The organism is Streptomyces sp. NPDC004629 (genome assembly GCF_042873595.1).
Lineage (GTDB): Bacteria > Actinomycetota > Actinomycetes > Streptomycetales > Streptomycetaceae > Streptomyces.
Genome location: NZ_JBIALO010000046.1, coordinates 1 through 47,729 on the forward strand (window position 1 = coordinate 1; position 47,729 = coordinate 47,729).

At 72.4% G+C, this 47,729-nt stretch carries 34 protein-coding genes and 1 pseudogene; 16 read left to right on the forward strand and 19 right to left on the reverse strand.

The features are described from left to right. Positions 1-150 precede the first annotated feature (150 nt). Genes ACFYTE_RS39085 through ACFYTE_RS39105 form a run of 5 tightly spaced genes read right to left on the reverse strand, consistent with a single transcriptional unit; the run spans position 151 to position 5,791 of the window. A complete protein-coding gene (locus ACFYTE_RS39085; RefSeq protein ID WP_388721411.1) occupies positions 151-1,461 on the reverse strand; it encodes a DUF58 domain-containing protein in 1,311 nt (436 codons plus the stop codon). Further along, on the reverse strand, positions 1,461-2,450 hold the full coding sequence (locus ACFYTE_RS39090; protein ID WP_388721414.1) for an AAA family ATPase: 990 nt from the start codon (positions 2,448-2,450) through the stop codon (positions 1,461-1,463). Before ACFYTE_RS39090 ends, ACFYTE_RS39085 begins: the two co-directional genes overlap by 1 nt. Continuing rightward, a complete protein-coding gene (locus tag ACFYTE_RS39095; protein WP_388721417.1) occupies positions 2,450-3,646 on the reverse strand; it encodes a DUF4350 domain-containing protein in 1,197 nt (398 codons plus the stop codon). The genes ACFYTE_RS39090 and ACFYTE_RS39095 overlap by 1 nt, the downstream gene beginning before the upstream one ends. Beyond that, the gene (locus ACFYTE_RS39100) at positions 3,643-4,425 is read right to left on the reverse strand and encodes a DUF4129 domain-containing protein (RefSeq protein ID WP_388721420.1); all 783 of its coding nucleotides are present in this window, start codon (positions 4,423-4,425) and stop codon (positions 3,643-3,645) included. The genes ACFYTE_RS39095 and ACFYTE_RS39100 overlap by 4 nt, the downstream gene beginning before the upstream one ends. Positions 4,426-4,429: 4 nt before the next feature. Beyond that, positions 4,430-5,791 (reverse strand): hypothetical protein, encoded by a 1,362-nt coding sequence (locus ACFYTE_RS39105; RefSeq protein ID WP_388721423.1) that lies wholly within the window; start codon positions 5,789-5,791, stop codon positions 4,430-4,432. Positions 5,792-5,931: 140 nt separating this feature from the next. Between ACFYTE_RS39105 and mtnA the strand changes: the two genes are divergently transcribed. The 7 genes from mtnA (at position 5,932) to ACFYTE_RS39140 (ending at position 14,833) form a co-directional block, all read left to right on the forward strand. Further along, complete coding sequence (gene mtnA, locus ACFYTE_RS39110; RefSeq protein WP_388721425.1) at positions 5,932-7,077, forward strand: S-methyl-5-thioribose-1-phosphate isomerase; 1,146 nt, start codon at positions 5,932-5,934, stop codon at positions 7,075-7,077. 131 nt (positions 7,078-7,208) lie between these two features. Beyond that, entirely contained in the window at positions 7,209-7,898 is a 690-nt protein-coding gene (gene mtrA, locus ACFYTE_RS39115; RefSeq protein WP_191870552.1) for a two-component system response regulator MtrA, read from the forward strand. 1 nt (position 7,899) lies between these two features. Then, positions 7,900-9,966: an MtrAB system histidine kinase MtrB gene (gene mtrB, locus ACFYTE_RS39120; protein WP_388721429.1), complete on the forward strand. Its 2,067-nt coding sequence runs from the start codon at positions 7,900-7,902 to the stop codon at positions 9,964-9,966. Then, positions 9,956-11,788 (forward strand): LpqB family beta-propeller domain-containing protein, encoded by a 1,833-nt coding sequence (locus tag ACFYTE_RS39125; RefSeq protein WP_388721433.1) that lies wholly within the window; start codon positions 9,956-9,958, stop codon positions 11,786-11,788. The genes mtrB and ACFYTE_RS39125 overlap by 11 nt, the downstream gene beginning before the upstream one ends. Positions 11,789-12,047: 259 nt before the next feature. Next, complete coding sequence (locus ACFYTE_RS39130; protein WP_388721436.1) at positions 12,048-12,881, forward strand: ComF family protein; 834 nt, start codon at positions 12,048-12,050, stop codon at positions 12,879-12,881. 311 nt (positions 12,882-13,192) lie between these two features. After that, on the forward strand, positions 13,193-13,885 hold the full coding sequence (hpf, locus tag ACFYTE_RS39135) for a ribosome hibernation-promoting factor, HPF/YfiA family (RefSeq protein ID WP_388721438.1): 693 nt from the start codon (positions 13,193-13,195) through the stop codon (positions 13,883-13,885). Positions 13,886-14,089: 204 nt separating this feature from the next. Continuing rightward, positions 14,090-14,833, forward strand: coding sequence for a response regulator (locus tag ACFYTE_RS39140; RefSeq protein ID WP_388721441.1), 744 nt, complete (start codon positions 14,090-14,092; stop codon positions 14,831-14,833). Between the two features lie 3 nt (positions 14,834-14,836). On the opposite strand, the gene ACFYTE_RS39145 is transcribed toward ACFYTE_RS39140, so the two are convergent. Together ACFYTE_RS39145 and ACFYTE_RS39150 are read right to left on the reverse strand one after the other, a co-directional pair. After that, positions 14,837-16,012, reverse strand: a complete 1,176-nt coding sequence (locus ACFYTE_RS39145; protein WP_388721444.1) for a winged helix-turn-helix domain-containing protein — start codon at positions 16,010-16,012, stop codon at positions 14,837-14,839. A gap of 144 nt (positions 16,013-16,156) precedes the next feature. Further along, positions 16,157-16,741 carry a GNAT family N-acetyltransferase gene (locus ACFYTE_RS39150; RefSeq protein WP_388721447.1) on the reverse strand — a complete coding sequence of 195 codons (585 nt, stop codon included), beginning with the start codon at positions 16,739-16,741 and terminating at the stop codon, positions 16,157-16,159. A 374-nt stretch (positions 16,742-17,115) separates the two neighbouring features. Between ACFYTE_RS39150 and secA the strand changes: the two genes are divergently transcribed. Continuing rightward, positions 17,116-19,932 (forward strand): preprotein translocase subunit SecA, encoded by a 2,817-nt coding sequence (gene secA / locus ACFYTE_RS39155; protein WP_388721450.1) that lies wholly within the window; start codon positions 17,116-17,118, stop codon positions 19,930-19,932. 124 nt (positions 19,933-20,056) lie between these two features. Here secA and ACFYTE_RS39160 read toward each other — a convergent pair whose 3' ends face one another. Continuing rightward, a complete protein-coding gene (locus tag ACFYTE_RS39160; RefSeq protein ID WP_388721453.1) occupies positions 20,057-20,629 on the reverse strand; it encodes an Rv3235 family protein in 573 nt (190 codons plus the stop codon). A 328-nt stretch (positions 20,630-20,957) separates the two neighbouring features. On the opposite strand from ACFYTE_RS39160, the gene ACFYTE_RS39165 reads away from it, so the two are divergent. Together ACFYTE_RS39165 and ACFYTE_RS39170 are read left to right on the forward strand one after the other, a co-directional pair. Further along, complete coding sequence (locus ACFYTE_RS39165; protein WP_388721455.1) at positions 20,958-21,470, forward strand: DUF6912 family protein; 513 nt, start codon at positions 20,958-20,960, stop codon at positions 21,468-21,470. A 67-nt stretch (positions 21,471-21,537) separates the two neighbouring features. Beyond that, positions 21,538-22,203 carry an HAD family hydrolase gene (locus ACFYTE_RS39170; protein WP_388721458.1) on the forward strand — a complete coding sequence of 222 codons (666 nt, stop codon included), beginning with the start codon at positions 21,538-21,540 and terminating at the stop codon, positions 22,201-22,203. Between the two features lie 71 nt (positions 22,204-22,274). Here the strand turns inward: ACFYTE_RS39170 and ACFYTE_RS39175 are convergent, their stop codons facing one another. Further along, positions 22,275-22,841, reverse strand: coding sequence for a DJ-1/PfpI family protein (locus tag ACFYTE_RS39175; RefSeq protein ID WP_388721461.1), 567 nt, complete (start codon positions 22,839-22,841; stop codon positions 22,275-22,277). Positions 22,842-24,608: 1,767 nt separating this feature from the next. On the opposite strand from ACFYTE_RS39175, the gene ACFYTE_RS39180 reads away from it, so the two are divergent. The 3 genes from ACFYTE_RS39180 to ACFYTE_RS39190 all read left to right on the forward strand — a co-directional run bounded on the left by ACFYTE_RS39180 (position 24,609) and on the right by ACFYTE_RS39190 (position 31,642). Next, positions 24,609-29,549 carry an NAD-glutamate dehydrogenase gene (locus ACFYTE_RS39180; RefSeq protein ID WP_388721464.1) on the forward strand — a complete coding sequence of 1,647 codons (4,941 nt, stop codon included), beginning with the start codon at positions 24,609-24,611 and terminating at the stop codon, positions 29,547-29,549. A gap of 151 nt (positions 29,550-29,700) precedes the next feature. Next, positions 29,701-30,177 carry a GtrA family protein gene (locus ACFYTE_RS39185; protein ID WP_388721467.1) on the forward strand — a complete coding sequence of 159 codons (477 nt, stop codon included), beginning with the start codon at positions 29,701-29,703 and terminating at the stop codon, positions 30,175-30,177. Continuing rightward, positions 30,158-31,642, forward strand: a complete 1,485-nt coding sequence (locus tag ACFYTE_RS39190) for a hypothetical protein (RefSeq protein ID WP_388721470.1) — start codon at positions 30,158-30,160, stop codon at positions 31,640-31,642. The genes ACFYTE_RS39185 and ACFYTE_RS39190 overlap by 20 nt, the downstream gene beginning before the upstream one ends. Positions 31,643-31,670: 28 nt before the next feature. On the opposite strand, the gene ACFYTE_RS39195 is transcribed toward ACFYTE_RS39190, so the two are convergent. The 4 genes from ACFYTE_RS39195 to ACFYTE_RS39210 all read right to left on the reverse strand — a co-directional run bounded on the left by ACFYTE_RS39195 (position 31,671) and on the right by ACFYTE_RS39210 (position 37,595). Continuing rightward, complete coding sequence (locus ACFYTE_RS39195; protein ID WP_388721473.1) at positions 31,671-33,335, reverse strand: glycosyltransferase family 2 protein; 1,665 nt, start codon at positions 33,333-33,335, stop codon at positions 31,671-31,673. Further along, positions 33,332-35,527 carry a CDP-glycerol glycerophosphotransferase family protein gene (locus ACFYTE_RS39200; RefSeq protein WP_388721476.1) on the reverse strand — a complete coding sequence of 732 codons (2,196 nt, stop codon included), beginning with the start codon at positions 35,525-35,527 and terminating at the stop codon, positions 33,332-33,334. The genes ACFYTE_RS39195 and ACFYTE_RS39200 overlap by 4 nt, the downstream gene beginning before the upstream one ends. A gap of 285 nt (positions 35,528-35,812) precedes the next feature. Then, positions 35,813-36,688: an ABC transporter ATP-binding protein gene (locus ACFYTE_RS39205; protein ID WP_388721479.1), complete on the reverse strand. Its 876-nt coding sequence runs from the start codon at positions 36,686-36,688 to the stop codon at positions 35,813-35,815. Beyond that, positions 36,681-37,595, reverse strand: coding sequence for an ABC transporter permease (locus tag ACFYTE_RS39210; protein WP_388721482.1), 915 nt, complete (start codon positions 37,593-37,595; stop codon positions 36,681-36,683). Before ACFYTE_RS39210 ends, ACFYTE_RS39205 begins: the two co-directional genes overlap by 8 nt. 174 nt (positions 37,596-37,769) lie before the next feature. Between ACFYTE_RS39210 and ACFYTE_RS39215 the strand changes: the two genes are divergently transcribed. Continuing rightward, positions 37,770-38,408: a TetR/AcrR family transcriptional regulator gene (locus ACFYTE_RS39215; RefSeq protein ID WP_388721485.1), complete on the forward strand. Its 639-nt coding sequence runs from the start codon at positions 37,770-37,772 to the stop codon at positions 38,406-38,408. A gap of 313 nt (positions 38,409-38,721) precedes the next feature. Here the strand turns inward: ACFYTE_RS39215 and ACFYTE_RS39220 are convergent, their stop codons facing one another. Together ACFYTE_RS39220 and ACFYTE_RS39225 are read right to left on the reverse strand one after the other, a co-directional pair. Continuing rightward, positions 38,722-40,308 carry a glycosyltransferase gene (locus ACFYTE_RS39220; RefSeq protein WP_388721488.1) on the reverse strand — a complete coding sequence of 529 codons (1,587 nt, stop codon included), beginning with the start codon at positions 40,306-40,308 and terminating at the stop codon, positions 38,722-38,724. Positions 40,309-40,335: 27 nt separating this feature from the next. Next, positions 40,336-41,598 (reverse strand): glycosyltransferase 87 family protein, encoded by a 1,263-nt coding sequence (locus ACFYTE_RS39225; protein WP_388721490.1) that lies wholly within the window; start codon positions 41,596-41,598, stop codon positions 40,336-40,338. A gap of 172 nt (positions 41,599-41,770) precedes the next feature. On the opposite strand from ACFYTE_RS39225, the gene ACFYTE_RS39230 reads away from it, so the two are divergent. Then, positions 41,771-43,324 carry a hypothetical protein gene (locus tag ACFYTE_RS39230; RefSeq protein ID WP_388721505.1) on the forward strand — a complete coding sequence of 518 codons (1,554 nt, stop codon included), beginning with the start codon at positions 41,771-41,773 and terminating at the stop codon, positions 43,322-43,324. Positions 43,325-43,611: 287 nt separating this feature from the next. On the opposite strand, the gene ACFYTE_RS39235 is transcribed toward ACFYTE_RS39230, so the two are convergent. Continuing rightward, positions 43,612-44,133 carry a MarR family winged helix-turn-helix transcriptional regulator gene (locus tag ACFYTE_RS39235; RefSeq protein ID WP_388721493.1) on the reverse strand — a complete coding sequence of 174 codons (522 nt, stop codon included), beginning with the start codon at positions 44,131-44,133 and terminating at the stop codon, positions 43,612-43,614. A gap of 102 nt (positions 44,134-44,235) precedes the next feature. Here ACFYTE_RS39235 and ACFYTE_RS39240 point away from each other — a divergent pair, with 102 nt between their 5' ends. Continuing rightward, on the forward strand, positions 44,236-44,649 hold the full coding sequence (locus ACFYTE_RS39240; RefSeq protein ID WP_388721496.1) for an organic hydroperoxide resistance protein: 414 nt from the start codon (positions 44,236-44,238) through the stop codon (positions 44,647-44,649). On the opposite strand, the pseudogene ACFYTE_RS39245 reads toward ACFYTE_RS39240, so the two are convergent. The 3 genes and pseudogenes from ACFYTE_RS39245 to ACFYTE_RS39255 all read right to left on the reverse strand — a co-directional run. Further along, positions 44,639-46,161, reverse strand: a pseudogene (locus ACFYTE_RS39245) (hypothetical protein). The gene ACFYTE_RS39240 and the pseudogene ACFYTE_RS39245 overlap by 11 nt on opposite strands. A 74-nt stretch (positions 46,162-46,235) precedes the next feature. Further along, positions 46,236-47,510, reverse strand: a complete 1,275-nt coding sequence (locus tag ACFYTE_RS39250) for a hypothetical protein (protein ID WP_388721499.1) — start codon at positions 47,508-47,510, stop codon at positions 46,236-46,238. Next, positions 47,507-47,729 (reverse strand): CDP-glycerol glycerophosphotransferase family protein (locus ACFYTE_RS39255; protein ID WP_388721502.1); only part of this gene is annotated, 223 nt, incomplete at its 5' end. The genes ACFYTE_RS39250 and ACFYTE_RS39255, both read right to left, overlap by 4 nt.

Genomic DNA, 47,729 nt, shown 5'->3' on the forward strand with positions numbered 1-47,729 from the left:
ATGGTACTGCAGGGGGGACCCTGTGGGAGAGTAGGACACCGCCGAACTAATCGTGGGGAAACCCCGCATTCTTTGAATGCGGGGTTTTCTGCGTTCGGGGCCCGACCCGTTCGGGCCCCTTCTCCCTGTCGGATTCCTTTTCAGATTTTTTCAGAGCCGTCCCGCCGCCTTCAGGGCGAGATAGGCGTCCGCCAGTGCCGGAGCAAGGTCGTCCGGTGTCGCGTCGACGACCGTCACTCCGTGGTGGCGGAGCTGCTCCGCCGTGCGGTGCCTTTCGGTCTGTGCCTGGGCCGCAGCGGCAGCCTCGTAGACCGCATCGGCGTTTCCACGAGCGGTCGCCATGTGGGCGATATGGGGATCGGCCACCGATGCCACCAGGACCGAGTGGCGCTGGGTGAGCTGCGCGAGTACGGGAAGCAGGCCCTCCTCGACCGGCGCCGCGCCGAGGGTGGTGAGAAGGACGATCAGGGAGCGGCGCGGGGCCGTACGGAGCACGGTGGCGGTGAGGCCACGGGCATCGGTCTCCACGAGTTCGGGCTCAAGCGTGGCCATCGCGCTGACCAGGGACGGCAGCACATCGCGTGCCGTACGGCCCTGGACCAGGGCGCGCGGCCGACGATCGTAGGCGAGGAGGTCCACCCGGTCGCCTGCGCGGGAGGCGAGCGCCGCGAGGAGCAGGGCCGCGTCCATGGAGGCGTCCAGGCGTGGGGCGTCTCCGACGCGGCCCGCCGAAGTGCGGCCGGTGTCCAGGACCAGCAGGATGTGGCGGTCGCGTTCCGGACGCCAGGTGCGTACGGCCACCGCGGTCTGGCGCGCTGTGGCCCGCCAGTCGATGGAGCGGGTGTCGTCGCCGGGGACGTAGTCCCGCAGGCTGTCGAACTCCGTGCCCTGGCCTCTGATCAGCACGCTGGTGCGGCCGTCCAGCTCGCGCAGCCGTGCGAGCTTCGACGGGAGGTGCTTGCGGCTGGCGAACGGTGGCAGGACCCGTACCGTCCAGGGAACCCGGTGGGCGCCTTGGCGGGAGAACAGGCCGAGGGGGCCGTAGGAGCGGATCGTCACACGGTCGGCATGGCGGTCGCCGCGGCGTGTGGGGCGCAGCCGGGTCGTGATGCGCCGGCGCTCGCCCGGGGGCACGGTGAAGCGGTGGCGGGATGCCTCGATCTCCGTGCCGGGCTGCCAACTGCTCGGCGGCCAGGCGTCCCGCAGGCGGGCCCGGAGCGGGCGGCGCGAGGGGTTGGTGACGGTCAGGGTCACGTCGGCGGTTTCACCCAGACGCGCGGACGTGTCGCCGGAACGGGTAAGGACCAGGCGTCGTACGGGCGCCGCGAGGGTGAAGTCGCAGGCGCAGGCCACGGCCAGCGGGCCGTTGACCGCGAGGATGCCCGTCCAGCCGGGATCCCAGATGCCGACGGGGACGGAGCCGAGAGCCGCCAGCAGGGCGGCGCGTCCGGTGAGCGGCATCAGCGGGGAACCGGGACGTGGGCGAGGATCGCGTTGATGACGGAGTCGGCCGTCACGCCCTCCATCTCGGCTTCGGGGCGCAGCTGCACGCGGTGCCGGAGGGTCGGCAGGGCCAGGGCTTTCACGTCGTCCGGGATGACGTAGTCGCGGCCGCTCAGCCAGGCCCAGGCACGGGCGGTGGCGAGCAGGGCGGTGGCGCCGCGTGGGGACACGCCCAGGGCGAGGGACGGCGACTCCCGGGTGGCGCGGCAGATGTCCACGACGTAGGCGGTGATCTCGGGGGAGACGGTCGTCTTGGCGACCGCGGCGCGCGCGGCTTCCAGGTCGGCAGGACCCGCGACGGGGCGCACGCCGGCGGCGCGCAGGTCGCGCGGGTTGAAGCCGGCGGCGTGCCGGGTGAGGACGTCGATCTCGTCCTGCCGGGCGGGCAGCGGGATCGTCAGCTTGAGCAGGAAGCGGTCGAGCTGCGCTTCGGGGAGCGGGTAGGTGCCCTCGTACTCGACCGGGTTCTGCGTCGCGGCGACCAGGAACGGTTCGGGCAGCGGCCGGGGAGTGCCGTCGACGGTGACCTGGCGTTCCTCCATGGCCTCCAGCAGGGAGGACTGGGTCTTCGGCGGGGTGCGGTTGATCTCGTCGGCGAGCAGGAGGTTGGTGAAGACCGGGCCGGGCTGGAAGGAGAACTCGGCGGTGCGGGTGTCGTAGACGAGGGAGCCGGTGATGTCGCTCGGCATGAGGTCGGGGGTGAACTGGACGCGTTTGGTCTCCAGTTCCAGGGCGGATGCGAGGGCGCGCACCAGCAGCGTCTTGGCGACGCCGGGGACGCCTTCGAGCAGGACGTGTCCGCGGCACAGCAGGGCGACGACGAGGCCGGTCACGGCGGGGTCCTGGCCGACCACGGCTTTGGCGATCTCGGCACGCAGGGCCTCAAGGGAGGCGCGGGCGCTGCCCGGATCCCCGGCGGTCCCGGCGTTGTCAGTGGTCGGGTCCATCATGGACGGCGTACCTCTCTTTCGAGGGCGTCGAGTCGGTCGGTGAGCGTGACGAGGGCTGCGTCGTCGGCGGGCGGAGGTCCGAAGAGGAGGAGATGCAGGGCTTGTCCGTCGCCGTGGAGATGGGCGGACAGGGCGGGCAGCAGGGCTTCGGGTGCGTGCGCCTGGGCGACGGGGACGCCTACGAGGGGGGCGAGGCGGGTGCGGGTGGTGGAGCGAAGAGCGGTGGCGGCGCGGTCTCGGGCGTCGGCCTTGCGGTAGAGGCGGGCGCGGCCTTCGACGGTCTCGGAGGCGCGGATCGCGACGGGGAGTCTTTCGGGCACGAGGGGGCCGAGTCGGCGTGCCCGCCAGAAGGCGGCGAGGAGCGCGGCGATGAACAGTTGCAGCGTGCCCCAGAGCCAGCCGGAGGGGAGCAGATCGAGGAAGTCCTTCTGGTCACCGGTGCCGGTGGCCGAGGTGTCGGCGAGCGAGGGGAGGTACCAGACCAGATGGGGGCGGGAGCCGAGGAGTTGAAGCGCGAGCGAGGCGTTGCCCTGCTCGTCGAGGCGGTCGTTGTAGAGGATGTCGGGCGCGCCCAGGACGACGGTGTCGCCGTTCCCGGAGGCGTCGGGGACGCGTACCAGCGTGGCCAGGCGCTCGCTGGGGTAGCAGGAGTCGGCGTCGAGGTGGGTGGTGGTGTAGCGGATGCCGCCGGTGTCGGCCGCGCCCGCGCGTGTGGCGGCGGGCAGGGCGCACTCGGGGGAGAGCGTCGACCCGAAGCTGGTGGCGGGGTCCGCGGTCACGCCGGGCACGAGCCGTTCGACGGACGAGCTGCCGGCGGCGATGAGGAGGGTGCGTCCGCCGGACTGGGCGGTCGCGGAGTGCAGGGCGCGCTGCTGGCCGGGCGTGAGCAGGTCGGGTACGGCGACCAGCAGGGTGGTGTCCGGGCCGGCCGCGGTGCGGGCCTCGTCCAGGGTGGTGACCACGCGGGTGGACACGCCGCGGTCGGCGAGCAGTTCGGCGACCGCGCGGCTTCCGTAGGGGTCGACGGAGCGGGGGTCGAGGGCGCCGTGCCGGGCGTCGGAGCGGATGACGGCGATCGCGACGGCTCCGGCGAGGAGCAGCAGGAACGCGAGTGCGATGCCTCGCGCGCGGGTCCACACCTGGCGGGCGGTGGGCGAGGCCGAGGTGGAGGGAAGGGTGGCCCCGGTGGTCATTCGGCGGCCCCCTGGCGGCTGTGGTGGGCCGTGCTGTGGCTGCTGGCGGCGAGGGCCGGTTTGCTGCGCACCAGGTCGCGGTCGAGTTCGGCGAGCCGATCGTACGCCTGCCGGTCCGCTCGGCGGCCGCCGTACGTCACGTCGTCGAACTCGCGGGCGGCGGCGTGCAGCCGGTCGGTGTGGGCGGGCAGGGCGCGGCCGGCTTCGGCGGCCGCCTCGTCGGCGGTGCGGCCGGGGCGGACGTCGAGCAGGGCCCGTTCTTCGAGGGCGCGGACGATGGCCCGCATGCGTTCCTGGACGGCCTGGTTCCAGTGGCCCTGGGCCGCGTGCGCTTCGGCGGCGGCGCGGTGTTCTGCGGCGCTGCGCGGGCGGTCGTCGAAGAGGGCGGGGGCGGCGGCCGGGCGGCGCCGCGGGGTGCCCAGGCGCCACCACAGGGCGGCCAGTACGGCGATGACGGCCAGGACGACGACGATCAGGCCGAGCGTCCCCCCAGGGGTCGCCGAGGCGGCGGTGTCGAGGACTCTGCCGAGCCAGTCCCAGATGGCGTTCATGGCCCGTTGGAGCAGGCTGGGGTCGTTCTCGTGGTACATCCGCTTGGCCAGTTCGCGCCGGGCGGCCTCCCGCGCGGGATCACCTCCGACGGTCACCGGCGGCTCGTCGCCCGAGCCGGCCAGTGACAGTACGGCCGTGTCGGCCGCCCGGAGCAGGCCCCGGACGGCCGAGCCGGCCGCGCCCGGCAGGACCGGCGCCGTGCTGAGAAGGTCCCCCGCCGGGATCAACGCGTCAGCTCCCCGGGGTGGCGCCGGGCGCGGGCACGCCGTAGCCCTGGACACCGGCTGCGCGGGCCAGTTCGAGGTCGAGGGCCTCACGGCGGATGCGCTGGTCGATGTAGAGGAGCACGCTGACCCCCGCGTTGATCGGGAAGGTGATCGTGGAGCCGATCACCGAGCCGATGCCGCTGATGATGAGGAACGTCCAGCCGACGTCGCCGGTCCCTTCGAGGAAGCCGGAGAAGCCGTCGCCGCTGAGCGCTGCGGCGATCAGGGCGAAGGGGATGACGATGATCGACGCGACGATGTTCGCGATGATCGCGGCGAGCAGTTGGATGCCGAAGATGCGCCACCAGGAGCCGCGGACGAGCTTGGCGGAGCGGCCCATCGACTTCAGGATGCTCTGCCGTTCCAGCATCAGCGCCGGGGAGGCCAGCGAGTAGCGGACCATGAGCCACACCACGACGACGGCCGCCCCGAGCAGGCCGAGGACGAGGAGCGCGGCGGTGGCACCGCCCCCCGCGCCGGCGGCGGCCACGATTATGCCGGGCAGCGCTCCGCAGAGCAGGATGCCGGCGGCGATGAGCGGCAGCAGGAAGACCAGGCCGAACAGCCTCGGGACCTGCGGGCGGGCGTCGCGCCAGGCCTCGCCGGTGGTCACGGCCCGGCCGAGCACGGCCCGGCTGGTCACGGTCGTCAGCAGGGCGGTGGCGATGATCGTGCCGATGGAGGAGATCAGCAGGACGGCGACCGAGCCGAGCATCGCTTCGCCCATGGCGCGGGAGAGCTCGCCGAGGGTGGCGCTCGGGTCGTTGAGGGCGTCGGTGCTCGCGGTGTCGTTGAGGACGAGGCCCTGGAAGAGGATGACGACGATCTCTGTGATGACCGCGATGGTCAGCGAGATGCCCAGGACGGTGCGCCAGTAGGTGCGCATGGTGGAGACGGCGCCGTCGAGGATTTCGCCGACACCGAGTGGGCGCAGGGGGATCACGCCGGGCTTGGCCGCGGGCGGGGGGCCGCCCCAGCCGGCGCCCCAGGCTCCGTAGCCGCCGGGTCCCCCGTAGCCGCCGCCCCCGTATCCGCCCTGGCCACCGGGGCCGCCGTAGCCACCCTGGCCGCCGCCCCAGCCGGGGCCGGGCGGTGGGGGCGGCGGGGCCTGGCCCGGGGCCGGGGCGCCCGTGGGCGCGGACCACTGGCCGGGTGGCGGCTGCTCCTTGGACCACTGCGCACCGGGATCCTGTGGCTCTGCGCCCGGCTGGTCGACGGGCTGTGCGGGCCCCGGCCGGTCGGCGGGGTCGGCAGGGCCGGACGCGCCGGGTTCCTGCCCGTTGGACGGGGCGGATCCGGGCGAGGCCCAGCCCGGAGTGTCGTTCATCGAAGCTCCTTCTCGGTGCCCGTCCGCGGGTGCGGCGGCAGGTTGGCAGCCATCGTGCCATGGGGCGGTGACCACGGGACCGGCCGCGGTGGGGGCTGCACACCTTCAATTGTCCGTGCGGTACGGGGCAGACTGACCGCATGGCTGATCAGGACGCGCACACCGGCGAGCGCAGGCACGCGACCGAGATACCGGCGATCCGCTGGGAGGAGCCGCCCGAAGGCCCCGTACTGGTCCTTCTCGACCAGACCAGACTGCCGGCCGAGGAGGTCGAGTTCGTGTGCACGGACGCGTCGGCCCTGGTCGGCGCGATCCGGTCGCTCGCCGTGCGCGGGGCTCCGCTGCTCGGCATCGCGGGGGCGTACGGCGTCGCGCTCGCCGCCGCGCGGGGCTTCGACGTGGACGAGGCCGCGGACGCGCTCCAGGGTGCCCGGCCCACCGCGGTGAACCTGTCCGTCGGGGTGCGCAGGGCGCGGGCCGCTCACCGGGCCGCGCTCGCCGCGGGCGCGGACCCGCAGCGGGCGGCGGCCGCCGCGTTGGCCGCCGCGCGGGCCCTGCACCGGGAGGACGCCGAGGCCAGCGCCCGGATGGCCGGGCACGGGCTGGCGCTGCTGGACGAGCTGCTGCCCGGCGGCGGGCATCGGATCCTCACGCACTGCAACACCGGGTCGCTGGTGTCGGGCGGGGAGGGCACCGCGTTCGCCGTGGCGCTCGTCGCGCACCGGGAGGGGCGGCTGCGACGGTTGTGGGTCGATGAGACGCGTCCGCTGTTGCAGGGGGCGCGGCTGACGGCGTACGAGGCGGCGCGCAGCGGCATGGCGTACACCTTGCTCACCGACAACGCGGCCGGTTCGCTGTTCGCGGCGGGCGAGGTGGACGCGGTGCTGATCGGGGCGGACCGCATCGCGGCCGACGGGTCGGTGGCGAACAAGGTGGGCAGTTATCCGCTGGCGGTGCTCGCGCGGTACCACCATGTGCCGTTCATCGTGGTGGCGCCGGTGACGACGGTGGACCCTGACACGCCCGGCGGGGCGTCCATTGAGGTCGAGCAGCGTCCCGGGTACGAGGTGACGGAGATCACAGCGCCGCAGGTGCCGGTCGGGGGACCGGGGGGTGGGGTGCCGGTGGCGCCGCTGGGGGCGCAGGCGTACAACCCGGCGTTCGATGTGACGCCGCCGGAGCTGGTGACGGCGATCGTCACCGAGGCGGGCGTCGCCTCGCCCGTGACGGCGGCCTCGCTCGCGGAACTGCTCTCCGGCCAGGTCGTGCAGCGGCTGGAGACATGAGGTAAGGGGGTGTGCTCACCCGTCGGCCGTCGGCGCCCGTGACGAGGGCAGACAGTGACGGGCTGGTACGACTATCGTCACTGGCCGGTGACCTTGTTCACCTGCGCCGCCTTCGCCGTTATGAGAATGGGATGATGTCGTTTATGAAGGGACGTGTCCTTGTCGTCGACGACGACACCGCACTGGCCGAGATGCTCGGCATCGTGCTGCGTGGTGAAGGTTTTGAGCCGTCTTTCGTGGCCGACGGAGACAAGGCGCTCGCCGCTTTCCGTGAGACCAAGCCCGACCTGGTGCTGCTCGATCTGATGCTGCCCGGCCGGGACGGCATCGAGGTGTGCCGGCTGATCCGGGCGGAGTCCGGGGTGCCGATCGTGATGCTCACCGCGAAGAGCGACACCGTCGACGTGGTGGTGGGGCTGGAGTCGGGCGCCGACGACTACATCGTCAAGCCGTTCAAGCCGAAGGAGCTGGTGGCCCGGATCCGGGCGCGGCTGCGCAGGTCGGAGGAGCCGGCGCCGGAGCAGCTCACCATAGGCGACCTCGTCATCGACGTGGCCGGGCACTCCGTGAAACGGGACGGGCAGTCGATCGCGCTGACGCCGCTGGAGTTCGATCTGCTGGTCGCGCTGGCCCGCAAGCCGTGGCAGGTGTTCACCCGCGAGGTCCTGCTGGAGCAGGTGTGGGGCTACCGGCACGCGGCGGACACGCGGCTGGTGAACGTGCATGTGCAGCGGCTGCGGTCCAAGGTCGAGAAGGATCCGGAGCGGCCGGAGATCGTGGTGACCGTCCGAGGTGTCGGTTACAAGGCCGGACCGAGCTGACATGTCCGGGGGCGGTGCCGCTTCGGCTCCCGGCCGGCCCGGGGACCGTCCGGGGCGGCCTGTCGGCCGCAAGACGGCCGGGTCGCGCTGGGGACGCCTCCTTGAGGGCGGGCTGTTGCAGGGCGGGGTGCAGGGCAGCCCGGTGCTGCGGCTGTTCATGCGCTGGGTGCGACGGCCGCTGCTGCCGGTCATGCGGCTGTGGCGGCGCAACATCCAGCTCAAGGTCGTCGTCACGACGCTGCTGATGTCGCTGGGTGTGGTCCTGCTGCTCGGCTTCGTCGTCATCGGGCAGGTGCGCAACGGCCTTCTGGACGCGAAGGTGAAGGCGTCACAGAGCCAGGCCACCGGCGGGTTCGCGGTGGCCAAGCAGAAGTCCGACGAGGCCGCCAGCAGTACCGGTGACGAGGCCTCGGCGGTGGACAGCCGGCAGTCGCAGAACGTCATCCAGTGGATGAGCGACCTCGTCGAGTCGCTGTCCAGCGGCGGTCAGGGCGCCTTCGACGTGGTGACGCTCCCGGCGGGCGACGAGAGCGGCGGCGGACGCAGCCCGCGCGGCTCCGGGTACGTCGACCCGTCCGCCAGCGTGCCCGTGGACCTGCGCACGCGGGTCCACACCAGTACGACCGCGGCCCAGAGCTACACCCGCATCGTCTACAGCAACGGCAAGGCCTCCCAGCCCGCGCTCGTCATCGGCAAGCAGGTCAACGACCCGAACGGGGACCCGTACGAGCTGTACTACCTCTTCCCGCTCTCGCAGGAGGAGAAGTCGCTCAGCCTGGTCAAGGGCACGCTCGCGACCGCCGGGCTCTTCGTCGTCGTACTCCTCGGGGCGATCGCGTGGCTGGTGGTGCGGCAGGTCGTGACGCCCGTGCGGATGGCGGCCGGGATCGCGGAGCGGCTGTCGGCCGGGCGCCTTCAGGAGCGGATGAAGGTCACCGGCGAGGACGACATCGCGCGCCTCGGCGAAGCCTTCAACAAGATGGCGCAGAACCTGCAACTGAAGATCCAGCAGCTGGAGGACCTGTCGCGGATGCAGCGGCGGTTCGTCTCCGACGTGTCGCACGAGCTGCGCACCCCGCTGACGACCGTGCGCATGGCCGCCGACGTGATCCACGAGGCGCGCGAGGACTTCGACCCGGTGACCTCCCGGTCGGCGGAACTGCTCGCCGACCAGCTGGACCGCTTCGAGTCGCTGCTCGCCGATCTGCTGGAGATCAGCCGATTCGACGCGGGCGCGGCGGCGCTGGAGGCCGAGGCGATAGACCTGCGCGAGGTCGTGCGGCGGGTCGTCAGCGGGGCCGAGCCGCTCGCCGAGCGCAAGGGCAGCCGGATACGCGTCGTCGGCGACCAGCAGCCCGTCGTCGCGGAGGCCGACGCCCGCCGCGTGGAGCGGGTGCTGCGCAATCTCGTCGTCAACGCCGTGGAGCACGGTGAGGGCAAGGACGTCGTCGTCAAGCTGGCAGCGGCCGGCGGTGCGGTCGCGGTCGCGGTGCGTGACTACGGCGTCGGGCTCAAGCCCGGCGAGGCGACCCGGGTCTTCAGCCGCTTCTGGCGCGCCGATCCGGCACGCGCGCGTACCACCGGCGGCACGGGCCTGGGCCTGTCCATCGCCCTGGAGGACGCGCGGCTGCACGGCGGCTGGCTGCAGGCGTGGGGCGAGCCGGGCGGCGGTTCGCAGTTCCGGCTGACGCTACCGCGGACCGCCGACGAGCCGCTGCGGGGCTCGCCCATACCGCTGGAGCCGAAGGACTCGCGGCACAACGCGATACAGCGCGAGGCCGGCCCGCCGCGCGACGACGACAAGCGGGCCACGGTGCCGGCCCAGACCACGGGCGGCCAGGTGCCGCCGCTGCCCCCGCACGCCCCGCTCCCGCAGCGGCTGGCCGCGGTGGCACCGACCGCCGATCCGACCGCGCTGCCCGGCAACGGTGCACGCGTCGTGTCCCGGCCCGGCGCAAGCCTCCGGCACAGGGACGAGGCGCCGGCCACGGACGCGGAGCCGGACACGAGCCGCACGACGGCCGCGGATGATTCAAACACCGCAGGGGAGGCATTTCGTGGGCGCTGACCGCGAAGGGGGCGGCCGGCGTCGGCCGGGGCGCGCGACGGCGTACGCCGCCTGTGGTGCCGTACTGCTGGCGGGGTGCGCCTCGATGCCGGACAGCGGTGACCTGCGGGACGTCGAGTCGACGCCCCGGCAGGACACTCAGGTGCGCGTGTTCGCCATGCCGCCGCAGGAGAACGCCGCGCCGGGGGAGATCGTGCAGGGCTTCCTGGAGGCGCTGACCAGCGACGACCCGGGATACGACACGGCCCGCAAGTATCTGACCCCCGCCGTCGCGCGCAAGTGGCGGCCCGAGCGGTCCACCACGGTGCTCGCCGACGCGCCGAGCACCATCGTCGACCACGGCTCCGGCGGGCGGGAGGACCCGAGCAGCCTCACCTACACGCTGGCCGGGAGCAGGTTCGCCACCGTCGACGCGCAACAGGCGTACGCGCCGGCCGAAGGGGCGTACGCCAAGCGGCTGCACCTGACGCGGGACGCCAAGAGCGGGCAGTGGCGCATCGACGCGCTGCCGCAGGGCGTCGTGATGGGCAAGTCCGACTTCCAGCGGAACTACACCTCGGTCAACAAGTACTACTTCGCCTCGAACACCTCGGTCGGGGCCGGCGGGCAGCCGGTGGCCGTCGCCGACCCGGTCTACCTGCGCAAGCGGGTGGACCCGATGACGCAGGTGGTGCGCTCGCTGCTGAACGGGCCCACGACGTGGCTCGGGCCCGTGGTCAGGTCGAGCTTCCCGACCGGTACGGCGCTGCAGAAGGGTGCCGGCGCGCTGACGCCCGACGACCAGAACCGGCTGACGGTGCCGTTGAACGACAGGGCCGCCCAGGCCGGGGCTGCCGAGTGCCGGGAGATGGCGACACAACTGCTGTTCACGCTGCAGAACCTGACGCCCACCGTGGACACGGTCGAGTTGCAGGGGCCGGACGAGCGGACGCTGTGCGACCTCGCCGAGGAGCGGGCCGAGTCCGTCGCCTGGCACGGCGCGGTGGAGGGACCCGACTACCTGTACTTCCTCGACGACAAGCACCGGCTGGTCCGGATCGCGGGCACCAGCACCAGCACCGCCGCCGTGCCGGTGCCGGGTCCGCTCGGCGACGGCAGCAAAGAGTTCGCGTCCGTCGCGGTCTCGCGGGACGAGCGCACCGCGGCCGGGGTCGGCAGCGACCGGAAGTCGCTGTATGTGGCCTCGCTGACGTCGGACGGTTCGCTCGGCGAACCCCTGGTGACCAGCAGCGGCGCCGGCGAGGCCGACCGGCTGGCCACGCCGAGCTGGGACGCCCGCGGTGACCTGTGGGTGGTCGACCGCAATCCCCACGACCCGCGGCTGCTTCTGCTGGAGCAGGGCTCGGGGAAGCCGCTGTCGGTGCGGACCCCTGGGCTGTCCGGTCACATCAAGGACGTCCGGGTGGCCGCCGACGGGGTGCGGATGGCGCTCGTCGTCGAGGAGGGCGGCAAGCAGTCACTGCTGGTCGGGCGGATCGACCGGGACAACGGGTCCGGGCAGGGGCCCGCGGTCCTCGAACTGCGCTCCGCGGCACCGGGCTTGGAAGAGGTCACCGCCATGTCGTGGGCCGGGGACAGCAGGCTCGTCGTGGTCGGGCGCGAGCAGGGGGGCGTACAGCAGATGCGGTACGTCCAGATCGACGGGTCCGCGCCGGAGGGCCAGGCGCCCGCGGCCCTGACCGGGGTGAAGGCGATCACCGCGGCCGAGGACGACCGGGTGCCGCTGGTGGCGTACTCGGAGGACGGGATCGTGCGGCTGCCGTCCGGCGCGCAGTGGCAGAAGGTGGTCAAGGACGGATCGGCGCCGATCTATCCGGGGTGAGGGCCGTCCGGGGTGGGGTCTGTCCGGGGTGCTGTGTGCGGCGGCCGGCTCGGCTTGCTGTCTCCGCACCGTCCGACCTCACCATCCGTCCTCGCTCTCTTCCCGACGGACACTCGTCCCGACAGATCGGCCACCTCACCCCGGTCCCGTGAGCTGTTCACTTGTGTGGGTGACGGCCCTGATGACCTACGCGGAGTTGTCCACAGGTCGTTTTCCACAGGGGTGGCCGGTCAGCCCGGGCGTTGGCACAGTGGTGCCCATGCGGGGGTGGTGGCAGGACCTCACCGACCTGGTGCTGCCGGCCGAGTGCTCCGGTTGCGGCAGGCCTCGCACGGTGCTCTGCGCGCAGTGCCGTGCTGCCCTGAGCGGGGCCGCGCCGAGCCGGGTGCGGCCGCTGCCGGAACCGCCCGGGCTGCCGGTGGTGCACGCGGCGGCTCCGTACGCGGACGAGGTGCGGGCGACCCTCCTCGCCCACAAGGAACGCGGCGCGCTGGCACTGGCGCGTCCCCTGGGCGCCGCTCTCGCCCGAGCGGTGCGCGCGGGGGCCGGGCGGCGGGACGTCCCCCTGCTGCTCGTACCGGTGCCGTCCGCGCGGTGGGCGGTGCGGGCGCGGGGACACGATCCGGTGCGGCGGATCGCCCTCGCGGCAGCAGGTGAGCTGCGGCGCGGCGGACGGCGTGCGCGAGTGGTCGGGGTGCTGCGGCAGCGGCGGGCCGTGGCCGACCAGTCGGGGCTCAACTCCCGTCAGCGGCTCGGCAATGTCGCGGGCGCTCTGGAGGTGACGGCGGGCGGTGCCCGGCTGCTCGCCGGGGGTCGCCTCGTTCTGGTCGACGATCTGATGACGACCGGCGCCTCCCTGGCGGAGGCGGCGCGCGCCGTCCGGGAGGCGGTGGGCGAAGTCGGCGGGAGAAGGATTGTGTACGGGCGTGCAGGTCGGGAAGGAAGGGAGGAACGGATCGGCGGATCAACGGATGAGAGCCGCAACGCGGGATACGGAGGAGCGGGAATGGCGAGCGTGGACGATGCCGGGCGATTGATCCGCGCGGCAGTGGTCGCGGCCCCGCCGGATTCCTTCGAAATGAGCCGGAACTGACTGCGAACGTGCGTCGTTGCAGGTAGTGAGAGGGTCTATTCACCTGAACGGAGGTACGCCGCAGTAGAGGGTGACGACATCCGTCCGGGCGAGATATGTTCGGTTGTGAGGGAAAGCCGCAGGCCATACCTCCCATATCCGAATGCCGTGCTGCGGTTGACCGTAATGACGCGTGCCGGCGAGGTGGAGATCTTGCTCATGGGGGAGGAGGTGGACGTCACCGAGTCCGAGGCTCCGGGGTTCACCGGGGCCTGGTGCAAAAGGGAGATGCTCCGCCACCGCAGCGGAGCGATCCGGGAACGGAGTTCTGCGTGGACATCGTCGTCAAGGGCCGCAAGACCGAGGTGCCCGAGCGGTTCCGCAAGCACGTGGCCGAGAAGCTGAAGCTGGAGAAGATCCAGAAGCTCGACGGCAAGGTGATCAGCCTCGACGTCGAGGTGTCCAAGGAGCCCAACCCCCGACAGGCCGACCGTTGCGACCGAGTGGAGATCACGCTCCGCTCCCGCGGTCCGGTGATCCGGGCGGAGGCAGCGGCCAGCGACCCGTACGCGGCACTCGACCTGGCGGCGGAGAAGCTGGACGCCCGGCTGCGCAAGCAGCATGACAAGCGGTTCTCCCGCCGCGGCGCACGCCGGATTTCGGCCGCCGAGGTCCCCGACCATGTCCCGGGAGCGGCGACGCTCAACGGGAACGGCCACCCCGTCCAGGAGGAAGAGACGGACGGAGTGCCCACGAAGAAGGTCGGCTCGCTGGAAGTACAGGGTGAAGGACCCCTCGTCGTCCGCGAAAAGACCCACGTCGCTTCCCCGATGACCCTCGACCAGGCCCTCTACGAGATGGAACTGGTCGGCCATGACTTCTATCTGTTCGTCGACTCCGAGACCAAGGAACCCAGTGTCGTCTACCGGCGGCACGCCTATGACTACGGTGTCATCCACCTGAGCACGGACCCGATGGTCACCCGGGCGGAATCCCCCGCGGCAGGGGGCACGCTGGGCGGCTGACGCGCCCGGCCGACGGTTGAGCGGGTGCCCCTGGAGCGCGTGTGCGCCCCCAGGGGCACCGGTGTGCGACCACTTCGCACCCCGCTTGTCACCGCGGTGTCGTCCCGGCATGAAATCATGGCCGCATCGGCCCAACCGGTGGGCCGTTGCCTTGGGTTGGCGATGGCACAGGACCACAGGCCACAGCCTTCAGGGGGAGGAACGATGGCGGACAGCTTCGGACCGATGCGGGAGGGGGATGCCGACGGCGTCGTCGGCATGGGCCCGGACGCGGGCTCTCCACGCAAGGAGCCGATCAGAGTCCTGGTCGTCGACGATCATGCCCTGTTCCGCCGTGGCCTGGAGATCGTGCTCGCCGCCGAGGAGGACATCCAGGTCGTGGGGGAGGCGGGCGACGGCGCCGAGGCCGTCGACAAGGCCGCCGACCTGCTGCCCGACATCGTGCTGATGGATGTGCGGATGCCCAAGCGCGGCGGGATCGAGGCGTGCACCTCCATCAAGGAAGTGGCACCCAGCGCCAAGATCATCATGCTGACGATCAGCGATGAGGAGGCCGACCTCTACGACGCGATCAAGGCGGGCGCGACCGGATATCTGCTCAAGGAGATCTCCACGGACGAGGTGGCCACGGCCATTCGCGCCGTGGCGGACGGACAGTCGCAGATCAGCCCGTCCATGGCGTCGAAACTCCTCACCGAGTTCAAGTCGATGATCCAGCGCACCGACGAGCGCCGGCTGGTGCCGGCGCCGCGGCTCACCGACCGCGAACTCGAAGTGCTCAAACTCGTGGCCACGGGGATGAACAACCGCGATATCGCCAAGGAGTTGTTCATCTCGGAGAACACCGTGAAGAACCATGTGCGCAACATCCTGGAGAAGCTCCAGCTGCATTCCAGGATGGAGGCCGTGGTTTACGCGATGCGGGAGAAGATCCTGGAGATCCGCTGAGGCTCAGCCGAGCAGCCGGGCGAGTTCGCCGACCAGCGCCTCGCGGAGCCCGGGTGCGTCCACCCGTTCCACCCGTACGTCCGTGCAGCTCACCCAGCTCGCCGCCTCGACCAGGGCCTGGGCCACGGCCGGGACCGCCTTCGCACCGACCAGGGTGACCTGCTTGGCGACCAGGGTGCGTCCCTCGCGGGCCGGGTCGACGCGACCGACGAGCCGGCCACCGGCCAGCACCGGCATGGCGAAGTAGCCGTACACCCGCTTCGGCTTCGGGACGTACGCCTCCAGACGGTGGGTGAAACCGAAGATCCGTTCCGTGCGGGCGCGCTCCCAGATCAGGGAGTCGAACGGGGACAGCAGCGTGGTGCGGTGCCGGCCCCGCGGGGGCGTCTCCAGGGCCGCCGGGTCGGCCCAGGCCGGCTTGCCCCAGCCCTCCACCGTGACCGGGACCAGGCCCGAGTCGGCGATCACCGCGTCGACCTGCTCGCCCTTGAGCCGGTGGTAGTCGGCGATGTCCGCGCGCGTGCCGACGCCGAGGGACTGGCCCGCGAGGCGGACCAGGCGGCGCAGGCACTCGGTGTCGTCCAGCTCGTCATGCAGCAGGGCGTCCGGGATCGCGCGCTCCGCCAGGTCGTACACCCGCTTCCAGCCGCGGCGCGCCACGCACACGACCTCCCCGTACATCAGCGCGCGTTCGACGGCGACCTTGGAGCCGGACCAGTCCCACCACTCGCTGGTGCGCTTCGCGCCGCCCAACTCCGTGGCCGTGAGTGGCCCTTCGGCGCGGATCTGTTTGATGACCTGGTCGTAGACGCCGTCGGGCAGTTCGTGGTTCCAGTGCGGGCGGTTGCGGTAGGCGCGGCGGCGGAAGGCGAAGTGGGGCCACTCCTCCACGGGGAGGATGCAGGCGGCGTGGGACCAGTACTCAAATGCGTGCGTGTCCGTCCAGTAGGCGTTCTCCACGGTCTCGCGGCCCACCGCGCCGAGGCGGGCGTAAGGGATCAGCTCGTGCGAGCGGGCGAGGACCGAGATGGTGTCGAGCTGGACCGCGCCGAGGTGGCGGAGGACACCGCGGACCCCGGCCCGGCGGTCGGGAGTGCCGAGGAAGCCCTGGGCCCGCAGGGCGATACGGCGGGCTTCGTCGGCCGAGAGGTCGGTGGTGGGGCGCGGAAGGGTCGTCATGGGTTCGCAGCGTATGGGGTGGGTCTGACAGCCGGCCCGGGACGGGGGCGGACGGCATCGGGGGCACGCCGGGGGCCGGGGGCCGAGCGGGCGCCGGGCCCGTGGACAAGGGGTGGGTGAGGGCCGGCGACATGCGGTGATCGGCTACCAGCGGGTGCGTTGCGGAGCGGGCAGGTAGGGCGCGGCCGACGGCAGGCCCAGGTCGGACGGGAGCAGCGAGCCCACCCAGCAGTCCCGGCGTATGCCCTTGTTGTTCGTCGCCGAGCGCAGTGTGCCCTCGACGGTGAAACCCGCCCGCTCGGCGACCGCGCGCGAGGCGTGGTTGCCGACTTCCGCACGCCACTCCACGCGGTCGATGGCCAGGTGGGTGAAGGCCCAGCGGGCGACGGCGAGGGTGGCCTCGGTGACGTAGCCCTGGCCGCGGTGCTTCTTCGCGGACCAGAAACCCACCTCGGCGACGCCCAGGGCGCGCATCGTCAGGGCGAGCATGCCCGCCAGTTCCCCTTCGGTGAGGAAGAGGCCGAAGGTGAACATCGAGTCGTTCGCCCAGCCGTCGGGCACCGCCCGTTCGGTGAAGCCGCGGGCGTGCTCGGGCAGGTAGGGCGAGGGGAACTGGGAGATCCAGCGCTGCAGGTCGGGGTCCTGCGCGGCGGCGAGCACCGCGTCGGTGTCGGGCGGGCCGGGGGAGCGCAGGACGAGCCGGCCGGTGGTGAGGGTGACGGGGTCCATCGGCAGATTCTGCTCGGGCGCACGCGCCCGCGCCATCCCTGTGGCTCGCGCCCGCGCCCATCTCTGTGGCCCGCACGGGCGCCGTCCCTGTGGCCGGCGCGGTGCGACCGTTCGCCCCGGGCGTCCCGGATGCGGTGGGTGAGCAGGTGATCACAGTTCGCACAAATCACCGGTCGGGTGCGGCACTATCCGCACATCCCGGCCGTTGTCCTCTATGAAAAGAGCCTGTGAAAGCAGCGGCCGATCAGCAGCCAACGACCGTAGCCCCGCCGGGCCTCCCGGCGTGGCCGGGTCCTCGCATACGATGGCCGTTGCTCAGTACGTCAAACGGAAACCGACCGTCCCAGGCCCGACCGGCAAGGAGACCAGCCCCCGTGTCCGTCCTCTCGAAGATCATGCGTGCAGGCGAAGGCAAGATCCTGCGCAAGCTGCACCGCATCGCGGACCAGGTCAACTCCATCGAAGAGGACTTCGTCGACCTCTCCGACGCCGAGCTGCGGGCCCTCACCGATGAATACAAGCAGCGGTACGCCGACGGGGAGCCCCTGGACGACCTGCTCCCCGAGGCGTTCGCCACGGTGCGCGAGGCCGCCAAGCGCGTCCTCGGCCAGCGGCACTACGACGTGCAGCTGATGGGTGGCGCCGCCCTCCATCTCGGCTACGTGGCCGAGATGAAGACCGGTGAGGGCAAGACGCTCGTCGGCACGCTGCCCGCGTACCTCAACGCCCTCTCCGGAGCCGGCGTCCACCTCATCACGGTCAACGACTACCTGGCCGAGCGTGACTCCGAGATGATGGGGCGCGTCCACAAGTTCCTCGGCCTGTCCGTCGGCTGCATCCTGGCCAACATGACGCCGGCCCAGCGCCGCGAGCAGTACGGCTGCGACATCACGTACGGCACGAACAACGAGTTCGGCTTCGACTACCTGCGCGACAACATGGCGTGGGCCAAGGACGAGCTGGTCCAGCGCGGCCACAACTTCGCCATCGTGGACGAGGTCGACTCCATCCTCATCGACGAGGCCCGTACGCCGCTGATCATCTCCGGCCCCGCCGACCAGGCCACCAAGTGGTACGGCGACTTCGCCAAGCTGGTCACGCGTCTCAAGCGCGGCGACGCGGGCAACCCCCTCAAGGGCGTCGAGGAGACCGGCGACTACGACGTCGACGAGAAGAAGCGCACGGTCGCCATCCACGAGCCCGGCGTCGCCAAGGTCGAGGACTGGCTGGGCATCGACAACCTCTACGAGTCGGTGAACACCCCGCTCGTCGGCTATCTGAACAACGCCATCAAGGCGAAGGAACTGTTCAAGAAGGACAAGGACTACGTCGTCATCGACGGCGAAGTCATGATCGTCGACGAGCACACCGGCCGTATCCTCGCCGGCCGCCGCTACAACGAGGGCATGCACCAGGCGATCGAGGCGAAGGAAGGGGTGGACATCAAGGACGAGAACCAGACGCTCGCCACGATCACCCTGCAGAACTTCTTCCGCCTCTACAAGAAGCTCTCCGGCATGACCGGTACGGCGATGACCGAGGCCGCCGAGTTCCACCAGATCTACAAGCTCGGTGTGGTCCCGATCCCGACCAACAGGCCGATGGTCCGCATGGACCAGTCGGACCTGATCTACCGCACCGAGGTGGCCAAGTTCGAGGCGGTCGTGGACGACATCGCCGAGAAGCACGAGAAGGGCCAGCCGATCCTCGTCGGCACGACGTCCGTCGAGAAGTCGGAGTACCTCTCGCAGCAGCTCAGCAAGCGCGGCATCCAGCACGAGGTGCTGAACGCGAAGCAGCACGACCGCGAGGCCACCATCGTCGCCCAGGCCGGCCGCAAGGGCGCCGTCACCGTGGCGACGAACATGGCCGGCCGTGGTACGGACATCAAGCTCGGCGGCAACCCCGAGGACCTGGCCGAGGCGGAGCTGCGGCAGCGCGGCCTCGACCCGGAGGAGCACATCGAGGAGTGGGCCGCCGCGCTGCCCACTGCTCTGGCCAAGGCCGAGCAGGCCGTCAAGGCCGAGAAGGAAGAGGTCGAGGAGAGCGGCGGCCTCTATGTGCTGGGCACCGAGCGGCACGAGTCCCGCCGCATCGACAACCAGCTGCGCGGCCGTAGCGGCCGTCAGGGCGACCCGGGCGAGTCCCGCTTCTACCTGTCACTCGGCGACGACCTGATGCGTCTGTTCAAGGCCCAGATGGTCGAGCGCGTGATGTCGATGGCGAACGTGCCCGACGACGTGCCGATCGAGAACAAGATGGTCACGCGCGCGATCGCGTCGGCCCAGTCGCAGGTCGAGCAGCAGAACTTTGAAACCCGTAAGAACGTCCTGAAGTACGACGAAGTCCTCAACCGCCAGCGTGAGGTCATCTACGGCGAGCGGCGCCGTGTCCTGGAGGGCGAGGACCTGCGCGAGCAGGTGCAGCACTTCATGGACGACACGATCGACGCCTACGTCGGAGCGGAGACCGCCGAGGGCTTCCCCGAGGACTGGGACCTGGACCGGCTGTGGGGCGCTTTCAAGCAGCTCTACCCGGTGAAGATCAGCATCGACGAGCTGGAGGAGGCGGCCGGCGACCGGGCCGGGCTGACCGCCGAGTTCATCGCCGAGTCCATCAAGGACGACATCAACGAGCAGTACGAGGCGCGCGAGGCGCAGCTCGGCTCCGAGATCATGCGTGAGCTGGAGCGGCGGGTCGTGCTGTCGGTCCTCGACCGCAAGTGGCGCGAGCACCTCTACGAGATGGACTACCTCCAGGAGGGCATCGGCCTGCGCGCGATGGCGCAGAAGGACCCGCTGGTCGAGTACCAGCGCGAGGGCTTCGACATGTTCACGGCGATGATGGAGGGCATCAAGGAGGAGTCCGTCGGCTACCTGTTCAACCTGGAGGTCCAGGTCGAGCAGCAGGTCGAGGAGGTTCCGGTCGAGGACGCCCAGCCGGTGGCCGAGGGTGTCCAGGACGCGGTGCCGGCCCAGGCGGGTTCCCGCCCGGAGATCCGCGCCAAGGGGCTCGACGCACCGCAGCGCCGCGGCCTGCACTTCTCCGCGGCGACCGTGGACGGCGAGGGCGGCATCGTCGAGGGCGACTTCACCTACGACGAGGACGAGCCGGTGCGTTCCGAGTCCGACGGTCTGACGCGGGCCGAGCGCCGCCGCCAGGCCAAGGGCGGCCGACGCCGCAAGAAGTGACGGAGCCCAAGGCGCCGTAGCGTCCCGATGGGCCGGTTCATCCTCGGATGGGCCGGCCCGTCGGCGTTTCCGCGATGCCCGGTTGCGGTGTGCGGCGCCCACAGGGGCGCGTCCGGCGGAGCGCTCAGTCGCCGGTGCGCGGGGCGCGGGGGCCGCCCAGTTCCACCGCCGTGCAGCGCCAGCGCAGGTCCGGGCCTTGTTCCAGGCGGAACGCCATGGCGCGCAGCTGGTCGCCGGCGCCGATGCGTGCGAACGCCTCGATGGCGCCACGGCGGGGGACGTAGTAGCCGATGTCCCGGACGACCGGGCGGGCGCCGCGGGTGCGCAGGGGCCCGCGCTCCGCGAGCCGGGCCAGCTCGTCGTAGGCGCGCCCGGCGGTGTGCCGGAGCATCCAGTGGACGGGGCGCTGACCGCTCAGCACGGCGAGCAGCCGGTCGGCGAAGAGGTCCGTGGGACGCGCGGGCAGGGGCGCGCCGGGTGCCGCAGGGTCCGTGGGGACGTCGGGTGCGGCGGTGAGCGGTGCGGAGGCGGGCGTCGCCGTGTGGTGGGTCGTACGGGGCGTAGGGGTACGCGTTGCAGGAGTGCGGGTCGTGGGTGTGCGGGTCGTAGGGGTGCGGGGCGGGGTGGTACCCGGGCGGCGGGGGTCGCGGCGGCCCGGCGGGCGGCGCTGGGCGGTCCTGGTCATGACCTTGTTCATGGGGTCCCCGTTCGGCGGGCCCGGCGGATACCGGGCGGTAACTTGCTGGTGGGGATCTTGTACGGGGCCGTGGGCGGCTCGGGCAAGCAAGTGCGGGCCCGCGTCGAGGGCGTGCGGAATTCACCTATCCGAGTGAGAAAAGGGGCGAAAACCCGGCAAATAACGGGGCGGGGTCGGGTGACCCCGCGGGCGCCGGGTGGACGGGTCCGTGGGTCCGGGCGGGAACCCGAAAGGGGACGCCCGCACGTATCCTGAAGGCCGTCCGGGAGCGCGGCCCGCCCTCGCCGGGCCCCAGCGGAGCCTTTGACCACGAAAAGAGCGGCCAGCCATGCGCGTCTACGTCCCCCTGACTCTCCCCGGTCTCGCCGAGGCACACAGGACGGGCGAGCTGGGGACCGAACCGCTCGTCGCGTACGCCGTCACGCCCGCGCTGCGCGAGTGGTACCTCTCCGACGACATCGAGGAGCTGGAGTACGCGGCGCTGAACCGGGCAGCGCTGGCCTCGCTGCGGCTGCTGGCGGCGGACCCGGACGCGCCGCGCCGCCGGGTCGTGGTCGCCGTCGAGGTGCCCGACGGCGCCGCGATGCCCGACCCGGACCGCGGGCTCGACCCGGCCGCGCTGGGCGAGGTGCGGGTGACCGGGCCGGTGCCGCTGGCCAAGGCCGCGGCGGTGCACGTCGACGCGGCGGACGCGGAGGACGACGTCGCCGCGGCGGTCACGGCGCTCCCGGCGGCGGACGACGGCGACGACGACGCGCAGTTCGTCGTGGACGGGGCCGAGGATCACGAGCTGCTCTGGTACGCGACGCAGGAGATCCCGGCCCTCGTGGGACTCGTGTAGGGCGCCGTATCCGGCTGTGACCTCGCTGTTCGCCCGATTGTCAGTGGCGGCGGGTACGTTCTTCGGCATGGGGATGCATGCAAGCGCCCACATCGTGTGGGACTGGAACGGGACACTGTTCCACGACAACGAGGCGATCATCGGGGCGACGAACGCCGCTGCCGCCGAGCTGGGGCTCGCACCGATCACGCTGGAGCAGTACCGGGCGATGTACTGCGTTCCGGTGCCGAGGTTCTACGAGCGGCTGATGGGGCGGCTGCCCACCGAGGCGGAGTGGGAGGTCATGGATGTGGTCTTCCATCAGTACTACAGCGAGCACCGGGTCCGGTGCTCGCTCACCGAAGGGGCGGCAGAACTGCTGACGCTGTGGCGGTCGGCGGGCCGCAGCCAGTCGCTGCTGAGCATGTACGGGCACGATGAACTGGTGCCGCTGGTACGCGGGTTGGGGATCGAGACGCACTTCATACGGGTCGAGGGGCGGACCGGCCCGTCCGGGGGCAGCAAGGCGGAGCACATGGTCCGGCACCTGGAGGCGCTGACCGGTGTGGACCCGGAGCGCACGGTGGTGATCGGGGATGCCGCCGACGACGCGGTGGCGGCGCGGCACGTGGGGGCGCGGGCCGTGCTGTACACCGGGGGCTCGCACAGCCGCGCCAGTCTGGAGGCCATGGGCGTGCCCGTGGTGGACACGCTGGACCAGGCCGTGGCGGCGGCGGAGCGGCTGGCTGCCTGACCCGGTGCGGGCTCGCGGTCCGCGGCCGGGTTCCGCGGCCGGGGCTCAGCTCACCGGAGCCTTCGCGGGGCTCAGCTCACCGGAGCCTTCGCGCGCAGTACGGTCAGGAACTCGCGCATCCAGCGGGAGTGGTCCGGCCAGGCGCGGGCGGAGACCAGTGTGCCGTCCACGACCGTTTCGGCGTCCTGGAAGGTGGCCCCGGCCGCCTGCATGTCGAGTTCCAGCGCGGGGTAGGCGGTGACGCGCCTGCCGCGGAGGGTGTCGATCGCGGCGGTCATCAGGGGGCCGTGGCAGATCTGGGCGACGGGCTTGTCGGCGTCGAAGAACGACTTGAGGATCTTGCGGAGTTCGAGGTCGTTGCGGAGGTATTCGGGTGCCCGGCCGCCGGGGATAACGAGGGCCGCGTACTGGCCGGGGTCGACGTCGGCGAAGGCCAGGTCGGCGGGCCAGGTGTAGCCGGGCTTCTCGGTGTAGGTGTCGAAGCCGGGTTCGAAGTCGTGCACGACGAACTGGAGTTTCTTGCGGCTGGGGGCTGCGATGTCGACGTCGTAACCCTCCTCGCGGAGACGCTGGTAGGGGTACATGACCTCCAGTGACTCCGCTGCGTCGCCGGTCACGATGAGGATCTTCGGGGGCATGGCGGGCGGCTCCTCTCGGGCGTGCGCCGACCCCGCGGGCGGTGCGCTTTCCGTGGGCGGCGGCGCGCTGTTCCTGGGCAACGTGCCTCCAGCGTGCCGCGCCGACAAGGGGTTCCGCCAGTTCCCCGACGCGACCTTGACGCGGGGGCGGGTGACGGACCGCAGCGGTGGCGCGGGGCGGACCGGGGTGACGGTCCGCAGCGGCGGTGCGGGGTGGGACCGGGGCGACGGGCTCGGGCGGGGTGGGGCGGGCAGGGGGCGGGGGCGGGCCCCGGGGAAGGCGGCGCTCAGGCTTGCGGACTCGGACCGGGCGCTCGGACTTCGTCCGGCCACCGTGGCCGGAACTCGGCCCCACCCGGCTGCGGTTTCCCGCAGCCGCACCGGCGGACCACCGGCCGCTACCGGTTGCCCACCGGACGGCTCCGGGTCCGGACGGCGGCGGCCGAGCCGAGTCCGCCGGGCTCGACCGCGCTCCGTTCGGTCGTACCGGTGGCGGCGCCGGGGCGAGTCCGCCGGGTCCGGTTGCGGTCTGTCCGGCTGTACCGGAGGCGGGGCGGGGTTGGGTTTGCCGGGTCCGGTTGCGGTCCGTTTGGTCCCACCGCGGCGGTGCGGGGCGAGTCCGCCGGGGCGGCCCGGTTGCGGTCCGTCCGGCTGGGCCGGTGGCGGGGCCGAGCCGAGCCCGCCCGGGGGTTCGGCTGCGGTCCGTCCGGTCGTACCTGCGGCGGGGCCGGGTGGGGTTTGCTGGGGCCAGCCGGGTTCCGTTCGGTCGTACCGGTGGCGGCGCGGGGCCGAGCCCACCCGGGTCCGGTCGTGGTCCCGCCGGGTTCCGTTCGGTTGCATCGGTGGCGATGTCGGACCGCATTCGCTGGGCCCGGCCGGTCGTACGTCCGGCGGGGCCAAGTCGAGTCCGCTGGCCTTGGCCGTGGTCCGTCCGGTTGTACCCGTGGCGGTGCCGGGCCGAGCCCGCCCGTGTCCCGTCGGGTCCGTCCGGTTGTACCGGTGGCGGTGGCGGTGGCGGTGGCGGTGGCGGTGGCGGTGCCGGGCCGAGCCCGCCCGTGTCCCGTCGGGTCCGTCCGGTTGTACCGGTGGCGGTGGCGGTGGCGGTGGCGGTGGCGGTGGCGGTGGCGGTGGCGGTGCCGGGCCGAGCCCGCCCGTGTCCCGCCGCGATCCGTCGCGTTCCGTCCGGTCGTACCGGTGGCGGGGTCGGCTGTGGTCCGGCCGGAGCGTGGCGGGTCGGCCGCCGGGTGCCGTTGGTGTGGGTGGGCTGGGGGCTTGTGTGGTCTGTGGGGCGTGGGTGGCGGGGGGCTTGTGGATATGTCGTCGGTGGCGGGTTCGGTGCTGTGCAGAACGTCAAAGTTTGGCGCTCGGTTTTGTACACATACGGCTCATGACGAGCCCGGGGTGAGGAGCGATAGCCTTGTGGCGTGATCAGCGCGATAGCTCGCGGGGGCACTGTTGTCGCCCCTGCCCTGCGCCCGAAGAGCACGGACGACATCCGTGACCGGGCGGCGGTCGCTGGTCCTCGCGGGTGGGAGCGGGGCGCAAGGACCCCAGAGGCCCCACGCACATCCCGGGTCACGACGCGACGGAGAGCAGCGTCACACTGGTCGGGTGCGTGGATATTGGCCGAATACCCCCCCTTCTTCTCACCTTGCGGCATAGCGTCGGAGACAACCGGACACCCCGGGCCGTGGCGTTACGCCGGAGGGGAAGAGACCGTACTTCCTTCTACGTCACGCAACGGCGCGCGACAGGAGCCAGAGGACAATGCAGACCAAGCTGGACGAAGCCAAGGCCGAGCTGCTCGAACGGGCCGCCCGGGTAGCTGAGAACAGCCCGGTCGGGGGGCACCTACCGACTGGGACGACGGACGAGGGCATCTTGGACCACGAGTCCGTCCTCGTGTTCCTCCAGCGCTACTACCTGCACACCGCCCCGGAGGACCTCGGCGACCGCGACCCGGTCGATGTCTTCGGAGCCGCGGTCTCCCACCACCGACTCGCCGAGACCCGCCCGCAGGGCACGGCCAACGTCCGGGTCCACACCCCCACCGTCGAGGAGAACGGGTGGACCTGCAGCCACACCGTCGTGGAAGTCGTCACCGACGACATGCCCTTCCTCGTCGACTCCGTCACCAATGAGCTGACCCGCCAGGGGCGCGGCATCCATGTCGTCATCCACCCGCAGTTCGTCGTCCGGCGGGACCTCACGGGCAAGCTCATCGAGGTCCTGACCGCCCCGCCCACCGGTGACCTCCCGCACGACGCGCACATCGAGTCCTGGATCCACGTCGAGATCGACCGTGAGACCGACCGCGCCGACCTGAAGCAGATCACCGCCGATCTGCTGCGCGTCCTGTCCGACGCCCGCGAGGCCGTCGAGGACTGGGAGAAGATGCGGGAAGCGGCGCTGCGCATCGCCGAGGGCCTGACCGAGGAGCCGGTCCCCGCCGATCTGCCCGGACCCGAGGCGCAGGAGGCCCGCGAGCTGCTGCGCTGGCTGGCCGCCGATCACTTCACCTTCCTCGGCTACCGCGAGTATCAGCTGCACGGGGACGACTCCCTGGCCGCCGTGCCCGGCACCGGCCTCGGCATCCTGCGCTCCGACCCGCACCATTCCGGCGAGGAGGGCCATCCGGTCAGCCCGTCCTTCGAGCGGCTTCCGGCCGACGCCCGGGCCAAGGCCCGCGAACACAAGCTGCTGGTGCTGACCAAGGCCAACAGCCGGGCCACGGTGCACCGGCCGTCGTACCTGGACTATGTCGGCGTCAAGAAGTTCGACAAGGCCGGCAACGTGGTGGGCGAGCGCCGCTTCCTGGGCCTGTTCTCCTCGGCCGCCTACACCGAGTCCGTGCGCCGCGTGCCCGTCATCCGGCGCAAGGTGGACGAGGTGCTCAGGGGCGCCGGGTTCTCGCCCAACAGCCACGACGGACGCGATCTGCTGCAGATCCTGGAGACCTACCCGCGCGACGAGCTGTTCCAGACGCCCGTCGACGAGCTGCGCTCGATCGCCACCTCCGTGCTGTATCTGCAGGAACGCCGGCGGCTGCGCCTCTACCTCCGCCAGGACGAGTACGGGCGCTACTACTCGGCGCTGGTCTACCTGCCCCGCGACCGCTACACCACCGGCGTCCGGCTGCGGATCATCGACATCCTCAAGGAAGAGCTGGGCGGCACCAGCGTCGACTTCACCGCCTGGAACACCGAATCGATTCTCTCCAGGCTGCACTTCGTCGTCCGGGTCCCGCCGGGCACCGAGCTGCCCGAGCTGTCGGACACGGACCGGGAGCGGATCGAGGCCCGGCTGGTCGAGGCCGCCCGCTCCTGGGCCGACGGGTTCGCCGAGGCGCTGAACGCCGAGTGCGGCGAGGAGCGCGCCGCCGAGCTGCTGCGCCGCTACAACAACGCCTTCCCCGAGGGCTACAAGGCCGACCACTCTCCGCGCGCTGCGGTCGCCGACCTGGTCCACCTGGAGCGGCTGAGCGACGAGGCGGGCAACGACTTCTCGCTCAGCCTCTACGAGCCGGTCGGGGCCGCACCCGACGAGCGCCGGTTCAAGATCTACCGCAAGGGCGCCGCGATCTCGCTGTCCGCGGTGCTGCCGGTCCTCAACCGGCTCGGCGTCGACGTCATCGACGAGCGGCCCTACGAGCTGCGCTGCGCGGACCGGTCCGCCTCCTGGATCTATGACTTCGGTCTGCGCATCCCCAAGTCCCTGGGCGGTGTCAACGGCGACTACCTGGGCGACGACGGCCGTGAGCGCTTCCAGGAGGCGTTCGCCGCGACCTGGACGGGCAAGGCGGAGAACGACGGCTTCAACGCCCTCGTCCTCGGCGCCGGGCTGACCTGGCGGCAGGCGACGGTGCTGCGCGCGTACGCCAAGTACCTGCGGCAGGCCGGCTCCACCTTCAGCCAGGACTACATGGAGGACACCCTCCGAACGAACGTCCACACCACCCGGCTGCTCGTCTCGCTCTTCGAGGCGCGGATGGCGCCGGAGCGCCAGCGTGCCGGGCACGAGCTGGTCGATGCCCTGCTCGAAGAGGTCGAGGCCGCCCTCGACCAGGTGGCGAGCCTCGACGAGGACCGCATCCTGCGCTCGTTCCTCACCGTCATCAAGGCGACGCTGCGCACCAACTTCTTCCAGGACGCGGGCCGTGGCCGGCCGCACGACTACGTGTCCATGAAGTTCGACCCGCAGGCCATCCCGGACCTGCCGGCGCCGCGCCCGGCGTACGAGATCTGGGTGTACTCGCCGCGCGTCGAGGGTGTGCACCTGCGTTTCGGCAAGGTCGCGCGCGGTGGTCTGCGCTGGTCCGACCGGCGTGAGGACTTCCGCACCGAGATCCTCGGCCTGGTCAAGGCGCAGATGGTGAAGAACACCGTCATCGTGCCGGTGGGCGCCAAGGGCGGCTTCGTCGCCAAGCAGCTGCCGGACCCGAGCGTGGACCGGGAAGCGTGGCTGGCCGAGGGCATCGCCAGCTACAAGACGTTCATCTCGGCGCTGCTCGACATCACCGACAACATGGTCGCGGGCGAGGTCGTGCCGCCGGAAGACGTCGTGCGGCACGACGAGGACGACACCTATCTGGTGGTCGCGGCCGACAAGGGCACGGCGACGTTCTCCGACATCGCCAACGAGGTCGCCCAGTCCTACAGCTTCTGGCTCGGTGACGCCTTCGCCTCCGGCGGCAGCGCGGGCTACGACCACAAGGGCATGGGCATCACCGCCCGCGGCGCCTGGGAGTCGGTGAAACGGCACTTCCGCGAGCTGGGCGTGGACACACAGGCGGAGGACTTCACGGTCGTCGGCATCGGCGACATGTCCGGTGACGTGTTCGGCAACGGCATGCTGCTGAGCGAGCACATCCGGCTGGTCGCCGCCTTCGACCACCGGCACATCTTCATCGACCCGGAGCCGGACGCGGCCGTCTCCTACGCCGAGCGCCGCCGGCTGTTCGAGCTGCCCCGCTCCAGCTGGGCCGATTACAACACCGAGCTGCTGTCGGCGGGCGGCGGGGTCTTCCCCCGTACCGCTAAGGCGATCCCGGTGAACGCGCACATCCGCGAGGCCCTGGGCATCGAGCCCGGCGTCACCAAGCTGACCCCGGCCGACCTGATGAAGGCGGTCCTGAAGGCGCCGGTCGATCTGCTGTGGAACGGCGGCATCGGCACGTACGTCAAGTCGAGCGGCGAGTCCAACGGCGATGTCGGTGACAAGGCCAACGACGCCATCCGTGTGGACGGCCGGGACCTGCGGGTCAAGGTCGTCGGCGAGGGCGGCAACCTGGGCCTGACCCAGCTGGGCCGCATCGAGTTCGCCGCGCATGGCGGAAAGATCAACACCGACGCGATCGACAACAGCGCCGGCGTGGACACCTCGGACCACGAGGTGAACATCAAGATCCTGCTCAACGGCCTGGTCACGGACGGCGACATGACGGTCAAGCAGCGCAACAAGCTGCTCGCCGAGATGACCGACGAGGTCGGCGCCCTGGTGCTGCGCAACAACTATGCGCAGAACACGGCGATCGCCAACGCGCTGGCTCAGTCCAAGGACATGCTCCACGCCCAGCAGCGGTTCATCCGCCATCTGGTGCGCGCGGGCCATCTCGACCGGGCGCTGGAGTTCCTGCCGACCGACCGGCAGATCCGCGAGCGGCTGGGCCAGGGACAGGGCCTGACAGGACCGGAGACGGCCGTCCTGCTGGCGTACACGAAGATCACGGTGGCCGAGGAGCTGCTGCACACCTCGCTGCCGGACGACCCGTATCTGCGCGGACTGCTGGACGCCTACTTCCCGAAGGCGCTGCGCGAGCGGTTCCCGGAGCGGATCGGCAGCCACCCGCTGCGCCGTGAGATCACCACGACCGTGCTGGTCAACGACACGGTGAACACGGGCGGTACGACCTATCTGCACCGGCTGCGGGAGGAGACCGGGGCCTCGCTGGAGGAGATCGTCCGGGCACAGACCGCGGCCCGCACGATCTTCCGTTCGGCGCCCGTGTGGGACGCGGTGGAGGACCTGGACAACAAGGTCGAGGCGGACGTGCAGACCCGGATTCGGCTGCACTCGCGCCGCCTCGTGGAGCGCGGCACGCGCTGGCTGCTGAACAACCGGCCGCAGCCGCTGGAACTCGCCGAGACCGTCGCCTTCTTCGCCGACCGGGTCGAGCAGGTCTGGCAGCAGTTGCCGAAGCTGCTGCGGGGCGCGGACCTGGAGTGGTACCAGCACATCTACGACGAGCTGACCGGCGTCGGTGTCCCCGACGAACTGGCGACCCGTGTGGCCGGGTTCTCCTCCGCGTTCCCGACGCTCGACATCGTCTCGGTGGCGGACCGTATGGGCCGTAAGCCGCTGGACGTCGCCGAGGTGTACTACGACCTCGCCGACCGCCTCGCCATCACCCAGCTGATGGACCGGATCGTCGAACTGCCCCGCGCGGACCGCTGGCAGTCCATGGCCCGCGCCTCCATCCGCGAGGACCTGTACGCGGCGCACGCGGCGCTCACCGCGGACGTCCTGGCCGTCGGCAACGGCACCTCGACGCCCGAGCAGCGGTTCAAGGCCTGGGAGCAGAAGAACTCGGCGATCCTGAGCCGGGCCCGCACCACCCTGGAGGAGATCCGCGGCTCGGACTCCTTCGACCTGGCCAACCTGTCGGTGGCGATGCGGACGATGCGGACGCTGCTGCGCACGCATTCGTAGGCCGCGTGGTCCGCACCGTCGTACGGTGCGCAGGGCGCCCCGGGTCGCATACGGCCCGGGGCGCCCCGTTTTCTTGCCGACACCTGATCAAAAACCTGCGGTGAATTTACCGTTTCCTGCTAATCGGGATGTGTCGGATATGGTCTGCGGTGTGACAGCGAATCTCACCGGAGTCCGTCCGGCCACGGCCCTGCCCGCCGCCCCTGCCCGGCCGGTCGCGCGCGTCGTGCTGGAAGTCGTGAAATTCGGGATCGTCGGCGGCAGCGGTGTCCTGGTCAATTTCCTGGTCTTCAATCTGCTGCTGCACGGCCTGCGTTGGCCTGCGATGACCGCGACGGTGCTGGCCAGCTGTATCGCCATGGCCACGAATTACATCGGCTTCCGCTATTTCGCCTATCGGGACCGGGCGCGGCGCACCCGCCGGCAAATCGCACTGTTCTTCGTTTTCAGCGGGCTCGGTGTGGTCATGGAAAGCGGTCTGTTCTGGCTCGGATATCACGGCCTCGGGCTGCACGGTCCGTTCGCATCCAATGCGGTCAAGGCACTGTCGATCGTCCTCGCCTCCGCCTTCCGCTTCCTCGTCTACCGCACCTGGGTGTTCCAGCAGGATGCGCGCCGCGCGGCCTGACGCCGGTACGGTGACGGCCGGCCGGGCCCTGCCGGGGGTCGTCGCCGGGCTCGTCCTCGTCCTGCTGCTCCTCCTGATCGTCCGGCTGCCCTGGGCGGGCGATCTCGGCATGCACGCGGCGACCGTGGAACGGCTCAGGCACAGTCTGCTGCACCCCGGCAATCCGCTGGTCGACGCGGACACGCCGAGCCCCTACTACTCGCCGTGGATGCTGGTGCTGGGCGTCGTCGCCAAGGCCAGTGGGCTGTCGGTGTTCGTCGTGCTGCGCATCGGCGCGCTCGCCGGCCTTGCCCTGCTGGTCACGGGGGTGTGGCGGTATGTGCGCACGTTGAGCGGCCATCCGGCGGCGCCCGCCCTCGCGGTGCTGTGCCTGCTGTTCCTGTGGGGGCCGCTGCCGCTCAACTGGAGCGGCTTCCTCGGGCTGAACTCCCTCGCGCTGACGGTTTCCTATCCGAGCGTGTTCGCGCTCGGGCTGTCCTTCCACTTCTGGGCGTGGCTGGCGCGGGCGCTGCGCGTGGATGCCGGGTGGGGGGCATGGCTGGGGCTCGGGGCGCTGTGGGCGCTGATCCTGCTGGTCCACCAGTTCTCCGGGGTCGTGGCGTCGCTCGGGGCGCTCGCCGCGGTCGTCGCCGCGCGGCCGGGCCGGCAGGCGCTGCCGCGGCTGGGCGCGGGGCTGCTGCTGGGGCTGGCGGTGCTGTGGGCGTGGCCGTACTACGACTTCTTCGCGCTGTTCTCGGCCGGTGCGGATCTGGAGGCCGTGCACCGGCCGCTCTACCAGCATCTGCCGGGCCGGTTCGGGCTGGTGCCGCTCGGCCTTGTGGCGCTGGGGCTGCGCGGGCGGCGGGACCGCTGGGACCCCCTGCTGATCTTCTTCGTGCTGGGGGCGGTGGTGTTCGCGGCGGGCGGGGTGAGCGGGCACTACTCGTGGGGCCGAGCGCTGCCTGCGGCGCTGATCCCGGCGCAGCTCGCGGCGGCCCTAGAAGCGGTCTCGGCCGGGCGGCGGGCCGTGCGGACGGCGTGGGCGTGCGGGCTCGGCGTCGCGCTGCTCGTGGGGGCCTGGGCCCAGGTGGGCACCGTGGGGTACGTGGTGGGGCGGGCGGCGCTGCCCGGGGTGGTCGCGGCGAAGTACCGGGCGCCCTGGACGGGTTACCGGTGGATCACCCCGTGGGTGAAGTACGGGGACGTCGTCATGGCGCGCACCTTTCCGGCGCGGCAGATCCCGGCGTACGGGGCGTACACGGTCGCGCCCGGATACCCGGATGTGTTCCTGGCCGACGCCGGCCGGCGGGACGAGGCCGTGCGCCGCTATTTCGCCGCCGGGACCCCGGACCGGGTGCGCGACGGGATCGTGCGGGAGTACCGGGTGCGGTGGGTGGTGGACCGGGCGTCCGGCGGTGTACGGGACCCCAGGCTACGAAGAGTGGCCCAGGGCCCATCCGGCCAGGCCCTGTACGCCGTGCGCTGAGCGACGGGTTCGTGCGCCGTGTGGGGGGTCAGTGGAGGGTGTTTGCCAGTAGGTGGGCCGCGCGGCGTACCGGTGGGCGGTTCAGGCGTCGTACCAGCGGACGCGTCAGGCGGTCCGTGACGCCCGCGGGGCGCCAGCGGATCTGTAGCCGGCCGGGGTTGCGGCCCTCCGGTTCGACGGTGAGGTCGTGCGGGGCGGCGCCGGAGTGGTAGCCGACGCGGGTGGTCACGGCGGGGAAGGACAGCGGGGCCAGCAGGAGGGACGTGTGGGCCAGCCCCTGGTGCTCGATGCGCAGCAACGGGTGGCGGACACCGGCGAATCCGTGCAGCGGGACGGGGGCCGTCGCCAGGTCGAGCCGGACCCGGCCCTCGAAGACGCCCGGGCGGACCGGGGTGAGCCGGAACGGGGCCGTGAGGCGGCGCCGGCTGGGGGCCAGCAGCAGGGCCGCCCGCTGCGGGCCGACCGGAAGCCGCAGCCCGGGGTCGTAGGTGCGGATCCGCAGGCTCAGACCGGCACCCGGTTCGGGCGTCAACTCCAGTATCTCGTGCCGGAACTGGGCGCTCGGGAAGGGCCGGGAGTCCAACTCCAGGTCGCCCACGTCCAGTTCGCGCCGGGACCAGACGGTCGTCGGTATCCGGTCCCCCCAGTAGGTGCCGCCGCCCTCCGGGTCCGCCGTCACCTGCCGCGGGGCGACGGGGTGCCCCAGGCCGCGTGCGGCGAGCCGGGCCTCGGACAGCCGGCCCTCGCGGACCAGTTGGAGGACCACCCGTTCCGGGCGGGGCAGGCGGGCGAACGCGCCGGGCGTGAGCGCCGAGACATACGGGACGGTGATCTCCGCGAAGGCCCGCAGCCAGTCCTCGTCCCGGTAGGGCAGATCACCGGCGTACATCCGGAAGTCGTGTTTGAGGAACTTGTAGTCCTTGTCCTCCCGCAGTGCCGCGTGGCCGCTGTCCGTCAGGAAGGCGTCGATGAGGCGCTGCACGTGGATGCGGTCGCGGACGTTGTCCAGCTTGTGCCGCTGGTTGGAGATGGACGCCGAGTCGGCCGCCGCGTACGGCGCTATGTACCAGAGGTACACCGGTTCCGGAATGATCGTGAACGCCTTCGCCAGGCAGTACGCCTGCGCCGAGAACAGCTGGTCCTCGTAGTGGATGCCCTCGGGGAAACGCAGCTCGTGCCGGTCAAGGAAGGTCCGGGCGTACATCTTGCTCGTCGACAGGTGCTCGAAGAAGAGGCGCGGGTCGTCCTCGATGCCCTCCAGGGTGCGGCGTTCGGCGACCAGGTGCGGCATCCACGTCGAGTGGCGGCCCCCGTCGACCCGTATCCGGCGCACCGCGCCCATCGCGAAGTCGATCTCCCGTTCACGGTGTGCGGCCAGCAGCAACTCGACCGCGTCTTCCGGGAGTTCGTCGTCGCTGTCCAGGAACATCAGATACGGCGCGCGGGCGGTCTCCAGGGCCCGGTTTCGCGGGGCGCTGCATCCGCCGCTGTTGCGGGCCAGCCGCAGGTAGCGGATGCGGTCGTCCTGCGCGGCGAGCGCGCGTGCCACGAACGGGGTCTCGTCGGTGGAGTGGTCGTCGCTGATGATGATCTCGATGTTCGCGTGGGTCTGCCGGCGCAGCGAGGCCACCGCTCTCGGCAGCCGTGCCGCGTCGTTGTAGACGATCACCGTCACCGTGACGTCGGGGGTCATGCCGTTGCCTCCTCGGGGCTCGGTGCGGGGGTGCGGTCCGCCGGCGGGACCACCGGGGGCAGCGCCTGCTCGTTCTCGCCCAGGAACACCCGGCGGACGACCCGTTCGGCGGCGTGCCCGTCGTCGTACTCGCAGAAGCGGCGCCGGAAGACGGCCCGTGCCTTCGCCGCGGCCTCGTCCCGCCACGCGCCCGTGGCGAACACCTCCGCCAGGTCCTCCTGGGTGCGGGCCACGTGGCCCGGTGCCTCGGCCATCAGGTCGAAGTAGACCCCGCGGGTGGTCGCGTAGGTCTCCCAGTCGTCGGCGTAGATCACGATCGGGCGGTCGAGGTTGGCGTAGTCGAACATGATCGACGAGTAGTCCGTGACCAGGGCGTCGGCGGCGAGGCACAGCTCCTCGACGGGGTCGTAGGAGGAGACGTCGATGATCCGGCCGGTGCGGCGCAGGCCGGTCAGGGCGGCGGCCGTGTCGTAGAAGTAGTGGGCGCGCACCAGCAGCACCGTGTCGTCGCCGAGCCGGTCGGCGAGGGCGGCGAGGTCGAGGCGGGGGGTCCAGCCGGCCTCGTAGTCGCGGTGGGTGGGGGCGTACAGGACGGCGGTCCGGCCCGGGGCGATGCCGAGGCGGTCGCGGACCGCGCGGACGTCGGCGGCGCCGGCGCGGTAGTAGACGTCGTTGCGCGGATAGCCGTAGTCCAGGGAGGTGTAGCGGGACGGGTAGGCGCGCTCCCACATCCGGGTGGAGTGGCTGTTGGCCGAGACGCTGTAGTCCCACTTGTCGACGCGGGCGAGCAGGGCGGCGAAGTCCATGCCCTGGGCGGCGGTCGGGTGCCGCATCTGGTCCAGGCCCATCCGCTTGAGCGGGGTGCCGTGGTGGGTCTGGAGGTGGATCGCGTCGGGGCGTTTGACCACCGCGTTGGGGAAGTTGACGTTGCTGGTCAGGTACTTGGCCGTGGCCAGCACCTCCCAGTAGCGGCGGGTGCCGGGGACCACGTGGTCGGTGCCGGGCGGCAGCAGCGGGGCGTTGTCCTTCGTCACCACCCACACCGGGTGGATCCACGGGGCGCGCCGGGCCAGCTCGGCGGCGATGGCGGCCGGGTTGCAGGCGACGCCGCGGTTCCAGTAGGCGGAGAAGACGGCGAGATCGGGGTCCACCCGGCGGCCGAGGGCCCGGCGGTACTGCTGGTCGCGGAGTTTCGCGCCCAGTCGGCGCCGATGGGTCCGCGCCGCGGTCCGTGCCGCCCGGCGGGTGCGGTTGGCGGCCTGGAAGGCGCGGTACTTGGTGTACGCGCCCTCTTCGAGGAGGCCGCGGCGTACGCCTTCGAGGCCGCCCGGGCGGCGGTGGCCCGGCGGGCGGCGGCGGACGGCCGCCAGGGAGGCCCGGCGGAAGAACTCGCGGGCCACCGGTTCCGGCATGTCCTCGCGGGCGAAGGTGCGCAGCAGGTCGCGGACCATGACGTCGTAGAGGACCGCGCGGGTGGCGGCGGGGCGGTCCTGGGCGAGGGTGAGGAGAGCCTCGTAGCGGTCCACGAGGGCGTAGCGCTGCTCGGCGGTGACCGGCGGCAGGCTCTCGGGGCGCGGCACGCGGTGCTCGTACCCGATCTGGTTCAGGCAGGCGACACGGCGCGCGGCCAGCAGGGCGGCGTACGCGGTGTACGCCTCGTCGCCCGCGGTGAGCCGTTCCTCATGGGCCCGCCAGAAGTCGGCGCGCAGCACGCGGGTGCCGAGCAGCGGGGTGAGCCGCAGCAGGTCCGCGGCGTCGTCGAGGGCCAGCTCGGTGCGGCCGGCCCGGGCCAGCAGCCGGCCGTCCGCCGGGCGGGTGCCGGCGGTCCGCCAGGTGCTGCGGACGTGGTCGAGGAGCAGCACGTCCACGGTGTCCGGGAGTTCCGCGGCGCGTTCGGCGACCGTGCGCACGGCGCCCGCGGGCAGGCCGTCCTCGGCGCGCACGAAGTGCAGCCAGCGGCCGGTCGCCCGCGCGGCTCCCACCGCTCGGGCCGCCGCGTCGCCCGTGCCGTCCGGCAGGGGCACCACCACCGTCTCCGGGGTGTGCCCCTCGGCGGTCTGACGGGCCCAGTCGCCGACCGCGGCCACGATCACCTCGGCGTCCGGCAGGGGGCGCGCGGCCAGGGAGTCGAGCAGTTCGGCCAGGTGGCCCCGGGTGTCGGGGCCGTGGACGATGACGCTCAGCTCGGGCATCGGGTGGACTCCTTCGCCTCGTCGTCTCCAGGCCGCACCTTTCAGGTCATAGTGTCACCGATCGGAAAAGGGGGCGGCCCGGGTTGCGCCGGTCGTGGGTCGGGGGGTGCGCCGGTCGTGGGTCGGGGGGTGCACCTGCCGTGGGGCAGGGGTTGCGCCGGTCGTGGGTTCGGCGGGTGCGCCGGTCGTGGGTCGGGGGTGCGCGCCGGTCGTGGGTCGGGGGTGCGCCGGTCGTGGGGCAGGGGGTGCGCCGGCCGTGGGTCGGGCGGGCGCACCGGTCGTGGGTCAGGAGGGCAGGGCGATCTTCGTGTCCTGCGCCGGCACCGGCGCCTTCTTCTGCGGCTTCGGCGCGGCCTTGGCCGGCTTCTTGGGGGTCTTGTCGCCGGTGAACGCCTCGTACTCCTTCATGACCTCCTCGGTCGGCCCGTCCATCCGCAGCTCGCCGCGCTCCAGCCACAGGACCCGCTCGCAGGTGTCGCGGATCGACTTGTTGTTGTGGCTGACCAGGAACACCGTGCCCGCGTGCCGGCGCAGCTCGCGGATGCGGGCCTCGGAGCGCTTCTGGAAGGACCGGTCGCCGGTCGCCAGCGCCTCATCGATCAGGAGTACGTCGTGGTCCTTGGCGGCGGCGATGGAGAAGCGCAGCCGGGCCGCCATACCGGAGGAGTAGGTGCGCATCGGGAGGGTGATGAAGTCGCCTTTCTCGTTGATGCCGGAGAAGTCGACGATCTCCTGGTAGCGGTCCTTGACCTGTTCACGCGACATGCCCATGGCGAGGCCGCCGAGGAAGATGTTGCGCTCGCCCGTCAGGTCGTTCATCAGGGCCGCGTTGACGCCGAGCAGCGAGGGCTGGCCGTCGGTGTAGATGTGGCCGTTCTCCACCGGGAGCAGGCCCGCTACGGCCTTCAGCAGCGTCGACTTGCCGGAGCCGTTGGTGCCGATCAGCCCGATGGCCTCGCCCTTGTACGCGACGAACGAGACGCTCTTGACCGCGTGCACCTTGCGCACACCGGACGCCTTCTCGGTCTGCTTGCGGCGCAGGATGCGGTTGAGCGCGGCGGTCGCGGAGCCGCGGCCCGCGCCGGTGCCGTTGACCCGGTAGACGATGTCGACGCGGTCGGCGACGACGGTGGGGATGCTGGAGTTCACGTTCTCAGCCACGGCCGTAGGTCTCCTCAGCCTTCCAGAAGTAGATGAAGCCGCCGACGCCGACGAGCAGCGACCAGCCGGCCGCCACCGCCCACACGTGCGGGGGCAGCTGGCTCGCGTGGAAGCTGTCGATCAACGCGAACCGCATGAGGTCGATGTAGACGGCGGCCGGGTTGGCCTCCAGCAGGGTGGTCACCGCCCGCGGCAGGTCGTTCTTGGCGGCCAGCTTGTCGATGCTCCACATGACGCCGGAGACATACATCCAGGTCCGCAGCACGAACGGCATCAGCTGGGCGATGTCCGGGGTCTTCGCGCCCATCCTGGCCACGATCATCGACATGCCGGCGTTGAAGGTGAACTGCAGGACCAGCGCGGGCACGGCCAGCACCCAGGAGGCGGCGACCGGCACGCCGAAGCACAGCAGGATGACGACGAGCGCGGCCATCGAGAACAGCAGCTGCTGGAGCTGCTGGAGGCAGAAGGAGATCGGCAGCGCGGCCCGCGGGAAGTGCAGGGCGCGGACGAGGCCGAGGTTGCCGGCGATCGCCCGGGTGCCCGACATGATCGAACTCTGCGTGAAGGTCCAGATGAACACGCCCGTGACCAGGAACGGGATGTAGTCCGGGACACCGTGCTTGGTGCCGAGCAGCACACCGAAGATGAAGTAGTAGACCGCCGCGTTGAGCAGCGGGTTCATGACCTGCCAGAGCTGGCCGAGCTTCGCCTGGCTGTACTGTGCGGTGAGCTTGGCGGTGGAGAAGGCGGCGATGAAGTGGCGCCGTGCCCACAGCTGGCGGATGTACTCGGGCAGGGTGGGGCGGGCGCCGCTGACCGAGAGCCCGTACCGGGCGGCGAGCGCCGCTGGGTCGTCGTCGGCCGGGGCCGTCGTCGGGGGCGGTGTGTGGAGGACCTGGCTCACATCCGCTGCTTTCGCTCGGGGGAGTGGGGGTGGTGCGTCCGGGCGGCGGTCCGGCCCTCCGTGTTTTCCTGCAGTTCTCTTCACGTTCTCTTACGTCGGGACGGCACCGTATCGTCGCAACGCGAGCGTAGGACGTATGGACGTCGGAACGCAACCGTTTCGTCGTAACGCCCTATGCTGGACGCCATGACGACGAATGCCGGCGAGCCCGGCGCGCGGCCCCGCCGACGGACGCCCGCCGGCGCCGCCGTCCTGCGCGAGGACGTGACCGAGGCCATCCGCGCCGCCGTCTTCGAGGAACTCGCGTCCGTCGGGTACGCCCGGATGTCCATCGAGGGCATCGCGCGCCGCGCGGGCGTCGGCAAGACCGCCGTCTACCGCCGCTGGCGGTCCAAGCTCCACCTGGTCCTCGACGTGGTCTCGGCGGTCGCGGTGATGGGGCTGCCGACGCCGGACACAGGCTCCCTGGAGGGCGACCTGCGGCTGCTCTACGAGGTGACGTCCCGCGCCCTGCGCCATCCCGTGGCCTCGCAGATCATCCCGGACCTCCAGGCCGAGGCCGCGCGCAACCCGGAGATCGCCGAGGCCATGCAGAAAGCGCTGCGGGACGGGCAGGAGGGTGTTGCCAGCACGATCATTTCGGCGGCGGAACGGCGGGGTGAGATCCGGACCGGGGTCGACCGCGAGCTGGCGCTCGATCTGATCTCCGGGCCCCTGTACTGGCGCTCGGTGGTCATCCGCAGCCCGAAGCTGCCCAAGGGGTATCTGGCGTCGCTCACCCGTGCCACCACGCAGGCCCTGCGGGCGCTTTGACCGGTTCCCTGCGGTGGGTCGGCGGGGCTTTGGCGGTGCCTTGGGTGCGGCCGGTCGTTTGTCTGCGGGGGCGTTGTGGCTTGTCGCGTAGTTCCCCGCGCCCCTATGGGGGTGCGTTTCGGGTGCGGTTGGTTGTGTGTCTGCGGGTGCGTTGTGGTTTGTTGCGCAGTTCCCCGCGCCCCTATGGTGCGTCGTTTGTCTGCGGGTGCGTTGTGGATTCTCGCGCAGTTCCCCGCGCCCCTATGGTGCGTCGTTCGTCTGCGGGGGCGTTGTGGTCTCTCGCGCGGTTCGCCGTGGGCCTGTTGGGGCTGGGTCAGGGGAGTGGGTGGTGCAGGCGGGCTTGGGTGATGGACAGGGCTCCTCGTGCGCCGGGGGCGATGCGTAGGGCCAGGGCGCCGGAGTGGGTGGCGTACGGGTGGATCAGCAGGACGCCGTGCCGGACGCTCGGCAGGGCGCGGCGGCGCAGCAGCCCGGCGCCCGGCACCGCGTGCGCGGTCATGTCGCGGTGCGCGCCGTCGGCGAAGCGGACGCGCAGCCGCAGATCCCAGGTGCCCGCGCCGAGCCCGGCCGGCTCGACGGGCACGGTGGCCGACCAACCGCCGTCGGGCGCGGGCGTGAACGCGGCGGTGCGGCGCTGGGCCGGGCGCCCGTCCGCCCGGGACCGCCACTCCGCCGCCACCTCCGTGGGGCCCGCCCGCGCCACCCGCCCGTACAGCTCGTGCAGGCGCAGCCGCAGCAGGGTGCCACGCGCGCGTGGACGCAGTTCCGCGTCGACGGCGAGCGGCAGGAGGCGGGTGGGCCGGGTCAGGAGCGGGGCGAGGCCGACCCCGGGCAGGTCGTCGGACCAGACGGGCGCGCCGTCCGGGCCGCGGGCGTACGGCGGGCACAGCCGGGCCGGACGGGCGGCAAGCTCCTTGAGGCGGCCCAGGTCCCGCGGCTCCGGGGACGCCAGGACGACCCGTGCGAGCAGCCGGCCGGGCGCGGTCGGGTCGCGCTCCCAGTCGGCCGGCTCGTACTGCTCCAGATATGCCCGGGTGTGCGCCCACCACGCGCGCCGGTACGCCGGGTCGCGCAGCTCCAGTTCGCGCGCGTACATACGCAGTTCGTGGTCGAGGAACTTGACCCGGGCCGCCCGTGCCAGCTCCTTGTGCCCGGCGCCCAGCAGGATGTCGTGGGCCAGCGCGCAGGCACGGGTGCGCGCCTGCCAGTTGCCGATGTCCGCCCGGTCTAGGGAGAGCGACAGCTGGTCGGCGGCGCGCCGTACGTGCCACACGTACACCGGGTCGGGCACCAGGGCGATGCGCGGCGCGGCGGCCAGCACGCGCGCGGTGAACACGAAGTCCTCGTAGAGGAAGCGGCCTTCGGGGAACCGGATGCCGTGCTCGCGCAGGAATCCGGTGCGGTAGAGCTTGTTGACGCACAGCGTGTCGTGCACGAGCCGGGGGCGCCGGGAGGGGTGCGCGACGACGGCGCGCGCCGCGTACAGGGACTCCTGCCAGGGGCGTTCGCGTCCGGACGGCAGTTCGCGGCGCACGCACAGGCCGCCTGCCACCTCCGCGCCCGCCTCCGTCGCCGCCCCGAGCAGCGCGGCCACCGCACCGGCGGGCAGTACGTCGTCGCTGTCCAGGAACATCACGTACGGGGACGTCACCGCGTCCAGACCGTCGTTGCGGGGGCTGCCGCAGCCCCCGCTGTTGACCGTTCGGCGCACCACCGTCAGCCGGGGATCGTCCGCGGCCAGCCGCGCCAGCAGCTGTGGACTGCTGTCGGTGGAGCAGTCGTCCACGGCGACGACCTGCCGGACGGCGGGCCCCTGCGCGAGTGCCGACCGGACCGCGTCCGACACATGGGCTGCGTCGTTGTAACCGATGACGACGACGCTCGCCCCCGTGGGCCGCAAAGGCGTCGGAATGTCCGTGATCTCTCCTCAGGAGGTGCTCAGTGCCCGGTGCGGAACACGCTCGCGGCCGGTCGGGGAGCCGACGGCGGTCGCGGCCGGCGTGGGCAGCGGCCGGGTGGCGCGCCACAGCCGGACGAGGGAGAGCCCGGCGGCGGCCACCAGCAGTCCGTTGCGCAGCAGCATCAGCAGGGAGCCGGTCCAGGTGCAGTGGATGACCTCGCCGTACAGCGTCGGATACACGACGGTGCTGACCGCGCTCGCCGCCACCACCAGCGCGGCGACCGGACGCTGGGTGGTGTGCCGTGAGGTCAGGCAGACGGCGGCCAGGCCGAGCAGCCAGACCATGTACTGCGGGCTGATGACCCGGCTGGTGATCGTGAACAGCAGCACGGCGCACAGGGCGGCGTCGAACGCGGTCGCCTCGTTCCAGCGCCGGGCCCGCACCCGCCACAGCAGCAGGACGCAGCAGGCGGCGGCCGTGAGCGCGAGGGAGACCCCGGCGACCGCGGAGACGTGCGGGCCGGTGAACTCCATCGCGCCGTACCGGTACCGGACCCGGCCGGACCAGCCGGCGTGCCGGGCCAGGCTGAGCGCCGTGCCGCCCAGGGACTCGATCTGCACGCCCCGGCCGCTCTGCTGCCGCAGGAAGGACAGGGGCTCGGCGAACAGGAGCGTGAACAGCCCCAGGGCGACGGCGCCGGTCCCGGCGGCCCACGTCCACGCGGACCGCGTCGGCCGCTTCCGGGGGGTGCCCAGCAGCACCAGCACCGGCCACACCTTCACCAGCGCGCCCAGCGCCGCGAACACCCCGCACGCGCGTGTGGAGCGTGACAGTGACAGCAGGGAGATGACGGCGAGCGCGGTGACCTGGACGTCGTACCGGGCCAGCGGGAGGTGCAGCAGCAGCGGCAGGCCGCCGGTCCACAGGGCCGCCCCGAGCAGGCTGCGGCCCGGCCGCGTGCCCGCGCGGGCCAGCGCCAGCGCGATCACCGCGTCGGCGGCGAGCGCTAGGGCCACGAACGCCTGGAAGTACGTCAGTCCCGGCAGCAGCCCCGGGGACAGCAGCACCGCGCCCGCGCCCGGCGGGTACTGCCACAGCGTGTCGTGCGCCGGGAAGGCGCCGTGCGACAGGAGCCCGTACCAGTGGAAGTACAGGCGCCACACCTCGCGGGCCACCGCGCCCCGGCCGAGGAGCGGCGCGGTGTCGTGCGCGAGCAGCCACAGCATCAGCGCGCGGGTGATCAGCCAGAGTGCGGCGAGGGACATGAGGGGGAACTGACGGCGGTTCATCACCAGGGAGCGTAAGCCGCGCGGATGGTGTATTCATGCCGATACGCCGTCATTGACCGGCAAAGGTTGGCTAATCGCAAAAGATCGGACCGTGGTGAACATCGGGCGTCAGCTGATCCGGCCGTCGAGCCGTGTCCGTCGTACCGCGGTCGTGGCCGTCCCCGCGGCTGTCATGCTCGTGCTCGGGCTGTGGGGGCTGGACCGCGGCGGCATGTGGCGCGACGAGGCCGTGACCTTCCAGGTCGCGCGCCGCTCGGTCCCGCAGATCTGGCGGCTGCTGCACGACGTGGACGCGGTGCACGGGCTGTACTACCTGATGATGCACGCCGTCCTCGCCCTCCGTCCCGGCGAGGTGCTGCTGCGGCTGCCCTCGGTGTGCGGCGCGGCGGCGGCCGCGGCGCTGGTCGCCGCGCTCGGCGCCCGGCTGGTCAGGCCGCGGGTCGGACTGTGGGCCGGGCTGCTGTACGCCGTCACGCCGATGGTCGGCCACTACGCCCAGGAGGGCCGCTCGTACGCCCTGGTCGCGGCCGGCGCCGCGGGCGCGACGCTGCTGCTCGTACGGGCGGTCGGCGAGCCCCCCGGTCCGGGTGAACCCGGCGGGCGGGACGGGGCCGGCCGGCGGGACGGGGCCGGCCGGCGGGGGCGGGGTGGCCGGGTCTGGTGGGCGTACGGCGCGGTCCTGGGCGTCACCTGTCTGCTGCACGAGTTCGCGGTCCTGCTGCTGCTCGCCCACGCCGTGACGCTGGCGCTGGCACGCGTGGCGCGCGGGGTGTGGTGCCGCTGGGCGTGTGCGGCCGGGGCCGTCGTCCTCGTGCTGCTGCCGATGGTGCTCGTCTCGCACGGGCAGTCCGCGCAGGTCGCCTGGTTGCGGGAGCCCGGTCTGGGCAGCGCGCAGGCCCTGCTGCGGGCGTTCACGGGGCCGACGCCCGCGGTGTACTGGACGTGCCTGGCGCTCGCGGCGGTGGCGCTGACCGGGCTGTTCGGCCGGCGCGGCGAGATCACGTGCGCGGCGGTCGCGCTGCCGCTCGCGGTGGTGCCGCCGGTGACGCTGATGCTCGTCTCCCGGTTCTCCCCGCTGTACGTCGACCGCTATGTGCTGTACGCGCTGGCCGGGGCGCCGCTGCTGGTGGCCGCCGGGGCGGACCGGATGGCCGGGTGGCTGGGGCGCTCGCGGGCCGGCTCACCGCTGCTCGCCCTCGCCGGTGCCCTCGCCGTCGCCGTGGCGCTCGTCCATCAGCTTCCGTTGCTGCGCGCGGACCGCTCCGCGGACCACCGCCCGGACAACCTGGCCGCCGTCTCGCGCGTGGCGGCCCGTGAACTGCGTCCGGGCGACCCGGTGTTGTTCGTGCCGGGGCAGGCGCGGGCCACCGCGCTGGCGTATCCGGCGGGGTTCCGCGGAGTGCGGGACGTGGCCCTCGCGGCGGGGGCGCCCGCGTCGGGGACGCTGTACGGCACGGAGGTGGACGCGAAGGACCTGCGGCGCAGGCTCGCGGGGCTCGACCGGGTGTGGGTGGTCGCCGACCGGTACGCCGTGGAGCGACCGGGCCACCCGCGCGACCCCCTCGACCGGCTCAAGCTCGCTGTTGTCACACGGGATTTCGCGTTGCGCGAGCAGTCGGTGCGGGGTCGGGTGCTGCTGCGGCTCTATGTCCGTCGCACGCTCGCCACCGAGGCGCCGGTGGCGCCGGCGGGTCCTCCGGTACCGCGGCGTCCGGAGCGCTGGTGAGCGGGTCCGGTCGCTCGCGCGGTCGTTGATCTGGGGGCCCTGGTTGTGGCGCGGTGGGGCCCTTCGCGCCGATTCCGTCGACGGGTTCAAGCTCGCTGCCGCATGCGGGAGCAGTCGGTGCGGGGTCGGGTGCAGTCGCGGTTCTTTGTCCGTCGCACGTTTGCCAAGCAGGCTCCGCCGCGATGGGGGTCCCCCTGTTCGAGCGAAGCCGAGAACTTGGGGGAGCGACCGGCCACGACGGTGCCGCAGACAACCGACGGCACAGCGCGGCACATCCGGCAGAGCGCTCAGCGGGGCGCCGGTGGTGCCGGTGGGTGCTCCAGTACCGCGGTGTCCAGGGCGCTGGTGAGCCGGTCCAGTCGCTCGCGCAGTTCGCTGATCTCGGCGGGGTCGAATCCGGTCGCGGCGGCGATGCGGCGCGGTACCCGGAGCGCCTGTTCGCGCAGCGCCGCCCCCTGTTCGGTCAGCCGTACCTCCACCGACCGCTCGTCGCGCGCGCTGCGCTCCCGCCGGACGAGGCCGGCCACCTCCAGCCGCTTGACCAGCGGTGACAGCGTCCCGGAGTCGAGCCGCAGCAGTTCGCCCAGCTTTTTGACGGGCAGGTCGCCCCGCTCCCACAGCACCAGCATCACCAGGTACTGCGGATAGGTGAGTCCGAGGTCCTTGAGGACCACCCGGTAGACGCCGTTGAAGGCGCGGGACGCGGCGTGCAGGGAGAAGCAGATCTGGCGGTCCAGGCGGAGCCAGTCCGCCTCGGCGACGGAGGTCTCGGTGGCGGTCATGGCCCCAGGATAGCTCCGGCGCCCCATTTAGTTGTGCACAATTTAATTGTGTGCTCTACTTGTGGTCGTGAGGGCGGCCGGACCGGAGCCGCCGGACCACGAACGTGACTTCAAGAGGGATGGTTTTCCATGGACGCGCTCTACACCGCCGTCGCCACCGCCACCCACGGCCGCGAGGGCCGCGCCGTCTCCTCCGACGGCCGGATCGACCTCGCCCTGGCCCTGCCGGTGGAGATGGGCGGCAACGGCGAGGGCAGCAACCCGGAGCAGCTCTTCGCCGCCGGCTACGCGGCCTGCTTCGGCAGCGCCCTCGGCGTCGTCGGCCGCCAGGCCAAGGTGGACGTCAGCGACGCCGCGGTGACCGCCGAGGTCGGCATCGGCAAGCAGGGCGAGGGCTTCGCCCTGAAGGTGACCCTGCGGGTCGAACTGCCCGACACCGTGGACGCGGAGACCGGCCGCCGGCTGGTCGAGCAGGCCCACCAGGTGTGCCCCTACTCCAACGCCACCCGCGGCAACGTCCCGGTGGAGCTGGTCATCGAGTGAACCATCGGGTGAACCGGGGGAACCGGGCGGGCCGCGCCGCCGCCTCGCCCCGGCCGGCCCGCGCCAGCACCTCCCCGGTGCGCCGGCTCCACGCCACCACCACGGCCTCCTCGGGCACCCGCCGCCGCCGCGTCAGCAGCAGCCAGCGCACCCGGTGCCGGCGGACGAACGCGGCGCGCCCGGCGCGGGTCGCCGCCGGGGAGAGGTAGGCGCGGGCGTCGGCGAGGACGGCCCCGTACCCGGGGAGCGTGCGGATCGCCCGGGGATCGTCCGCGAGGACCACCTCACCGGGCCCGAGATGGCGCGCCGCCCATGCGTACGACGGCCAGCGCGGCGGCTGTGCGAAGCCCACCGGGTCCAGCGCCCGCGGCACCACCGCCCCGGCCTGCACGGTCAGCAGGCCGAGACAGGCACCGCCCGCCGCCGCCCAGCCCAGCACCCGCCGCCACACCGGCCACGGCCGCGCCGCCGCCAGTTCCACCGCGAGCGCGCACTGCGGCGCCACCAGGGCGAGCCCGAGCAGCCCGCCGAGCCGCCCGTACCCCGTCGCCGACCACTCCAGAGCCGCCAACAGCACCAGCGGATCCCGCCAGGAGGCGCGCCGGGCCCGCAGCCACAGCGCCGGCAGCCCGAGCAGCAGCGCCAGCCAGCAGCTCCCGGCGAGCCCGGCCGGCAGCGGTTGCGCGCGGCCGGCCGCCGCCACCGCGTCGAGGACGGCCGCGGCCCGCGCCCCGGCCGGCACCGCACCGCACCGCCCCCGGCCACCAGCGCCGCCGCCCCGGCCGTCACCGCCCAGCGCAGCGCCACGGCGGCCCGCCGGCCGCGCCGCCCGCCCGCCGCGAAGGCCACCCCACCCACCGCCGCACCCACCCCGATCACCGGATCGACCAGCGCGACCAGCCCGTACAGCACCCCTAGCGCCGCGTACCCCGTCGGGCCGCGCAGCCCGCTCGGCCCGACGAACCGCACCGGCCGGGTGACCCGCGCCCGAGCCCCGGTCAGCGCCCAGGCCCACAGCGTGAGGCCGATCGCACAGGTGGACGGGAAGCCGAGGTTGCCGGTCATCGGCATCAGCGCGAGATAGCCGCCGCCCCACACCCGGGTCGTGCCCCACAGCACGCTCATCAGGGCCAGCGCGAGCACCGGCGCCCACACGCGCGGGGTGAGGAACCGGACAAGACGGGCCATGCCGGTCAGCAGCACCAGCAGGTTCAGCGGGCCGCAGACCCGCAGCACCGCCCAGCCCGACAGCCCCGTCAGCCGCGCCAGCGCCCCCTGCGCGAGGACGTACGGCGAGGCGAGGGCCGCATCCGGCGGGCCGGCCCCCAGCCGGGCCACCGCCGCCGCGTGCGGCCCGGCGTCGCAGCACGGCGGCACCCGCCAGTACGCCAGCGTCAGCACCAGCCAGAACAGCAGGCCGAAGAGCTGGTAGGGGCTCGGCCGCCGGACACGGCCGGCGCGCAGCGCGGTGGCCCCGCGCACACGGCGCGGGACCAGGACGCCGATGGTCACCGGAGGGCCGGGACACGAATGAGGCGGGGCATCTGCCGAGTGTTCCCGCCCAGGGCGGGCGGCTTTGCCGCCGCTCACCTCATCGAGTGAGCCGCCCGTCGGCCTGGGCCCTGCGCGGGCAGCGCCAGCGTCCGCCGGAGCACCGGCTCCAGCAGCAGCGGCACCCCGACCACCGGCAGCAGCCAGGCCAGCACGATCAGCCGTTCGCCCCAGATGTTGATGTCAGGATGGCCCGCGTGGGTGAGGAACCCGGTGGCCGCGGCGGCCAGCAGGAAGCAGCCGAACGCGGGCCGCCGCAGCGCACCCCACAGCCCGGCCGCCAGCGCCGCCACGAACAGCGGCTGCCCCGCCTGCCGCCGTGCCCACTCCAGCCAGAAGTTGCCCTGAAGATGCAGGAACTCCGGCCACGGGCGGGTCCGGTCCGGCCGGGCGAAGTGATCGGTGAGCAGGTCCTGCAGACTCTCGGACTCGGCCGGATAGTGCAGCAGCCGCGCCAGCAGCATGGTGCCCAGCGCCGCGCAGCACCCCACGACGGTGATCGCGACGACCCCGCGCCCCGGTGCCCGCCCGCGCCGCCGCCGCAGCACGACGACCGTTGTTCCCGCGACGGCGAGGGTCAGCCCGAGGAACAGCGACTGGGAGTGCTTGACCGTGAACAGCGCGAGCAGCCCGCCGCCGGCCAGCGCCGTGCCCGCCCGGACCCGGCCGGACAGCGCCAGCGCACACCCCCACACCGCGGCCAGGGTCAGCGCCAGCATCAGGCCCTCGGTCATCGGCCGCATGGCCGTCGCGCCGACGGGCAGGACGTAGTACAGCGCCTGCCCGGTCAGTGCGAGCGGCACGGACACCGCCAGCGTGCGCAGGATCAGGAAGACGAGGACACCGCCCGCCACCGCGACGAGCACGCTCGCCGTCCACACGCCCCAGGTCACGCCCAACGTCGTGACGAACGGCAGCAGGAACACCGGATAGCCGGGCCGCACCTCGAAGATCCGCTTGAGCCGGGGCTTCATGAACGGCGGGATGTGTCCGTCCGTCTGCCCGGCCGCGAGCCGCCGCTCCACCCGCCCCAGCGCGTCGGCCCGGCACTCGGCGACCACCCGGGCGGTGGGGTCCGGCCGGTGGAAGCGCACCACGTCCACGCTCTGGCCGCGCCGGGCCTGGGAGGCGCGGCCCGCGCAGGTCCAGTCGATGGTGGCCGCCGCGGCCTCCCGCTTGCCCGCGCCGCCCAGCGTCAGCGCGTACGCCACGTAGTTCTTCGAGTCGGGGGTGTCCCGGCCGGTGACGCACGCGAACTGGAGCAGCGCGAACACGGCGGCCAGGAGCAGCACCCAGGTACGCGCCCTCATGTCGACGCCAGCAGGTTGCGGCCGACGGCCGGGCCGGGCACCCGGACGGCATCGGGCTCGGGCATGGTCTCGCCGAGCAGCAGTGTCCGTACGACGCGTTCGGCGGCCCGTCCGTCGTCGAACGCGCAGAAGCGGGAGCGGAATCGGTCCCGGAGCCGGGCCGATTCGGCGTCCCGCCAGCGTCCGGAGGCGAACAGTGCGGCCAGCTCCTCGTAGGAG

Excerpts from the sequence above, each read along its gene's own strand:
- ACFYTE_RS39200 (WP_388721476.1), bottom strand. The coding sequence starts at position 35,527 with ATGCCCGAGCTGAGCGTCATCGTCCACGGCCCCGACACCCGGGGCCAC.
- ACFYTE_RS39250 (WP_388721499.1), bottom strand. The coding sequence starts at position 47,510 with ATGAGGGCGCGTACCTGGGTGCTGCTCCTGGCCGCCGTGTTCGCGCTG.
- ACFYTE_RS39170 (WP_388721458.1), top strand. The coding sequence starts at position 21,538 with ATGGGGATGCATGCAAGCGCCCACATCGTGTGGGACTGGAACGGGACA.
- ACFYTE_RS39175 (WP_388721461.1), bottom strand. The coding sequence starts at position 22,841 with ATGCCCCCGAAGATCCTCATCGTGACCGGCGACGCAGCGGAGTCACTG.
- ACFYTE_RS39190 (WP_388721470.1), top strand. The coding sequence starts at position 30,158 with ATGCGCGCCGCGCGGCCTGACGCCGGTACGGTGACGGCCGGCCGGGCC.
- ACFYTE_RS39195 (WP_388721473.1), bottom strand. The coding sequence starts at position 33,335 with ATGACCCCCGACGTCACGGTGACGGTGATCGTCTACAACGACGCGGCA.
- ACFYTE_RS39140 (WP_388721441.1), top strand. The coding sequence starts at position 14,090 with ATGGCGGACAGCTTCGGACCGATGCGGGAGGGGGATGCCGACGGCGTC.
- ACFYTE_RS39230 (WP_388721505.1), top strand. The coding sequence starts at position 41,771 with ATGCTCGTGCTCGGGCTGTGGGGGCTGGACCGCGGCGGCATGTGGCGC.
- ACFYTE_RS39165 (WP_388721455.1), top strand. The coding sequence starts at position 20,958 with ATGCGCGTCTACGTCCCCCTGACTCTCCCCGGTCTCGCCGAGGCACAC.
- mtnA (WP_388721425.1), top strand. The coding sequence starts at position 5,932 with ATGGCTGATCAGGACGCGCACACCGGCGAGCGCAGGCACGCGACCGAG.
- ACFYTE_RS39180 (WP_388721464.1), top strand. The coding sequence starts at position 24,609 with ATGCAGACCAAGCTGGACGAAGCCAAGGCCGAGCTGCTCGAACGGGCC.
- ACFYTE_RS39150 (WP_388721447.1), bottom strand. The coding sequence starts at position 16,741 with ATGGACCCCGTCACCCTCACCACCGGCCGGCTCGTCCTGCGCTCCCCC.
- ACFYTE_RS39145 (WP_388721444.1), bottom strand. The coding sequence starts at position 16,012 with ATGACGACCCTTCCGCGCCCCACCACCGACCTCTCGGCCGACGAAGCC.
- ACFYTE_RS39095 (WP_388721417.1), bottom strand. The coding sequence starts at position 3,646 with ATGACCACCGGGGCCACCCTTCCCTCCACCTCGGCCTCGCCCACCGCC.
- ACFYTE_RS39235 (WP_388721493.1), bottom strand. The coding sequence starts at position 44,133 with ATGGGGCGCCGGAGCTATCCTGGGGCCATGACCGCCACCGAGACCTCC.
- mtrA (WP_191870552.1), top strand. The coding sequence starts at position 7,209 with ATGATGTCGTTTATGAAGGGACGTGTCCTTGTCGTCGACGACGACACC.
- ACFYTE_RS39215 (WP_388721485.1), top strand. The coding sequence starts at position 37,770 with ATGCTGGACGCCATGACGACGAATGCCGGCGAGCCCGGCGCGCGGCCC.
- ACFYTE_RS39090 (WP_388721414.1), bottom strand. The coding sequence starts at position 2,450 with ATGGACCCGACCACTGACAACGCCGGGACCGCCGGGGATCCGGGCAGC.
- ACFYTE_RS39225 (WP_388721490.1), bottom strand. The coding sequence starts at position 41,598 with ATGAACCGCCGTCAGTTCCCCCTCATGTCCCTCGCCGCACTCTGGCTG.
- mtrB (WP_388721429.1), top strand. The coding sequence starts at position 7,900 with ATGTCCGGGGGCGGTGCCGCTTCGGCTCCCGGCCGGCCCGGGGACCGT.
- ACFYTE_RS39085 (WP_388721411.1), bottom strand. The coding sequence starts at position 1,461 with ATGCCGCTCACCGGACGCGCCGCCCTGCTGGCGGCTCTCGGCTCCGTC.
- ACFYTE_RS39105 (WP_388721423.1), bottom strand. The coding sequence starts at position 5,791 with ATGAACGACACTCCGGGCTGGGCCTCGCCCGGATCCGCCCCGTCCAAC.
- ACFYTE_RS39160 (WP_388721453.1), bottom strand. The coding sequence starts at position 20,629 with ATGAACAAGGTCATGACCAGGACCGCCCAGCGCCGCCCGCCGGGCCGC.
- ACFYTE_RS39240 (WP_388721496.1), top strand. The coding sequence starts at position 44,236 with ATGGACGCGCTCTACACCGCCGTCGCCACCGCCACCCACGGCCGCGAG.
- ACFYTE_RS39130 (WP_388721436.1), top strand. The coding sequence starts at position 12,048 with ATGCGGGGGTGGTGGCAGGACCTCACCGACCTGGTGCTGCCGGCCGAG.